Genomic DNA, 57,543 nt, shown 5'->3' on the forward strand with positions numbered 1-57,543 from the left:
GGTGCAATTTTATCAGGTCGTGGCTACAAGCCTCTCCTACGGCAAAGGTTACATAAAAAGAGGTCTCTGTAGGAGCGCTTCTCTAAGCGCGACCCGATGAAATAGCCCCTCTTCCCATGACTTCCGCAGAAGTCTTGAACGCTGCATCACTCTGATTAGATTCAAGTCTGTTCCATTTACCAGAGAAAAGCAACCTGTGGTAAAAGTTGATTTTCTCTTACTCTTACCTCTTGACCATTGACTATGCTTACGTTAGCATCATGTTCACCTTGCCGTTATCGTCCCAATTATCCAGTAAGAGGCTTGCTATGATTCTTTCTATTGTTTGCCCCTTTTGCGACAGAGAGCATCCTGTTCCTACTGACTTTGACTGCGTTTATGTGTGCGATTGCGGGGCCTGCTACAAGATCTGCGGCGGTAATATACTCAACAAGCGACTGGCAAGCTCTGCCATCGCCATGGATACGGCTGATCCTATCACCACCTTCGAAGACGATGAACTCGAATTCTGCGAAATGGTGATCAACCATGATTTTGACCAGCTCATTTCCTTAAAGCAGGAAATAGATGACGGTCCCCAGATGCGGTTCTGTAAATACGACCCTTCTGAAAGGCTTGCTCTAGTCTGGATGAAAAGGCCATTCTGATGGCGCCATTCCGGCTTGCCCTTATTTCCATGCCCTGGCCTCTGGCCAACCGCCCGTCCATCCAACTAGCCGCTCTCAAGAGTTTTCTGCTCCGAGAACGCCCAGATATTGAGGTTCACTGCTATCACCTCTATGTCGAAGTTGCAAACCTGCTGCAGGTACAAAATTACAATATCATTGCCGAGCGAACCTGGGCTGCTGAATCAGTCTACGGCTACCTTCTCAATCCAGACAAACAGAATGACAACGTCAAGCTTTTTCGCAAAGAACTCAAGAGAGCGAAGGGGGCGGTGTCATTAGAACTGCCTGAGATTGCCAGCAAGATCGAGCTACTGCACCGAGACAAACATCTGCCTTTGCCGTGGCACTCATATGATCTCATTGGCTTTTCTATCTGCCTGTGTCAACTGACCTCTTCTCTCTACATGATTCGTGCTCTCAGATTATTGCTGCCGGAATGCCGTATTGTCGCAGGCGGTTCAGCTTGTGCCGGAGAACTTGGCCGTTCTCTGCTGGCTCAGCTGCCAGAAATCGACTTTGTTATCAGTGGAGAAGGAGAACTACCGCTGCTGCAGCTTGTCAGCCATTTGCAAAATGGCGACATGGAAAACCTGGACTCCTGTCCTGGCTTGTGGTGGCGAGACAGCAACGGCAGCATTCGAGGTGGAGGAATACAACAACTAGATGACCTTGCCCAGCTTCCCCCGGGTGACTTCGAGGACTACTTCAAGCAATTACATGCTCTAGCCGACCTTGCCAATTTGATACCCTCACTGCCGGTTGAGACTTCAAGGGGATGCTGGTGGCACAGGTTCACGCCAGCTGCTGGTGGTAGAGGTTGTCGCTTTTGCAATCTCAATCTTCAGTGGCAAGGCTATAGAAGCAAGAAACCTTATCAGGTAGTGCATGAAATTGAGCAGCTCTCCCGCGGCCATGCCATTCTCAAGTTCTTTTTCGTGGATAACATCCTGGATCCAGATTTACTGGATGAGATATTCGAACAACTGTACTCTCTCGGCAGTTCACTGGAGCTCTTCGTGGAACTCAGGGCAAGCGTCTCACTGCCGCAACTGATTCGAATGCGCCGCGCTGGCGTTACAGAGGCCCAGATAGGCATTGAATCTCTCAGTACCAGGTTGCTGAGAAAGTTCAACAAGGGTACCACTGCCATCCAGAATATTGAGATTATGAAGCACTGTGAGACTCTTGGAATAAGGCACCATTCAAACCTCCTCTGCGGCTTTCCTGGCAGCGATGAGGAGGATGTGGCAGAAACCCTGGAAAATCTACAGTATGTGCAGTATTATCAGCCTCTTCGCCTGGTTCGCTTCTGGCTTGGTCAGAACAGTCCAGTGGCCCTGTCACCAGCACGATATGGAATTCGGCGCCTGAGCAATCATCCCAACTATCGCTTGCTGCTGCCTGGATCACTGGGCGACACTCTGTGTCTCATGCTCAAGACTTATCATGGCGATCGGACCAGACAAAAAGGATTGTGGCGGCCGGTCAACAGGCAACTGAAAAAGTGGCAGCAGCATTATTCTTCGTGTCGAAATGCCCATAACCACATGCCTATTTTGAGTTATCGCGACGGCAGCGACTTTTTGCTCATTCGCCGCCGGCATGCCGACAAAGAAACAGAGACATTCCGTATGCGTCAGACATCCGCCGCCATATACCGCTACTGTGAAACAGTCCAACCAATGGCAGCAATCAGGGAGTCCTTTCCACACTTTTCCCTGGACCATATCCAGACTTTCATCAAAGACATGGTACGCCGGCGACTCATGTTCCAGGAAAAGGACCGGGTCCTCAGTCTGGCAGTAAATGAAGAGCCTCACCGGCTGCTGTGTGGCCACAGAGCGCCCCTATCCCAATAATTGCAGTCTTCGCAAACAAGCTTTTTCTTGACATTTCCCGGTGTTGTCTGGTAACGAGTATCTCTACTGCTTCATTGTTGGACGCTGAAAAGTAGGCATCACCACGCTGGTTAGTTGAAACCAGCATGGCCGCCGGTGCCGCTCATAGCGGGAAACCGGTCCTACGACCGAGACATCGGCAATAGAGCTCAGGACAATGCGGGGCTGCAGTCAGCAATATGGACCGCAGGAGCGCAGCTCACCTGCATAGCCTACTGTACACCATTGGATTCTCTAATGGTGGGAGGTATTTCGCTGTAAGGAACGGGACCGTGGACAGCGACTCCGCGGCCTTTCTGTTTAGGAGGAAAATGAATTGACAGATTTGACTCGTCGCATCCTCATGGGCAACGAGGCTATTGCCTGGGCTCTGGCGCAGAGCGGTTGTACCGTTGTCACTTCCTACCCGGGCACTCCTGCTTCCGAGATTGTCGACACCTTGCTGCGGCTGCAGCGTGAACACAAGCTGCCCATGCACGTCGAATGGTCCGTCAATGAAAAGGTCGCCTTCGAAGTGGCCCTGGCCAATAGCTACCTGGGGGCGCGTTCAGCAGTGGCCATGAAACAGGTGGGCTTGAATGTCGCATCCGATCCACTCATGAGCTCAGCCTACACAGGAGTGAAGGGAGGCTTCCTGGTTATCGCGGCTGATGATCCCGGCCCCCACAGCTCGCAAACCGAGCAGGACAGCAGATTTATGGCCATGTTCGCCAAGATACCCGTATTCGATCCAAGCTCCCCCAGGCAGGCGATGCAGATGGTAGAGCCCGCTTTGAAGCTTTCCGAAGAGTATGAGATTCCTGTAATGCTGCGGCCCACCACGAGAATATGCCATTCCCGTCAGGATATCGAGGTGGGAAAAATCAGCTTTCCACCCCGGGAGCTCTGCTTTCTCAAGGAACCCGGGCGGTGGGCGGCAACACCCAGGTTCCGCTTTCTGCTCCATCAGAAGCTCAACGACAAGCTGGACAAACTTGCAGTCGAACCGTCTCTAGCTCCGGTGCTGCTGAATCCGGAGGCTGAGGGCAGCGATGCCTGCGTGCTTTCATCGGGGGTAGCGCTGGCCAATGTCCAGGAGATAATGGAGGACCTGGGGCTCTACGACCAAGTGCCCATCTACCAGGTAATCGTACCCTATCCCCTTCATTTTCTCTTTGCTGAAACTATCTTGCACGAGTTCAAAAGGATTCTCGTTGTCGAGGAAACTTATCCGGTAATCGAACTGCAACTGCGCCATCGAGACAAAGTGTATGGCCGTCTGAGCAAGACAATCCCCAATGCTGGTGAATTGGAGCCTCAGCTTGTCGAGACCTTGCTCAGAGGTTTTTTCCACCTGCCCCCTCTGCCGCCCTCCACAACAATTACTGCAGCTGAAAAACGCCCAACCCTCTGTCCAGGCTGTCCTCACCGAGCTGCCTTCTTTGCTCTCAAACGCGCCATGCCCAAGGCCATTTTCCCGAGCGACATCGGCTGCTATACCCTGGGACTCAATCTGGGTGCTGTAGACACGGTCCTCTGCATGGGGGCGAGCATCAGTCAGGCCGCCGGCTTCTACCACAGCCACCAACTCGGCTGTGAAGATTCACCGCCGCTGGCAGTAACCATTGGGGACTCCACCTTTTTCCACGCTGGTATACCTGCTCTGCTGAACAGCGTCACTCACGGTGCCCGCTTCGTACTCTTGATCCTGGACAACGGCACCACAGCCATGACAGGCTGTCAGCCCACACCTGAAAGTGGGCCCGAGCCGGGTAGCGCCAACGCCGTCACCGTATCCCTGGAAGAAATTGTCAGGGGCTGCGGCGTACGCTTTGTGCGCACTGCCGATCCTTACAATCTCGGGGACTTTATTGAGCTCATTCGCGAAGCTCACGCCTACAGTCAGGCAGAGCAGGGCGGCATCAGTGTAGTAATATCCCGGCACCCCTGCCTCATGGATCGAAGTGTGCCCCACCTGTTGCCCAGGAAGAAGCTGGCGGTCACTGGCGACTGCCAGGGATGTCGCTACTGCCTGGATCACTTCGAGTGCCCTGCCCTGCTGTATGACGACCAGGAGGAACGGGTCCATATAGACCATGTCTTGTGTGTCGGCTGCGGAGTTTGCCTGGATGTCTGTCCACGGGGGGCAATAGAAGAGGTGGGCAGTGATGGTTGATGGCAACATGAAAGTGCACCATGATAACCAATATTGATTAACAGAGTATGATAGGGGATTGGCCGCACACGCAACCTGAACGTTGCGGCTACCGAATATGCGGCGAGAAGGGATGAACTTTCATTTTGCGATCAACCAGTAAGGTCTAAAAGAAATTGATATTGCTAAGTATCAGCATTAACTGGACTTCTTATGGAACAACAGCAAATAGTGATCAGTGGCGTAGGCGGCCAGGGTGTTCTCTTTCTCACCAGGTTGCTGGCGGAAGCAGCCCTTGAACTGGAGATGCCAGTACTTTCGTCCGAAACTCACGGCATGGCGCAAAGGGGCGGCACTGTGGTCTCGCATCTCAAGGTTGGACCGTCATTTCACAGCCCTCTCATCAGAAGCGGCCAGGCTGACATTATTCTCCTGCTGCATCACAACAATCTAGGCCTGCATGGCCATTTCCTCCATGAGAATGGGCAAATATTTATCAACAGTCATCGCCCAGAATATCCAGGTGCCATCGATGCTGCCCAGCTGGCAACCAGCCTCGGTTATCCTTTGGCCGCGAACCTCGTGCTGCTTGGCTTTGCTCTGGCATCTGGATCGGTTTTCTGTGACTTCACCACAGTGTGCAGCACCCTCCAGCGCTCTTACCCTGGCGACCGCCTGCAGTTGAGCATCCGGGCCTTGCAAGCAGGCTTTAACTACGACCCCCGTGACATGAAGTAGGCTAAGGTGGAAGAGACGCCTTGACAAAATGAGCAGTATTGCTCCTCTCTCCCTCGCCAGCCTCCCATATTGGGAGGGTCGTTTATACAATGATTCAAAAGACTACCTCCCTGTTTGAGGGAACAGGCCTGGGGAGGGCTGACACGAGACGTGACAGCATGATCTGGTACCAGCTGCCTCAATTTCTCGTATCCGGCATCACCACCGGCAGTATCTATGCCCTGGTAGCCCTCGGATTTGCTATTGTTCACAACGCCACAGGCATTGTCAACTTTGCCCAAGGGGAGTTCGTCATGATCGGCGCTCTGAGCGCCATCACCTTTACCCAGAGCATGGCCCTGCCCCTCTTTGTGGCTTTCCCCCTGGCAGTGTTCACAGCCATGGCTGTGGGTTTTCTTCTAGAGACCGCTGTACTGCGCCGCTCCAGATCTCAAAGCATTCTTATACTGGTAATGATTACCGTGGGGGCCTCCATCACCATCAGGGAATGCGCCATGATGGTCTGGGGCAAGATGCCCAAGACTCTTCCTCCCTTTTCAGGAGATGAACCATTCGAACTGGCTCATGCGGCCATTCTGCCCCAGACCTTGTGGATTCTGGCTATCACCTTTCTTGTGGTGGCGGGGCTGTCGGTCTTTTTCAATCATACCATGGCGGGGAAAGCCATGCGCGCTGTGGCTGAAAATCGTCGGGGTGCCGCTCTCATCGGCATTCCTGCCCATCGGATGACCATGCTCTCGTTTGTCCTCGCCGGCGGCATCGGGGCAGTAGCCGGCATCATTGTCACCCCGGTTACTACCATGTCATACAGTGCCGGTGTGATGCTGGCTCTCAAGGGCTTCGCTGCCGCCATATTGGGCGGCTACGGCAACATGGCCGGGGCCGTGCTGGGGGGGCTGTTGCTGGGAACCATGGAGTCGCTGGCAGCAGGTTTCATCTCCTCTGCCTACAAGGACGCTGTGGCCTTTCTACTCCTGTTGCTGGTTCTTTTTGTTCGGCCTTCAGGATTGCTGGGGGAAAAACAGATTCATAAAGTATGACAAGACTGCGCTATCCTCATATGACAGCCATGGATCGAAATGTGAAAAAGTGGCTCTCTATCTTTGCCCTGTGCCTGGCGGTAATGTGCCTGCCGTATGTCATCAGCAAGAGCTATTATTTCCTCATTCTCAATATTATCGCCATAAATGCCCTGGTGGTCCTCGGCCTCAACCTCCTCATAGGTTTTGCTGGCCAGATCTCTCTCGGTCATGCTGCCTTTTTCGGCATGGGTGCTTATTGTTCTGCCATATTAACCACTACTTACCACATGCCGGTCTGGCCCACGCTGCTGGCGGTGATGCTTGCCACCGCTGCAATTGCCTATCTCATCGGCATTCCCACCCTTCGTCTCGCAGGACATTATCTGGTAATGGCCACCCTGGGCTTCAACATTATCATCTACATCCTCATGGTTCAGATGGAGCCATGGACCGGCGGCCCCTCTGGCTTCTCAGGAATTCCCGGCCTCCATTTGGGCAGTCTTGCCATTCAGACGGACGTCGAATTCTACTGGCTCATCTGGCCGCTGCTTGTTCTCTTCCTGCTGCTCTCTATCAATCTCACTGACTCGCGGGTTGGCAGAGCGCTGCGGGCAATTCACGAGGATGAAATGACCGCCAATTCCCTTGGCATCAATACAGACAGGTACAAGGCCATTGTCTTCGCCCTCAGTGCGGCATATGCCTCTGTGGCAGGGAGTATGTACGCCCACTATCTGTCATTCATCAGCCCGAAGACCTTCGACATATTCTACTCAATAGAAGTGGTCACCATGGCAGTGGTCGGGGGAATCGGCAATATCTGGGGCGGCATCATCGGGGCGGCAGTCTTGACAGCCCTTCCCGAGCTGCTGCATGCCCTGCGTGATTACGCCCTGTTAATGTATGGCGTCATCCTCATGTCAGTACTGTTGTTTTTCCCTGAAGGATTATTGCCAGGTCTGCTGAGATTGTGCTTGCCGCACCTCAAAAAACAAAACGACTAACTTGGATGACAATGAATGGTCAGCATCAGACACTGCTCGAAGTAGACAAGGTAGACAAACATTTTGACGGACTCCAGGCTCTGAGTGAGGTCTCTTTCTCTTTGCATTCCGGGGAGATCATTGCTCTCATCGGCCCAAATGGCGCGGGCAAGACTACCCTGCTCAACCTGATTTCAGGAGTTTACACCCCATCACAGGGCGAGATATTCTTTGCTGGCCGTACCATCTCAGGACTGAAACCATACCAGGTAGCCGCTCTGGGCATCAGTCGCACCTTCCAATCGGTGCAGGTGTTCCAGGAGATGACGGCTCTGGAAAATGTCCTGGTGGGTCTGCACAGCCGTCTCCACAGTGGTTTCCTCAAGGGAATGCTCCACTGGATTACAGAAAGGCGAGAAGAACGGCGTGCCAGAGCAGCAGCCTTGAAAACTCTTACTCGACTGGACATAGAGCACCTTGCTGACAGGCCAGCCAACACCCTGTCCCTGCTGGAACAGAGGTGCCTCGAGATAGCTAGATCCATAGTATCTGCGCCGAGGCTCCTGCTGCTGGACGAACCGGTAGCTGGGCTCAACATCAGAGAAACAGAAGAGATGGCCGAACGTATCAAGGCTCTCAGCCACCAGGGACTTTCAGTGCTGCTGGTAGAACATGACATGAATCTGGTGATGAGCATAGCTCAACGGGTGATCGTGCTTCATCATGGCGTCAAAATAGGCGATGGCACTCCGGAGGCAGTTCAGGCCGACCCCACAATACAGAAAGCGTACCTGGGCGGACAGACGCACTCTGTGTAGAGCAGCCTCCAGAAAGCGCTCGACTTGACACGGAGGCTCGTAGTCAACCGCCAGATAGGAGGCTGTTCACTACCATCTTTTGAGATACATCGAACATGCCAGGCAACTCTCAGGTGTTGACATGCTGCTGGTAAAGAATATTTCTGCTTTCTATGGCAACATACAGATTCTTCATCATGTGAGCTATCATGTGGATGAGGGTGAAGTAGTAGCTCTCGTTGGCGGCAATGGTGCTGGCAAGAGCACCTTGCTCAATGTGATCAGTGGACTGCATCCTGCAGCTCGAGGCAGCATCTCCTTGCGCCAGCGCCAGGTGCTGGGTCTGCCTCCTGACAGGCTGGTAAAGCTTGGCCTGGTGCAGGTTCCTGAAGAGCGCCAGATCTTCAATTCCATGACTGTGGCAGACAACCTTGCCCTCGGGGCATACTCCCTGCCGAAAAGAGAACGCCGGGACATGGTGCGCAGCCAGCTCACCGAAGTGTATCGGCTCTTTCCAATTCTGCGTGAAAGAGCACAACAGAGAGCAGGCACTCTCAGTGGAGGTGAACAGCAAATGCTCTCTATTGGCCGGGCACTCATGGCCCGACCGCAAATGCTCCTCCTGGATGAACCTTCACTTGGTCTGGCGCCCCTGGTGGTGAGAGAGATCTTTCAGGTAATCAAAGAGCTGCAGCAAAAAGGAACCACCATACTCCTGGTGGAGCAAAACGCTCAGGCAGCCCTGGAGGTGTGCGATCGTGCCTATGTACTCGAGGCCGGCCGCATTGTGCTAGAAGGAAGCCCCCATGAGCTAATGGAGAATGACGAGCTGCGGCGAGCATTCCTTGGCAAGGACTACCAGGCAAAATGGGAGAGGTGAAAGCAGCGCCATTACTGTCAATGGACGAGGGAGCACAAAATGAATACCTTTTGGGACGAGAAGATAGAAACTCTTCCTCGAGAGCAGCTGGCAGAACTCCAACTCGAGCGGCTGCAGATGACCATAAATCGCGCCTACACCAAGGTAGATTTCTACCGGCAGCGGTTTGAAGAGCTGGGAATCATGCCAGAAGACATCCTTTCTCTCGAAGACTTGCAACAATTTCCCTTGACTACTGCTGCTGATCTCGCTACTCACTATCCTTACGGACTCTTTTCGGTGCCTCTGAAGAGTGTGGTGCGTCTCAAGTTCCCGGCTGCTTCGCGGGGAAGGCCCTTCGTGGTCGGCTACACCAAACGAGACGTTGCCATCTGGCAGCAGCTGGTGGCCCGGGCCTTGACTGCGGTAAATATTGGCCGCCGGGACATTGTCCAGGTCGCCTTTAACTACAGCTTGTTTACCGGGGCCTTCACTTTCAACCAGGCCGCGGAACTGTTGGGAGCAACCGTGGCACCCACATCCATTGTTTCCGCCACCCTGCAATTACAGATCATGCAGGACTTTCGTTCCACAGTGCTGGCCACCTCACCTTCTTTTGCCTTTCATATTGCTGATACTATGGAGCGCAAGCAAACCAAGTCAGCAGATAACTTTCTCCATACAGGAGTATTCGGGCCAGAATGCATGCCGGCCGAGGTCCGCAGCAGCCTGGAACAACGACTGGGACTGCAGGCCTATGCCATTTATGGCGTCAATGAGATGGTAGAGCCCGGGGTGGCCTTCGAGTGTGTAGAAAAGGACGGCCTTCACCTGGCAGAGGACCACTTCTATCCTGAGCTCATAGATCCTCTTTCCGGCGACAGGGTTCCGCCCGGGCAACAGGGCGAATTGGTGGTCACCACGCTGACCATTGAGGGGTTCCCCTTGATTCGCTTTCGTACGGGTGACATTACCATCCTGAACTACCAGCCCTGCCAGTGCGGCCGTTCCAGTGTCAAGATGGCCCCGCCTCTACAGCGCAGCGATAGCCTGCTCACTGTCCGTGGAATTGGCGTTTACCCAGAACATCTGGGGTCTCTACTGCAGGAGGTTGCCCCGGAAGTCTCACGCTACCGCTTTGTCGTTCGCCGGCGGCATGGCTTGAACGACCAGCTGGAGGTCCAGGTTGGCGTACCAGTCGACTATGCCACAGATTGGTACGGCACCCATGCACTTGCCGATAGAGTCCGCTCTCATCTTCGCAGGTCCATCGGCCTCGGCATTAAAGTGAGGCTGGTTGAAGCAGGCAGCCTTACAGGCATGCCCGCAGAAGTCCTGATAGAAGAGCAGGGCTGTGATGATGGTATGTGACTAGCACAGGGAGACTGTAATAGACGGGACATGCGAGGTTGCCAATGAGTCGGAGCTTTCTGCCAGCTGTTTCAGGAAAAGAAGAATTGCAGGCCATCCAGGTGCAGGGGCTGCAATGGACTGTGCATCATGCTTACCACAATTCGCCTTTTTACCGGCAGCGTCTCCAGGAAGCCGGCGTGCACCCTGATCACATCCGAACTCTGGATGACCTCAAAAGACTGCCCTTCACCACAGCAGAAGACCTGAGGTTGAATTACCCCTTCCCACTGAGGGCGGTTCCCTTTGACAAGATCGTCAGAATTCACGCCTCTTCCGGCACCACGGGCAAACGAAAAGTGCTCTGCTACACGCAAAAGGACGTTGATGACTGGGCAGAGATGTTTGCCCGCTGCTACGAAATGGCCGGACTCAACAGCTCGGACAGAGTGCAGATAGCCGTGGGCTATGGGCTCTGGACTGCAGGTGTAGGGTTCCAGCTCGGATGCGAGCGGTTCGGGGCGATGGCAGTTCCTGTGGGACCGGGCAACACTCAGATGCATTGTGAAATGCTCATCGACATGCAAAGCACAGTGTTCTGTTCCACTGCTTCCATGGCTCTGCTCATGGCAGAAGAAATACAGCGCCGCAACCTCAAATCGCAAATCGCCCTCAGAAAAATTATCATGGGAGCCGAGCGTCACAGCGAGAGTATGGACCGCCGCATCAAAGACCTTCTGGATGTTGAACATGTCTTCGACATCCCCGGCCTCACCGAACTATATGGCCCTGGAACCGGTCTGGACTGTGAACTGCATCAGGGCATCCACTACTGGGCAGACTTCTATATCCTGGAAATCATCGATCCTGACACTCTAGAACCAGTCAGGCCTGGCGATACAGGAGAAATGGTGGTCACCACCCTCAGGAAAGAAGCTGCTCCCCTCATCCGCTATCGCACCAGAGATCTGTCGAGATTGCTTCCCCAGCCGTGTGCCTGCGGCAGTCCTTTTCCAATGCATGACCGCATCCTCGGCCGCTCCGACGATATGTTCATCATCAGGGCGGTAAATGTCTATCCGGGCCAGATAGATCACCTTCTTTCAGGAGTAGCTGAAATTGGCAGTGAATATCAGGTACATCTGGAAAGAAGAGAAGACGGCCGGGACTACATGATCCTCAAAGTAGAGCGGCGACCAGAGATTGCCGCGGAGCGCGACCATGAAATAGCCCAGCAGATCAGGCGCGCTGTGCGCCAGCAGTTGCTGGTGAGTGCAGAGGTCGACATACAGGAATACGGCACTCTTCCGAGGAGCGAGCGCAAGAGCAAGCGGGTATTTGACCATCGGTAATAGTGCGGAGGGCGAGTTGCGGGTTAGGGGTTAGCGGTTATCAGTTGTCGGTTGTCAGGAAGCGTTTATTAGGTGCCTACTATCATTACGCGCTAGTATCTAGTGTTTTTCTGTGGAAGCGGCATCTTGGCGCGATCGGGCTCAGGAAAATAGCGAGCTGCGCGTCTTTGAGGGAAGACGAGCTTGGCATAAACCCTAGAAGTAACTACAACTTGTAATACTAGAAGGCAAAAAAGGAGGTGTATAAGACGACCTGGATGTGGGGTGATAGGAGTTGTTTACCATATGAGGAGCAAAGGGGGGTTTTGCTATGAACAGGCGAACAAAGATCTACATCATCTGCTTGCTTTCTCTGGCTGCTTTTGTCTTTGGCTCTCCAGCCACAACCAGCAAAGCTGCTGAACCGATCAAGATCGGTGCTTTCTTCGATCTTTCCGGAACAGCGGCCTTTATCGGCACACCCACCAAACTGGTGGCCCAGATGGTGGTTGACAAGATCAACAAGGAGGGCGGCGTCAATGGCCGTCCTCTGCAGCTGCTAATCGGCGACACCGAGGGTGATCCCACCAAGGCGCTCATGGTAGCCAAACGGCTGGTGGAAATGGAAAACGTGGTAGCTTTGATTGGTCCCACGCGCACGGGTACTGGCATGGCTGTGAAGAAATATCTGGAGGGCAAGCACATTCCCACTGTGATGACGGTGGGCGGCGACCCGGTGATCATGGAGGGCATTCACGGCGGCAAAGATTTTGGCACTGCTAAGTGGATCTTCAAATCCCCACAGCGGAGCTCCATCGCCGTAAAAAAAGTCTACCAGTACCTGCGGGCCAAGAAAGTCAAAAATATTGCCTTGATAACTGCATCCGATGGCTTCGGCCGCGATGGCCATCGCTGGCTCACCAAGCTGGCCCCAGAGTATGGGCTCACTGTCGTAGCTGACGAATCCTTTGGAGTCAGAGATGCAGACATGACCACCCAGCTCACCAAGATAAGAAACACCAACGCCCAGGTCATTGTCTGCTGGACCATAGGCCCGGCAGGCGCCATTGTGGCAAAAAATGTCAAACAGTTGGCTATCAAGATACCTCTGATTCAGTGCCACGGCCTGCCAGGACCTAAATACATAGAGCTGGCTGGCAGGGCAGCAGAGGGTAATATCATGCCGGCCACTAAACTGATGGCCTACGACCAGTTGCCAGCTACGGATCCGCAGAAGGCTGTCATCGAAGAATTCGTCCATCTCTACAACGATGTCTACCACTACGACCAGAAATTCCCCATCAATACTCATTCCGGCTATGCCTGGGACGCCATCTATATCATTGCCAATGCCATGAAAAGGGCAGGAACCGAACCGGCGGCCCTGCGAGACGCCATTGAGCAAACCAAAAACTACGTGGGAGTAAGCGGCATCTACAACATCACTCCCAAGGATCACAATGGCCTGGGCACCGATTCAATGATCATAGTGATGGTAAGAGATGGCAAGTGGAAATTGATCTATTGATAGCTAGATAATTCAACGGGCGGGAACCAATCCCCGCCCGTTGCCCGGAGCAGGGCAAGAATCCGTTCTTAGAGGTGAGTGGCTGGGCCGTAGCCTTGTCTCAAAGATCTTCAAGCTTGCGCAGGCAATCTTGAGGGAAACGATGTGTTCCGCCGGTCCCATCGAGCGTAACCCTGACAAGCGCCTCTGGATCATTGATGACCGTGTCGGGATCGCTTATCACCCCATGGAGACCGATGTACTCCTCCATATAGTCTTCCCAGCTTTCATCATTAGATTTTCGATAGACCTCGACCCGATCGCCTTGGCGAAATGGTAACATTGATTCTCCCCTTTCCTAATATTATTATGATATTGTACAATCTTCATTGAAGCGCTCGGTCTACTACGACTGGCCAATCATAAATGTCTACCCAGGCGAGGTATTTCAAGTGTCACACAGTAGCCTAGCTGGAACCGCCCATATTTCCCTCCTCTTCAGCGAGCTACAGGCTTTACGGCAATGCAAGTGCGTCCTTGGTTGTCCGGGACTATAAGGTACTAATCGAGTACATCTAGGACCTTTGCAGTACTGTGGTATCCCTACAGGGCGCGAGCACCTGCGCTACGCAGGCAACAGTCATCGTCACAGCCTCGCAAGGCTAACCCATGAAATATTCGGGCTAAACGTTTGGAGAAGCAGGGAATAGGCCTGTCTCTACCGGCAGTTCGGCGGTGGCTTTCCTGGCGCATTCGGGACACAACTTGCGGTCAGCAAAAGGACCAGGCATTATCTGGATCCGTCTACCGACAAAGTTTAAATACCGCCGCGTACCCAACTCTACACCGCAGCTCTCACAATATTCCAGTTTTTCTCGACGAAGTATAGTACCGCAGAAATTAAGTCGACGCTCACCATTCACGTCTTCTAAGACAATAGCACCAGTAGGACAATTGGTAGCACATGCACCACACAGAATGCAACGGTCAGCCGCGATCCGAAAATCAGTTACTCCTTGCTGGTCGAAATCAAGATAGCCAAACTGCAAGGCATCAACACCCATTTTGTCACGACAGATACTGACGCACAGTCCACAACGTTTGCAGATATCACACCTGAGACACCGCCGTCCCTCTTCCCTGGCCATAGCTTCGGATAGTCCCAGCTCCACCTGCTGAAAAGTGATCCTCCTTCTATCCGGATTAAGCATTGGCATTTCTGGCCGATGCAGGATCATCTTAGTAGCGGCTGGAACCTCGAGCCACTCAACACGCTGGTGACGGACGGGTACCTGCGGCATTTTAGGCTGTGGCAGTCCTCGCAAGTAGCGGTCTATCCCTGCTGCGGCAAATTTACCTGCACCGATAGCTTCCACTACGGTTGCCGGTCCCAAAACAGCGTCGCCTCCAGCAAATACTCCATCCTCGTTGGTCATGCCGCTCACTGTATCAGCCAGAAGAGTATTGCGTTTTGTCCACTTAAGGTTTTCCAAAGATTCGAGCCCTTCCGGATCGATCTTCTGACCAATGGCGGTGATTACCGCATCAACCTCATACAGATGATCACTGTCTTCCACAGGAACAGGTCGCCGTCTGCCGCTGGAATCTGCTGCCTCCAGTCTTGCTTTCAGACATCGGATACCAGTAACGCACCCTTCAGTTCCCACGATCTCCACTGGAACAGTGAGAAACGAGAAGCGCACCCCTTCTTCTTCGGCCTGCTCGACCTCTTCAATACTGGCAGGCATTTCAGAGCGAGTCCGCCGGTAGAGGATGCTGACATCTTGACAGCCAAGCCGAATACAGGTCCTGGCAGCGTCAATAGCCACGTTGCCGCCACCAATGATCGCCACTCGCCTGCCGGGTTTGTGTCTTTCACCCAAAGCCACTCGGAGGAGAAAAGCTATGGCATCCAACACTTGAGGGAATGAATCCTCGCCGGCAACTCCCAGCCTGTAAGAACCATGTGCGCCAATACTGATGAAAAATGCCTCGTATCCTTCCTGCCTTAGCTTTTCGATTGTGGTGTCTTTACCCAGTCTGGTATTATAGCGGAACTCGACCCCCAGGTCCTCAATCATTGCCACCTCCCGATCAATGACCTCCCGTGGCAGTCGATATCTAGGGATCCCCACCATCATCATCCCACCCGCCATGGGCAGAGCCTCAACCACAGTGACCCGGTAACCTCTCAATACCAGGTAATAGGCCGCGGTAAGTCCTGCCGGACCTGCACCGATCACGCAGACCTTGTGGCCATTGTCTGGGGCTTTTTGTGGGTTGACATAGGTACGCTCGGACATGGCTCTTTCGGCAGCAAAGGCCTTAAGATCTCGTATGGCTATGGGTGTGTCGATCCTACCACGAACGCAGACGTATTCACATGGGTGCGTGCACACCAAACCACATACCCAGGGGAAGGGGTTGTCCTTACGGATGAGTTCAACCGCCTCGGCATCGCGACCCTGGCCGATCAGGCTCACGTAACTCGAGACATCAATCCCGGCCGGACAGGCCATCTGACAAGGCGCCGGCGTGAGAACGTCACAATCCCCGGTCGGACAAACATGGGTGGTAATATGACTTTCATAGACCTCCTGGTATTCTGCAATGGCCACTGATACCATCTGTCCCACAAGGCGAGCCCCTTCCTCACCGGCTTCCGCCATAAGCTTATTGGCCAGCGAATCTATGGCCGGCAAGTGGTCTGTCCCACCCCTGCCACGGCTGACATCCTCAAGAAGCTCAATCAATGATTCCACTCTCTGCCGAGAGCGAGGTTCAGTGACCCGCCCTCTGGTCTCCAACGCTCTAGAAAGGTCATTTAAAGTTTTCGTTACGGGGCAGACACTTATTCCCGGAGGGTTCGCCACCTCGATTGACATTACGTCTGCAAGATGCTCTTCTCTCTGCTCTTCGGTCAACTCTGCAGTTCTTTCAAAATGAAGGCATTTGGTCACACATTTAGCCACGCAAGCTGGTTCCAGACCTTGATCCACCCGGTCCATACAGTAGTCACATTTTACCACCTTGCCGGTCTCAGGATTCCACTGGGGCGCACCATAGGGGCAGGCCTCGATACAGGACTTGCATCCCACACAGAGTTCTTCATCCACAAAAACAATACCGTCCTTTGCCCGCGTCTGCATAGCGCCAGTCGGGCATGCTGGTACACACCATGGCTCGTCACAATGAAAACAAGGCATGAAGACGAAGTCCGTCTTGGGAATGTTGTTTACCACTTGGGGGGTAGTCGTAATGATACGGCACAAGCGGGGCCCTGGAGGGAGCCCTTTGTTGTCTTTACAGTGGACCTCACAAGAGTGGCAGCCGATGCATTCTTCCCTGTCCTGATAGAGGTGGTATTGGCTCATCAATTTTCTCCTTCAAGTATTTCTCTCACCGGGGCCAGCATGGCACCCCGTCATTGCTGTAATGCAATTCACATATGGCTTTGCTGGAATCAGGTCCTTTTCCCCAAAAGTTGTTGAACCAGCACGCCCTGTTCGCTACCGCGTTCGTCCGAAAATCCAAGGGCATGGCACTAGGAAAGTGGTCTGACTCGAACGATGGTCTCATGTAGCGCCGGACTGCCCCCGATCATATCTGTCAGATTCTCCTGCAACAAGGTATCGCTGGCCCCTTTATCGAAGGTCCTGGTAGCGGCCGGCACCTGGCGGCCGAAGCCATGGAGCATGAAAACCGCTTCAGGGTGAATATATTCGGTCAGATGCACCTTTATACGACCAGTCCCACAGGTGGAAGTAATCTCCACCTCTTGGCCTTCTCCTATCCCGAGCTTCTCGGCCTCTTTACTGTTTATCCACAAGGCGTTCTCCGGCACTAGTTCATTGAGGTAAGGATTGTTCTGGGTGGAGATATGAGTATGAACGGCACACCTCCCCACCGTCAGCCAAAAGGAGCCCTCCTCTGGTGGCTTCACAGTTTCATATTCCGGGAACGAGGGGAAACCATTGTCCTCCAGCAGGCTGGAAACGAGCTCGATCTTTTTGGACGGTGTTTTGAACTTGATCCCATCCCTGCGATCCCACAGAATCGCTTTGTCTGATAGACTGACGAAACCTTTGGCATCAAAATCATCGACTCGGATTCCCATGTCCTTTAGTTGAAAGTCCCAGATATCCTCAATGCTCTCATAGGGGAAATAGTGAGCCAACCCTAACCGCTCGGCCAGTCCCTTGATGATTTCCCACTGCGGTTTGGTATCATACCTCGGGGGGACGCATTGACGCCGCATAAAAATGGTAGGTTTAAGGCTGTTTGCCATTTGCAGGGAATCTGCCCTCTCGAGGTATATGCACTCGGGAAGAACCACATCCGAATACCAAGCCGTTTCACTGAAATTGATGTCTATGGTGAGTGCGAAATCCAGCTTGTTGAAAGCTCTCTTGTTGAGATTATAGTCCGGTATAGAAAGCAGCGGGTCGAACCTGTTGGTGATTACTGCTTTGATAGGGTAAGGGTCCTCACTAAGTATTGCCAGCGGCAGCATTTGAGCCACCCCGTGGGCAGGGTCGCAGATAGGGAACCTGGATCCACCTACCCCATCAAATCTCTCTATATTCGGTTTGGGGAGTCCCTGTTGGTCCACAAGTTTACCAAACGAACCGTAGCCCGCATCTTTCGGGCCTTTCTTGAAATAGAGCCCCCCCTTCGCTTCAATACTTCCCATCAAGGCATTGAGGATGATGATGGATCGTCTGAAGTAGATCTCATTGGTATGGTTGGCGCCACGGTAGCCATAATTGAAAATCACCTGTGGTTTGTCCCTGCTCACCTCCCTGGCAAGGCTGACTATTTCGTTTGCAGGGATGCCAGTCTCCCGCTCGGCCCACTCGGGAGTCAGCAGCTCCACAAAAGCCCTGAGTTCATCTAACCCTGTAACCCACCTGCTCACGTACTCCTCATCGTAAAGGTTTTCCTTGAGGATAACGTGCATAAGCGCATAGTTGAGGGCGAGATCAGTGCCCGGCCTGATGAGCCAGAATCGATCCGCCTTGGAGGCAGTAACTGTAGCGCGGATATCAATATATGTTGTCTTAGCGCCTTTCTTTCTGGCTTTCATAAAAGCCTGGATAGGCTTGAGCTGAAGGGACTCGAAAAAGTTACGCCCATAAAAAATCACATGTTTCGTATTGGCAAAGTCCATGTTCACCTGGGCGTCAGTGTAACCGGTTAGAGAGCGAAAAGCCGTGTTTACTGAACCCTTGCACAGAGAATCATGGCTATAATGGTTGGGTGAACCGATGGCGCGCATAAAGGTCTTGCTGATGTGGGTGTTGAGGTTTTGTCTTTCACCAAAGACGATGCTTTGGGGTCCGTATTTCTCCATGATCCCTTTGAGCTTCTCTGCCGAGTAGTCAAGGGCCTCGTCCCAAGTCACTCGTCTCCATTTGCCCTCGCCGCGGGCACCTGCTCTAATCATAGGGTAGCGCAACCTCTCTTTATCGTAGAGCAGTTGGATACCGGCGCTCCCTTTGGCGCAAAGACCTCCCTTGAGTTGGTACGGGTTGCCTTCTATCCATTTCACTGCACCGTCAACCACTGTGACCTTGATTGGACACCTAACGGTGCACATGAAGCATATGCTGTACACATCTTTCTGCATGCCTTTGCCTCCTTGATAATTTCCCTTTTAACCGTCTACATTTTCTGTAGATCAAGGGCTTAGCGGATAAAGTCCATCTCTCTTGTTCTATTCCCAGGGATGGCTGAGATAATTCTAGGGCGAGCTTTTACTGCTAAAAGCTGGGGAGCTGTCTAGCTTAGAGCTACGCTTGATTTGCAACCACCATCAGAATACCGATTAGCAAATTGTTTGATATCATTTTTTTCAGGCACAGAAAAGTATTGTGAAAAAATACACAGGTCTCCTGCCCGTATATGCCCACTTCTTTGTGCCCTTAGCCGAAACTGCCTTAAACATAGTATGGCTGACATCATCCGAAAAGCTCTCAGTTTAGCCCTTTAGCCCATCATGGCCTCGTTCAGCTGTTTCACCTCTCAACTGGTAACAATATGGTGAAGGTGGTACCCTTACCCACCGTACTCTCCATTTTGATCTCTCCACCATGCTTTGCAACAATGCTTTGAGATACGGCCAGACCCAGTCCTGTGCCTCTGCCTGGCCCCTTCGTTGTGTAAAAAGGCTCAAAGATCTTTTCTCTTATCTCTGGGGGAATACCGCAGCCAGTGTCCTGTATAGTAATACAGATGAGGCCCCTGTCTGGCTCAAATTCGGTGCGAACGGTAATGGTGCCGTCTGTACCAATAGCCTGCTGGGCGTTCACAAGAAAATTGAGAAATACTTGTTTGAGCCGATCCACATCACCGACAATCAAGGGAATATTCGGTTCAAAGTCCTGAATCAGCTCAATTCTTTCAGTCTTAAATCTGTTTTCCATCAGGTGGATTACTTCCGAGATGCTATTGTTCACGTCAACAGGACCCCATTCAGTATCGCTTTTCCTCGTAAAGGCAAGGAGATCACCCACCACCTTACGACACATCTGGGCACATTCTTCAATTTCCTTCAGGCTATTCCATGCATCAGATTCAGGTTCGGCTTCCCTGAGAAGAAGCTGTGTATAGCCAAGAATGATGTTCAGAGGGTTATTTATCTCATGGGCAACACTGGCCGCCAACTGACCCAAAGCAGCCATTTTTTCCATGTTACCCAGATGATTACCCAGAGGCTCCAACTCGCACCGCTTTTGGATCAAGACTTGGAATTCTGTACCATTACGGCTGTCACCGGAAAACAGCTTGGCCGAGACCGCTGATGCCACCCAATTGCCATCCTGCCGGCGCAAACTGACGTTGCGGCTTCTCACTTCCCCCTTTGTCAGGAGATCGTCAAGAAAGTCCTGCCACTGGTCAGCAGAAGGGAAGAAACTGAATAGAGGCACTCCCATCAAGCTCTGCTCGGGAGGAATCCCCAACAATTTATTGGCAGCATCATTCGCCTTCTCAATAATCCCTGAAGGATCGCAGACGCAATAGGCACAATCCACAACCTTTAGCAGCCAGGCGTAAACTTCCGCTTGCGTCTTGCTGCCTTTCATATATCTTCCTCTTCTTCGGATGCCTTTTCAATATCCACCAATCGCACGTCTCCCACATAGTCTTTAGCAGTATACTGACGAATTGTCGTCATCTTCCTTGTCAACTTGCTCATCCGCTTCACCTCATGGATGATATCCTCCAATTCTTCATAGAATGGATCACTCTTCTCCATTTGCCTCTGGATGAGTTGGACATTTCCGAGCACAGTAAACATGGGGGTGTTCAATTCATGTGCCACTGCTGTAGCCATTTCCACTACGCCTTGCAGCTTCTCCTGCTGTCGCAGTTGTTCTTCTAGCCTAACCTTTTCAGTGATATCCCGCAATGTTTCAATGATATACTCCAATTCTCCTTCTTCGTTGACCACCGGGGAAGCCATAATCTCCATAATGGCAAATTCACCGTCTGGCTTTTGATGGCGGTGGGTGAGAATCACCGCCTCTTTCTTCTGTTCCATGAGCTTCCACGGACAAATATGATCCTCGTTTTCCACATTCCGGCAGTCGCTGCCAGCTTCACAGCCTTGATGAAAGACTTCATGACATTTTTTCCCGACAAGCTGCTCACGGCTAGAGTTGAGATCGTCGACAAGTTTTTGGTTCACTAGTCTCACGTTATAGCCCGGGTCGATCACCACGAGTTGGGCGTTCAAACTGTCAATGACGTGCTGAAGAAAATCCCGGGCGCTTTCCATTTCCGCCAGATAATGAGCATGCCGTTCATCACGCTCCTTTTGGATGCGCTGAAAAACTACATATAGAAAGGAACTAGCCGCAATAATTACAAAAGTGACCGTGTTAATGGCACCAGAAATTGGGGAAAGCGCCCGCCATTGGTCAGCATAGCCCGCAGTTACAACAAGCCGACGCACCAGGTGCCCCAAAGCCCTGCTCACAGCAAAAGCCGCCAATGTACACGCCAACAGATAAAGATAAAGGTGAATTAGGCTTCGTTGTCGCATCTGATACGATTCGTAGACTATTGCGACCGCTAACAACAGCATAGCTATCGAGCCCACGACATCCACCAGATATGTGAAAGACATAGGGAGTGAAAGGCTCATTACGATTTACCTTCTCGCACCTTTTCATGTCTCAGAAGTCTCAAACCATAGTAGAGGCAAACAGCTGCCGGAACAGAAAGAAGATGGTCTTGTTTACCAGCATAAGAGACCAAATCAAACAATCCATTTGCCTGGAACCGCAAAGACCAGTCCTTCGCCAAGCCCACATACTGACTTCTAGGGATCAAGGCATCCAGTACGTGGACCAAAAACGTGTCCAGGTTCCAAAGGGCAAAAAGAAGAAATGACATGCGAATGAAGTGCCAGCTCTTTCTTGGACGATGGCGGGTAACCCACCAAATATAGAGCATGGCGCCTAGGAAAAGGAGGTGACCGAGTTGATGTGTGTAAAGCCCTTCCGGCGCGCCGTGGACGATGGTAGCTAGACTCTCACCCGGCCAGATGACCACCAGACAGCCAGCTAATAGTCCAGTCAGAAGTAACTTCCCTCTCACCCTATTACTCGTGGATGTCCCACCACAACTAGCAATGATGGGATGAAAAAGAAACCCGAAAGAGGCCCAGCGAGTTGCTCTTCTTAGACGAAATCCAAATTAGATTGTGCAGTTCAGAAATCAGACGAACACTGGGCAATGGATGTGAGATCAGAGATGGGGAATCGTCACCTCTCCCACTTACTTCACATACCCGATATCCCATATCTCACATCTACCGTTTGAAGCGTGAGGCAAAACAACGTTTGTCATTCTCAAAAACAACACTCCATCTAAGGTGGAGCGTTATTATTCCATGACGACTAAAAGTAGGTCAGCTCACCTTCTCCACTGTTGTTTTAATATACTTGAGTGGCGGCGTCCCCCCAACCCAGTCGGCGCTGTTGGGCTTCATAATCCCCGGGGGGTTGGTGCCCCCGAACTGTGGATACTTGGGATCCGCTTCCGGCCCTCGCCAGTGCCCAAAACCTCCAGCAGAACCAAGCACACCCTGCATGATAAACCAGGTGGGCTTTACCTCCATAATCACCTCACCCCAAGGCGAGCGAAGCTTCACCTTGTCCCCCTCTTCTAACCCGCGCTGTTTAGCGTCAAGCTTGTTCATCCACAGCGGGTTAGTGCCCTCAGACTTCACGAGTCTGAAGTTGTGGAAGGTAGAGGAGTGCTCATGGGCATAAAGCCTGAAGTTACCAAATACAAAGGGGTACTTTTCATCCGGCTGCATGTCGGCATCTGGCTCTTTGTAATCTGGCAAGGGATCCACTCCCTTTGCTTCGGCCACCGGATTTTTGAAGTTGTACTTGCCAGTCTTGCTCTTCCCAGAGCTGCCGTAACCTTCGGGCGGATTCAGGCTCCCCCACTTCTTGTATTTGTAATATTCGGCCTCGTCGGTAATGAGGAATCCTTTCTCCTTGAGTTCTTCATAAGACCATGGTGTACCGGCAAGCTGATTGCGCTCGGCTTCCTCAATATCCTTCCAAGGAAAGTACTCGCCGTATCCCAATCTCTTGGCCAACTCCACCGTTATCCACCACATGGGCTTTGCATTGAAGAGGGGGTCAATGATCTTAGCATAATAGGCGATAAATGCATCGTAGAGCCAATCAGCCTTTATCTGGCTATGCTCAAGAAAGGTGACGTCGGGGAGCACTACGTCGCTGAGTACTGCAGTATTGCACATGAAGGCATCAATAACAGCACAGAATTCCAACTGCTTGATGGCCTCCACCATCTTTTCCTGGTTACCCCATGAGAGAACCGGATCGCCGAAATAGCAAATCAGAGCCTTGAGCCTCCCTTCTGCCACATCCTTGGGGAAGAAGGCCGGCGCCCAGCCTTGCCAGATGCCCAGCTTGTTCAACTTGGGAGGCGAGTTTGCCGGCGGCTTCTGCTGTCCCTCACCCCAGGCGCTCTTCAACTTTCTTTTGAAGGGAAGAGACGGGCCTCCCGGGGCATCGAAGGTACCCAGCAGTCCATTGAGCGCCTGAACAGCAGCCGTACCGTACATTGAATTGGGACTCTGGGCGACACCCGTCCAACTCAAAGCCCCTTTGTATTTGGTATGAGCAAACTCCACGGCAATGCGCTCAATGGTCTCCGCAGGCACCCCGCTGATCTTCGCCGCCCATTCAGGACTGCGAGCCACCCCATCTTCCTCTCCCAGTAAACGCTTCTTGAACTCTTCAAAGCCGTACGTCCAGTTCTCGACGAAATCTTTATCGTAAAGCTCTTTTGTGACAATTACATAGCACATGGCCATGGCAACGGCTGCATCTGTGGCCGGTTTGATCTGAATCCACTCGGTGGCTTCGGCTGCAGTCTCTGATCTTCGCGGATCCAAAACCACAAGCTTCGCACCCCGTCTGACTGCCGCACGAAGCCCGGCTGTTTTGCGTTGACCATAAGAAGTTGCCAGCTCATTCATGCCAAAATGCAGAATATATTCTGAATTTTCATAATTAATCCAAGGTCTCTTGTCGTTCAGATTGTGTTCATTGGCCATGCGGTTGGAATTATCACACATGGGCCGATGGGTTGTCTTATGAGCACCGTAATGGTCAAAAAGGGCCTCGTGAATCCAATTGTACCAATCGTTGCCACGTAAATAGCCCACAGTACTAGGCTCCAATTGTTTAAGAGCGGTTGCCACTCGATCCAGAGCCTCATCCCACGTGGCCTTTCGAAAACGGCCGTTCTCCCTGATCAGGGGTTCCTTGAGTCTGTACGCACTATAAGTATGACTGATAGCGGCAGCACCTTTAGGACAAAGCCTGCCCCCTCCTTTTGGATCACCGGGAAGTCCAGAGATCCTAGTGGCAATGCCATCCTTTACCGTCACGCGAGTACCACACAGAGCGCCGCAAATGTAACAATGGCTGGGAATTGTCTTCGTGCGCTCAGGCTCTTTGGCGCCGTCAGCAAGAGTTTGATAACCTCCCGGAAAGGAGAGAGACTTTACTGCCACACCCAACAGATTCAAAGCCTTCACCAGTTCGTCCTCTGGCTTTGTGCCCGATTGTATGTTGAAGGCTAATCTTCGCTCATGGAAGAGGAAACTCAATGTCAAATCGGCCAGACCCCGATAGAAATCCGATTGGGCGCTACTCGAGAGTACTGCACAGAATTCCACAGCCCACCGCATCAGATGATTCTTGAGGAACTCAATCTGACTGTCTTGCAAGGCCGTGCCGCGCTGTTCGTCTTCCTGTGAAATCTGCTCCAGCAAATAACGGCAAAATTCGAGTTCTACAGCGATGTGATCGTCTAGGTCGTGATAATTGTCCGACTTATGTACACCGGCTGCACGGTATGCTTTGCGCACCTCGAAAATAGGCTCTTGCATGACAACCGGCTCTCGACTCACGTAAACTGATTCATAGGGAAACACGGGATTAACACCAGCGTTGAGAAACAAATCGGCGTATTCATAGCGAAGCATGTTGTAAACATCCGCTTCCTCTGCCCTTCCGAGAAACCTGACGATTCTTTCTACCCCGTTCCTCAAATCATCAATCGTGCATGTGTCCAAAAAAGCGGAAATCTTTTCAGAGAATTCAGGCTTTTTGAGCTGCTTGATTAAGTCGAGGGAGATCTCATCGCCATATAATACGGAGAGAAACTGGTAAATCCTGGCCCGGTTTTCTGTAAGTTGGCTGAACTCCATAGTGACATCCTCCCGTCAGGTAATGCTGATGGTTTCTTTGCTCGGCTTTCTCGCCGCTAGAGTTCTCTTCGCTGTATTTTCCAATTCATCAATATCGATCGGCTTCACAAGGTACTCCGTAGCTCCCAAAGTGATTGCCTCTTTGGCTGTCTCGGTGGTGGGATATCCAGTCAGCATGATGGCGCGTATCTCCGGATTGTACTTTTTAAGTTCCGCCAACACCTCAACACCACTCATTTTTTTTAACTTAATGTCTAGAATCGCTAGATCCACTTTCGAACTCATGGCATGGTTAATGGCATCGTCCTCCTCGGTAAAAGTGTACACTTCATTCCCCTTTTCAAGAACCTTCTTGATCAGATTGCAGGCCTTGGGCTCATCGTCAAGAACCAGGATGTGGGCCATATTCTCCTCCTCTCCTGCAAGTAATGAATGCTTGCGACCAATGCTTCGTCCGGCGGACGCCGCACCGCTTCTAACTATTTAAACAGTCACAGCATAAAAATTGGATGGTATAAACTTCCGTGTGGAAAGATATGAAGCTAGTCCTTTCACAAACTCCCTTGATCAGCAGGTAGGATCCGGCAAGAGTTGGCGTGGCGAGAGCAGAACAAATTCCAGCGCAACAATTCCCTCATCCCCCTTGTCCATTGGGATCTTTCCTCCCTACATACTGACTCTTTAACAGGGGAGGATAAACGAATACACAGAGATAGTCAATCTAGCAAATGCAATGCCATTTCGAAGGAAGCAGGATCATCTCCAAAACACTATTATTTACCCCTACGCCACAGTATTTGCTTCCATCATGATTGTCCTTGGTAACGCAGCTAAAATATTGTATGAAAGAGTCCTACCTTGGAATACGATTTCACGAACGTGCCGGGAATCTGTCGCAAGCCGAGCAACGCAACCACCTGTCGTGTTTCCTACTAAATCTCTGGTGCTGCAAGATTTTTCTTGCATCATATCTGGGCAATCATACATAATAACCCGACTAAAGAAAAATCGTTGGAATGGAGGAAAAAGATTGCAGTGCAAAAACAAATATGCACTGGTAGGGGTGAATAGTTATTGAGAACCGTCAACGTGGTCCAAATGGAGGCTCGTCGATGGACCAGGACGAGAGGAGAGTGCCAGTGGCTAGCTCAGTCTTTGCAATGGATCTTCGTGCCAGTATCAAGGAAAATCTCTTTGCCAAGCTCGACCGTCTGCTAGACGCAGTTGCTCTCGAGAAGATGATCCATCCCAGGCATCTTGTGGCTATCAAGCTTCACTTTGGCGAAAAGGGTAACACCGCCTACATAGAACCGGTATTTCTTCGCCACATAGTGGATCGCGTCAAGCGGTTGGGAGGCAAACCTTTTCTCACCGATGCTAATACGCTATATGTGGGTTCAAGGACCAACAGCGTGGACCATCTCAGTACGGCCATTGAAAACGGCTTCGCCTATGCTGTGGTGGGGGCGCCTCTCACCATTGCCGACGGCCTGCGGGGCAACTCCGAAGTAGCAGTGCAGGTCGATCTACCAATTTACCATGAGGTCTACCTAGGGGCCGATGTGGTGCATGCAGATGCGCTAATCAGCGTGGCGCATTTCAAGGGTCACGAACTTGCCGGCTTTGGCGGCACCATAAAGAATATCGGCATGGGATGCGCCTCTCGCAGAGGCAAGTTGGCTCAGCACTGCGAAGTCTCTCCCAAATTCAACGGCAAAAAGTGTGTCGGCTGCGGCGAATGTGTGGCCCACTGTCCGGTGGAGGCCATCACACTCGTGAAAAAAAAGGCCAAGAAAGACGTAAAGAAATGCATTGGCTGTGGCGAGTGCATTGCTGTCTGTCCGGAAGAGGCGGTCACCATTCCCTGGGACAAGGATATGGCCCGCTTTCAAAAAAAGATGGTCGAATACACTTTCGGGGTGCTCCAAGGGAAAAAGGATAGAGCCCTGTTTTTGAACTTTGTCTGTCGGGTCACGCCGCAATGCGATTGCTATAGCTACAGTGACGCCCCTTTAGTCAATGATCTCGGCATCCTGGCCAGCCTAGACCCGATAGCTGTTGATCAGGCTGCAGTGGATCTCGTCAATGACCAGGCAGCACTGCCCGGGTGCTGCCTGACAAGCAATACCGCAGCGGGTGAGGACAAGTTCCGGGGAGTCTATCCCCACATTGATTGGTCGGTACAGCTGGACTACGGAGAGAAGTTGGGCCTTGGAAGCAGGAAGTACAAGATCAACCATATATAATCCGGGCAGTTGACCAGGGCAGCCGTCCCACCAATAATTACCAGAAATTTACTCGATGAATCAAAATGTTGTACCTTAAATGCAGCACAGCCCCACGACGTTGCCGACACACTTGCAAAAGGCTTGCGAGTCGAGTAACACCCCTCCGGTTGACCAGCCTGGCACTGTTCTTCTGGATAGTGACCCAGCCAAGCACTCTCTGGGCCCTGCAGGTGCATCCTGCCCCCGAGGGACTCTTTGCCCATCAGATAGCCCACCTGTTTTTCATTCTTTCCATGGGCATTCTCGTCTACTGGCTGCAATCCAACAATCTGGTGAGAGAGCGCGGCTGGCGATTTGTGCAGCTCTCCTGCATCCTGTTTATAGTGTGGAACTGCTGTGCCTTCACCGGCCACTGGCTGAGCAGCAAAATGGTCCCCGAAATGTTTATCGGTGCCACCTCAGATGTTGATCGCCGCCTTATTGTAAGCCGCTCACCTACGCTTGCACTTGCCTATTACTTTCTCAACATGGATCACCTTCTGTGTGTACCGGCCATCTCCTTTCTCTTTCTTGGTCTGCGTGCCTTTTACCGCCAGGCACGCCTAGAGGAGGCAGGCGAAGATGGTTACTAGTCTACCACTCTATCCTGTGTGGCTGGTTGACGTCATGGGGGCAACCTCGATGATTGTTTTGTCTTTCCTCTGCGTCAGGTACGCCCATCTGCTCAGACTCTCTGATAGCAAAAACGTCATATGGACCTATCTGTTGTGGCTCTCACTAGCACTCGCCCTTTTTTCACTGTCGCGTTCAATAGCACACATAGCCAAGCGAGTGCTTCTTCTTACAGACAACGGCGATATCTGGCTCATGCTGAGGCCTGTCACCGGCTCTATCAATACACTCACCTTTGTAATCGTCAGCAGCATTACTCTGTTCTTCCAGAGAGTATACCGGGTAAATGTCCAAATTCTCAATGATAAGGAGGCAATCGAGCGGGCCAGTGAAGAACTCCTCTGGCTCAACCGCAACCTTGAAGAAATCGTTAGGCAGCGGACTGCAGAACTGTCTGCTTCGGAAAAGAACTACCGGCGCATATTCGAGGCTTCCATGGACATCATTCTCATCCTGGACAGAACAGGAAAATTTCTAGACATAAATCAGGCCGGTCTCAATAATCTGGGCTATGGTACCAAAACCGAACTCGTGGGCACCAGCAGTCTGGCTGATCTGGTGGAACATCCAGTAGACTGCCAGAAGGTGCTCAGAGAAATTGCCGAGGCTGGCTTCAAGAAAAACCTCGAGTGCCGGCTGCGCCGCAGAGATGGAGAAATTCTCACCTGGCTGTTCACTTTTACGGTGAACCGCGGCCTGGGGGGTGAAGTTGAGACTTTCGAGGGCATTGCCAAAGATATTACCGAAAGAAAAAAGATGGAGCAGCAACTGCTGCAGGCGGATCGTCTGGCCTCACTCGGCCAGCTTTCTGCTGGTGTTGCTCACGAAATTAACAATCCCCTCGGACTGATACTGGGTTATACTCAACTGCTGCTGAGGAGTGAACCAGGAGACACCCAGACTTTTGCCGATTTGAAAATCATTGAAAAACATGCCCAGAATTGCAAGGTTATTGTGGAAGATCTTCTCAATTTCGCCCGCTCCAGTGAATCTCAAAAGGGTCCGGTTAACATCAACGATCTTCTCAGGGAGACAGTGGCCGTGGTGCAGCATCAGTTTGCTCTCGACAACGTTGTTATCGAAACGCACTACAGCGCAGGCCTGCCAACCATCAATGCCGACGGCGAAAAACTGAAACAGGTGTTCATGAACCTTTTTATGAATGCCAGGCAGGCCATCGAACACCATGGAACCATCAGGATACACACTGGAAGTTCAGCCTCTCGCCATTGGATCACCATATCTGTGGCTGACACCGGGGTCGGCATCCCCGCGCCTATTGTGGACAAGATCTTTGATCCCTTCTTCACCACCAAGCCTACTGGGCAGGGCACTGGGCTGGGCTTGTCGGTAAGCTATGGTATCATCAAGGATCATCAGGGGGAAATCACTGTAGAGAGCACTCCTGGCGAAGGCAGCATCTTCACCATTCGGCTTCCTGTCAGACCAGAAAGGGAATATCTCTAGAACTGGCTGCCGTTTTCTGGCGAAGGTAAGACAACCATGACAGCAAAAATACTCCTAGTCGACGACGAATTGGATATGTTGAGCCTGCTGAAGCGGCTCATTGCCAGTGAATTCGCCTGTGACATCGACACCGCGGCAAGTGGGGTCCAGGCCTTGGAACTCCTGGCTCGCAGCACCTATGATCTTGCCCTTGTAGATGTTCGCATGCCCGGTATGGACGGCATTGAACTGCTCGAACGCATAAGAGAGACCAATCCGTGGACCACGGTTTTGATGTTGACCGCCTATGGGGTAGTTGAACTGGCAGTGGAATCAATCAAAAAGGGCGCCTATGATTTCATCACCAAGCCTTTTGACCAGGACAAACTCATTCACGTGCTCCGCAATGCTATGGAGCGAAGCAGACTCCTCAGGGAAAACCTCAACCTCCAGCGCCGCATTAAAGAAAGCGAGCCTTTCCAGGATCTGGTCGGGGCCAGTCCTGCCATGCAGCGCATATACCAGACCATTCAGATGATCGCCAAAACAGACGTCACCGTGCTGCTCACCGGCGAATCTGGGACTGGCAAGGACCTGGCCGCCCGGGCCATCCACCGGTTGAGTCACCGCAGCAGCAAACCATACGTAGCAGTCAATTGTCCCACCCTGCCGGAAAACATCCTGGAGAGTGAACTCTTTGGCTATCGTAAAGGCGCCTTCACCGACGCCTCAGCAGACAAAACAGGGCTCTTCGAAGACGCCCAAGGGGGTACCATTTACCTGGATGAAATCGGTGACATAGCACCCACAATTCAGACCAAACTACTGCGCGTCCTTCAGGAAAAGGAAATCAAACCCCTCGGGCAAAATAAATCGATTACCGTGGACGTCCGCGTCATAGCTTCCACCAACAGAAACCTTCGCGAAAAAATCCAGCAGAAGCAATTTCGCGAAGACCTCTTTTTTCGCTTGAATGTACTCACACTGGAAATGCCTCCCTTGCGAGAACGAAAAGAAGATATACCACTGCTGGCTGAACACTTCCTACAGCGCTACTGTGCCGAGTTCAACAAACCGGGAAAGTCCTTGTCACCTGAGTTCATCGAGCTTCTTCTTCGCCGACCATGGGAAGGCAATGTACGGGAACTGGAAAACATTATCAAACGCGCCATCCTCCTCTCAGCCGACGAGCTTATTCAACCAGAGGACATCAACTGGACTAGTCTGCGGCCTCAGGAGTGCCTGGTGGGCATGGAAATTCATGATCTCCCTTACAAAGAGGCCAAGAAAGAGTTGCTGCAGCGCTTTCACATTGAGTATCTGTCGAGGCTTCTCAGCCGCCACAAGGGAAATGTCACCCGCTCGGCCAAAGAAATCGGCATGGAGCGCCAGGCGCTCCAGCAGATTATGCGCCGCTATGGGGTGAAATCTCAGGACTTCCGCAATTAGAAGGGCAATACGTGCAATACGACCTGGTGATCCTGGGGGCCGGCCCTGGAGGTTACGTGGCAGCAATCCGTGCTGCCCAGCTCGGGGCGAGAGTAAGCATCATCGAAAAGGAATTGGTGGGCGGCACCTGTCTCAACTGGGGTTGCATACCCACCAAAGCCATGTACAAATCCGCCAGACTTTTTGAGCAAATCCGCCAGGCAGATCACTTCGGCCTGAGCTGCACTGGCGCTGTGGCTCATCTCGACAAGATTATCTCCCGAAATCAGAAGATCGTCCGAGAACTCCGGCAGGGGGTGGAGCGGTTGTTTAGGAGACACCGAGTGAATCTGCTGTTCGGTGAGGGCAGGCTCCGTCGGCATAACGAAATAGAAGTAACCAGCTCCGAGCACCCGCCGCAACAGGTGTGCGGCCGCCGCATCATCATTGCCACCGGCTCAGAGCCGAAGGTTCTGCAAATCTTGCCCTGGGACAATCAAAGAGTGTTCAACACCAGAAGCATCCTGGAGCTCAGGCAATTACCCAGGAGCCTGTTCATTATTGGCGGCGGCGTCTCGGGATGCGAGTTTGCCCAGATCTTCAGAGCCCTGGGCTGTGAAGTTCACCTGAGTAAACGGAGCAGAGAACCAATAAAATCCCTTGATGGCGACCTCAATAGAGCCTTGGTCCGCAGCTTGAAGAAGCGACGGATCATCTTGCACCTGGGAGATCCGCCAGTTGCCGGCCGTTACACAGAGAGTGGAGTGGAGGTGACACTGCAGTCAGGCAAAGCTGTCTGCACAGAGGCTGTTCTAGTCACAGTAGGCAGGATGCCGGTCTCAACAGGACTTGGTTTTCGTAAAGTTGGGCTCACTTTGAAAAACGGCTTCCTGCCGGTGGACGAGCACTGCCAAACCAACATCCCCGGGATCTATGCCATTGGCGATGTGGTTGGAGAACATCTTCTGGCCCATTACGCCTCTCATCAGGGAATTGTGGCGGTGGAGCATGCACTCGGCAACGGCAAGGCTGTCGTCGACAAGCACGCGGTACCGGCTGCCATTTATACTGATCCAGAGATCGCCACCGTGGGATTGACCAGCAGACAATGCCAAGAGCTGGGAATCAGTTATCGCCAGGGCAACTTTCCTTTTCGAGCCCTGGGAAAGGCACATGCCCTAGGGGAAATCGACGGCTTCGTCAAAGTAATTGCTGCTGAAGAAGATGGCCGCATCCTCGGGGTGCACATTATCGGCCCAGAGGCGGGCAGCTTGATTGGTGAGTGTACTCTGGCCCTCAAGCAGGGGGCTACCGTGGAGGATGTAGCCCGCACTATCCATGCTCATCCCACCTTGAACGAAGCCGTCTGGGAGGCAGCAGAGGATGTGCGGGGCTTGGCCATCCACAAGCTGGATTTGAAGCTCTAGAGCGGCTGGCAGCCGGCTCAAAGGGCTGGGCTGGTGGTCTGGCTGCAACGGCAATGGCTAGTACCGCGGACTAGTTGAGACTTCGGCATATGGCAGGAAACATACCTGGAGACCCAGATCGGCAGCAGCCTGGGTGGATTATCAACCTCGGCAGGAAGGACTATGGCCTTGTCTGGGAGCTGCAGCGCCAGCTGCTCGGTTTGCGCCAGAGAAATCAGGTACCAGACCTCCTGCTCTTGGTAGAGCACGAACCTGTGATCACTCTGGGCAGACGTGCACAGGAAGCCAATGTGCTTGCTGATCGCCAAGTTTTGAGGGCTTTGGGGATCCGCATATACCGTGTGGAACGTGGAGGTGACGTCACCTACCACGGCCCTGGTCAGCTCGTGGGCTATCCTATCATCCATCTGGGTCAACAGCGTCTTTCTGTGCGGGGCTACGTGGATCTCCTGGAGGAGTTGCTTATTCAGACCCTGGCCGAATTTTCCATTGAAGCCGGTAGAAAACCGCACCAGCGTGGTATCTGGGCAGGAAATGGGAAAATAGCCGCCATCGGTGTCGCTATAAAGCGCTGGGTCACAATGCATGGCTTTTCCCTCAACATTTCACCGGAATTGTCTCATTTTCGGACCATCAATCCTTGCGGTCTTTCCCACGAAAAGGTAACCTCCATGGCTTCCATTCTAGCGGCCCCCCCGAACCTGTTGCTGGTCTGTGGCACAGTGGCAAAACAGTTTGCGCAACTCTTTGCGGGAGCCTGGCAGCAGATGTCTTACCTTGAACTCAAGAGAGAGCTCAAACCTGGCGGCGAGAAAATCGAGGTCGCCGTCAGGGGAAAATGAGGGCCTGGTGCAGCGCATTCGCCAGTAAAACGGAGGAGGGCTTGTTGTGAATGAAGAGGCCTTGAAAATCACCGAAGACCATGTCTGGGTTCTACTGCAAACCGACTTTGTTGTGCTCGGTGTCACGGATTTTGCTGCAGAGGCCCTGGGCACAATTATCTATGTGGAACTTCCGGAGGTCGGTGAAACAATAAACAAGGGTGAATCGTTTGCCACCATCGAGTCTGGCAAAGCCACCATAGAACTGATTTCTCCAGTCTCCGGCACAGTACTGCAGGCAAATGAGGCACTGGAGGAGACCCCGTCGCTGGTAAATCAGGATAGTCTCTCCAGCGGATGGGTCGCTCGCCTCAAAATTGGAGATGCTTCTGAACTTGACGATTTGATGAGCAAGCCTGAATATGATCTTTTTGTGGCGGCAGATATGGAAGAGTGACCGGTGCAATCTATTTTATGCACTGCAATCAATCCTATTCCATCGACCGAGACTTCGATCTGAGGCAACTGGTTGGTCATTCATAGCCCAAGTGCAAAGTTTTTTTTGCAGAATCTACTCTGTTCACAGCCGCATACACTGCCAACCTATTATTTCTTGTCCACAATAATCTAGTAGTATCAACAGGTTATATTCACAACAGCAGATTGTCATGAATGGCACAACCTTTGCTGCATTTACTAAATTTTGTTTTTGCTTTCATCGTTCAAGGCAGTGCTAATTCTTCGCTTTCATTCCCCGGGGGTTCATGGCAACAGCGCTGATTGTGGACAGGGAGAGCGACACTCGCCAACTGCTGAGAAGGATCCTTCGTGGCCACGGCCACCAAGTCTTTGCCTTTGCAAACCAGCAGGACGCCCTCGCCTGGGCCAACTCTCATAGGGTTGACTTGGCCATCGTGGAACTCGAGCCTGAAGTTGGCCTGGACTACAGGGCCTGGCTCACTTTGAAGCAAAGCAAGGGCGAACCGAAAGTATTGACGCTCAGCCGGTACTTCAGCAAGCACCTGGCCCTTGAAGCGCTGGCTGCTGGCACTGAAGGCTACTTCCTCAAGCCGGTGGACATAGAGGAGCTGGAATTCAAGGTCAACACTCTGGCAATGGACCTCTGAGCGGTGGAGAGAATATTGCACAACAATGAATCTGGAGGGCTCCAGAAAACAAGCCTTCAAGTTGCCAAGTTTATAGGATATTTCCAGCTTGTGAGTATCGGCGGGACTGTACTTCTGAGCCTTTTTCTCACCACCTTTCTGCCCATCTATTCGGTGGTGAACACTGTGCCCTGGGTCCTGGCATTCAGTACGCTGGTGGCGGGGTATTCGGCTGTGGATAGATTTGGCCGGGGGTTAGAACGCCTACGCTTGCTCGTCATTCTTTCCGCCGTCATAAGCACCATTTTTTGTTTGCTGTTACTGTCCGGGCTATTTTTCTATTTCATTCAGGAGCTGGCCTTCGACTGGTGGGACGCCATTCTATTTCTTCTCGTTGGGGTTGGTTGTAGCGAGATGGGAGCGCAACTCGCACTGAAATATCAGCAGTTGAAGAACGCAAAGTAATTATTTGATTCCCAAATTCGAAAGGAGGTGAGCTTTTAGCAAAACAGTCTTTTTTCTGTCTTTTATTCAAATGAGGTTATTTCATAGAGGAGGATGAGATGAGGAGATTTGGTATTCTTTTTCTTTTCTTTGGCGTCTGCCTGTTTTCGTTCCTGGCAGTCTTGCCTCAGGTGGAAGCGGCCGCCACCATATCTGCGACCGAATACAAGGCTGGCGACATGGTGACCATTTCTGGTCAGATCGCCCCCGGCAGTGATCTTTACGTTGCGGTGGCCTCCCAGCTTACCTTTGCCCCCAAAGACACCACGGGCGTCCATGAGGTGGCAAGACTAAAAAAGGAAGCAAAAAAGCGCGGCTTCACTAGTGAAACTCGTATTCCGGTACTTTATTACATCCTGACGAACAAACCGGAAGCCTTCGGCAAGGTTACTGCCAAAAGATTCGGCGGGCCATCGTTCATGCCCGGCATTTACAAGACCACCATGTTCAAACTAAACAAGTTTGATCAGCTCGACGACTACATAAAGAGCGTTCTCGGGCCCATAAAAACCAAAGAAGAGTGGAACTTCTACAAGTTTGCTCACGAGTCCACCTACGGCATCAACACCATCACCAAAGAAGGCACCACCAAGGGCAAGATCGTCATCTTTGCCCGCAGTGTCCTTGGTGATTACGCCAAGACCGGTCATTACTGGGACAAGGGAACCTCTATCCAGCTCGATCCCACCACTGGCAAATTCACCGTCACCTTCAAGAGCTTCCGCCATACCCCTCCTGACACCAAGTTCAACGTCTTTGTCAACGGCGAAAAAATTGGCTCCTACACCATGAAAGGCAATGGTTTCTGGCTGGCCAAAGGATTTCGCTATATGAATCCCCTGTGGATCACCATCGGCGCCATCCTGGTGGGAGCCTTCTTTTCAATGATAGGTGCTGCCGGCGGCATGCTCATGGCTGCCTATCAGGTGATGATCGTACACACTGCCGGCCCCATCGGCATCAATGCGGCCAATGTTCTCCGTCCTTCCAACGTTGCCCTCACCCTGTTCTCACCGCTCGGGGCCTTTTATCGGTATGCGGTCAAGGAACGCCGGGTGGCCTGGCCTGTGGGCATCTCTTTTGGTGTGGGTATTCTCATAGGCTCTATCTGGCTGGGCAAGTACGCCACCAAGTACCTGCCAATGAAGACCTACAAGGAATGGTTGGCAGTGCTGGTGGTAATCATGGGCTTTCGCACCCTCTACGAGTTGACGCCCAAGGTCATGGAGAAACGCAAGGCCATCAAGGCCATGGTGAAGAAGTTCAATGAAGAAGTGGCCAGGGCCAAAGCAGAAGGCCGGGCTGCCCAGATGGGCAGAATCGAGCCTGTCAAGACCGGCCTGACCAGCTACCAGTTCAAGTTCTGGGGTGAGGATTTCAACATCAATCCCCTGCTCTTCGGCATCATCGGCTTGCTGATCGGCATCGTTGCCAGGTCCTTCGGCATCGGCGGCGGCTTCCTGCTGGTGCCGGCCATGACAACCCTGGGCGCCCTGCCCATGTACGTGGCCGTGCCCGTGGGCCTCATCGGCACCTCTTTCAGCAGCGTCGGCGCCTTCATCGGCTATGCCCTGAACAATTACTGGCCGGATCTCTGGCTTGCCATCGCCATCATCATTGGCGGTTTTGTCGGAGGTATGCTCGGCAGTCGACTGCAGAAAATGTTCAGTGAAAAAGCTCTCAAGTGGATACTGGCGGTCACCCTGTTCTTCCTGTTCTTCCGCTTCTTCAAGATCGAAATCTGGATCTAACAGAGCACCGGCCGATCCGGCGAGGGGGAGGCCAGATGCCTCCCCCTCCCAACACAACTGGAGAGAACATGACGGAAGTATTAGACATGATTTGGCTGAAGGTGGCTGCCGCCATCTATGTTGTCAGAGACCTGCTTGCCTCTGTGCTTTCACCCCTCGATGTCCTGGGGCCGCCAGTGGCAATTTTTCTTATTGCCTGCCTCACCGTGGCCATTACCAAAGTTTTGGCAAAAATATACAAGACGCGCAGGCATCAGCAGTTGGAGAAAGAGTTCACCCACTGGTTCAATATCAGGCAGGAGGCGCTCACCAGCGCAGACCCGGAAAAGGCCAAAGCACTGGCCAAAAATATCGACGAAGCCAAGCTCAATAAGGTCTATTATGACTACTTTTTCGAAGGCCTCATGAAGAGTTTGGCTACCACCTATCTGCCAATCCTTTCTTTATTGGCCTATGTGAATGACGTCTACCGGCCCGCCAGGCTGATCATTCTCTCCGGCCACCCGTATATATTCAAGTTGGCGCTGCCGGCTTCCCAGCCGGTTGAAATTGGTGCACCCTTCTGGTTCATCATCTCGCTGCTGCTGGTCTATGTGGCTTTGTTCAGCATTCGCAGGATAATCAGAAAGGGTGATGGCAACAGAGCACCTTCCAACGGCAAGCAGACTGAGCCTTTACCGCAGGCCGGCGACACTAGTTGAGGTAAGATATTCAAACTTCAGAAGATTTTTCCTTGAGGCCCTTCTGGCATTTTTTGCGGTATTTGCGCAGCAGCTTCCACTGGCAATAGCTGCAGGATACCCCCCTAACCTGTTCAATTTTTCTTCTTGCGGTACGCAGACCGAACCCTTTTCTCAGCAAATAAGCTGTCACAAAGGTCGCTGTCCTGCCTAATCCAAGACGGCAGTGGACCAGGACCTTATTGCCTCCACTTATAACCTCCTCCACCCAGTCTAGGGCCTTGTCCAATTCCTCGAGGGAAGGGACGCCCTCATCAATCACCGGCAGATAATACACGGCAAAGCCCTGGCTACTCTCAATATCGTGCAAGTCACAGTATTCTGCACACAGGTTGACAATAGCCGAGATGCCCTGCCGTTGAATGGACTCGAGATCCTCATAGGAGCAAGGAGCATTGCCCAGAGCCAGTTGCTCTGTTAACCAACAGAGTTCATAGGTTTCAGCTCTCATCTTCAGGGCTCTACTGCTTGCCGAGCGGCGATAGGTTGTAGTCACCTCGCAAGAATCTTTCCACCATCTCTTCCACCTGGGCACCATCCTGCAGGACCATATCCAGAACCCTGGTGGCTCCAAGAAGAGTTCCCACCAGCTCCAGTTTTTCTGCCGTAGTTGCAAAGTCCTGTCTGGCAAGCTGTGCCTCAATGAGATCCCCCGTAACATCAACGGCAAAGCCATGGCGGCTGAGAATCTTTTCTAGAAACTTGACCCGGAGAAACCTCGAATAAGGCTGACCGCCTCCCCCTGCATACCGCAGTAAAATGTAGTTTGACTCTGGAATTTCCGTGCAGAGTGCATCCACCACCACGAAATGGTAGCCGAAATGAACGTTGAAGTTCAGGTAATCGCCAGATACCACAGCATAGCTCGCAGTTGATCTGCCAGCAGTGTCAGCTGCGCCGGCAGCCCGCCAGTCCCCGTGGACAATTTTGCTGTCCCAATAGATGCGCGGGCTGGTGAGCCCCCGCCACACTGCCTGGAAAGGCATGCTGCTCACCTCAGCCGGAGCAATTTCCTTTCTGCCCCTTGTGGTCTCCTGAAAACCTCCTCCAAGATCAACAAGATAGACCGCAATGGGAATTGACGACAGCAGTTTTCTTGCGCCTCTAGCTCGCCTGCCACCGCGGCCGCCGCTTCTGAACATCTCCTGGACAGTTTTTTCATGGGCAAACCTGAGAATATCATGAAGACTCTTGCATTCATTTGCGGCAAAAGCATCCGAGGCAGGATCAAGGAGGTGAAGGGGTGAAATATATTGCAACATGTCTCCAAGCTTTTCCGACAGTGGACTTCCCCCCAGCATGGTGCGGGCCACACAGGTGCCGTCCACTAGCTGCGCTACTATGCCCCGATAGACCACAGCCTGATCAGCGTACACTGTTACTTCACTGCCGTGGGTGAGCCTTTCAGTCGCTTCCACTGTGTTGACCAGGGTGGGAACGCCAAATTCTCTGGCCACTGAAGCAAAATGGCCGGCTGTGCTGCCCACGTCTGTAACCACAGCGCTCAACCTGCTGATCATGCCGACATAGTCAGGAGACGGACTTGGGGCCACCAACACTGTGCCTTGCGGCAACACCCCTGGATCCTGGCTTTTCACATTGAACACCCGGCCAGCGCCGATGCCGGAGCAGGCCCGGATGCCTGTGGACAGCAAGACCTCATGCTCCACTTCTATCTGAGTGCACTCCAGTACCCTGGCAGGCACCTCTGCCAGATGAAGGGGCCTCGTTTGCAAGAGATAGAGTTCGTCCGATTGATCCATACACCACTCCATGTCCCGGGCACCTCCCTGATGCTTCTCCAGGCGCAGCCCCCACTCCAGCAACCGTTGAATCGCCTCCGAACCGAGTGGCACCTTGCTGCCATATTCTTCATGGAGCGGCACCATTACGGTACCTTCTCCTTTTGCGGCAACCGCTTGCATTGGCTGCACCGCTGTCTCCCTGTTGATCACAGCATAAGGACGCTGCCGACTCACAGTAATAACCGTTGGGGTCACCCTGCCATCTACCAGCAATTCTCCGAGTCCCCACACCACATAGAGCACCATGGTATTGCTCCCGGGGTCCTGGGGATCGAGGGTGTAAAGCACACCGCTTGCTTTGCTGTCGATCATCCGCAGCACCAGCACCGCCATAGCGGTTTCCTGGTCAGACAGTCCATAGCGGATCCGATACGACAGTGCTCTGGGAGAATATTTGCTGAGTAGCACCCTCCGGTAGGCCTCCAGCAGATGGTCGGCAGTCACATTCAATACACTGCCGTACTGGCCGGCAAAGGAGGCTCGGCTATCCTCGCCCACGGCACTGCTGCGGACGGCGAACCTGGTCTCAGCATGGCCGCTCATCGCAGCAGCAGCATGAATAGCCTCCTGCACCGCCTCTGGCACGCTGGCCTCGGCCATCAGTTGCTGCAATCGCTCCGAGGCAGCATAGAGAGAACTGGGAGATTCAATATCGAGCCGAGCCAGGATCTCGTCAATCTGCGGGCGCAGTTCATTGCATTCCACCAAATGGCTATAACTGCTCGTGGTTATGACAAAGCCCTCAGGCACCGGCAAACCCAGGGTAAATCCCGCCTGGGCCAGTTGTCGGGCTTTACCCCCTGCCAGGGCCTCACTGTCGGGGGGAATTTCTTTCAATGGCAAGGTAAATGTGCCTTTTATGGAAGTCGACCTCTCCTGCAGAGCGAGGTGCAGGGAAGAGTCGATTTCCCGAAATCTCTTTTTCAAAGGGCCATAGATGTTCGGGCATGTTCTGGCTGTAGTCTCTATGAGCTGGCCCACACGCAGCCGCAGCTCGGTGCATTTCGCTGCCACCGCGGCAAAATCCACCTGCAGCTGATCGTGATAGATGTGCTCCAGTTCAGCTATCAACTCATGGCTCTTCCTGTCGATCTCCAGAAGTTCCCTGAAGGCAACATATCGCTCCTGCAGGACTGCACCAGGAGCGAAAAACTGCTTCAGCTCATGCTTGAATCGCCTCTTCAAGTTCACAGTTGGCCATATCCCTGGTCATGGCAGAATGAGCATTTCTGTGGGCCTATGTTGACAGGCAACCTGCAGTCGCCAATGCTGGCACCTGTGCTCTGCCAGACATGTGCGCAGCGACTTTACCGCTGTTTGCGGACAGTTGTTAGTTTCACTCAAATGCGCCAGTATCACCTCACGCAGATCTTCATTGAGCACCGCAGCGAGAATCTCGCCCGTTTCCTCATTGGAAAGGTGACCAGCGCGGCTTCTGATCCTCTGTTTGAGGGCCCATGGGTAGGGCCCATTTTTCAGCATCTCCAGATCGTGATTGGCTTCCAGAACAAGAGCCTGGCAGCGCTGCAAATGATGATAGACCAGTCTGGTTGCCACACCCAGGTCTGTACATATCCCCACCTTGGTAATGCCGTTTACCAGGGTAAGTCCCACAGGATCAACAGCATCATGAGATATGGCGAAGGGGTGAACGTCGAGATCAGCTATGGCAAAGGACTGCCCGGTGACGAATTCCACTCTATCTGCCAGCTCTCCAACCACATCCGGCAGATGGCGGTAAGTCTGTTCATTTACATAGACAGGCAAGCCATACCTCCTGGAGAGCGTGCCTATTCCACGCACATGATCCAGATGCTCGTGCGTGACTACCAGCCCGTCCAGTTCCGCAGCACTCGCTCCGATTGCCTGCAAACGCTCTTCAATTGCTCGAGCGCTGAGTCCAGCATCAATCAGGAGTGCTACCTTTTCTGTAGCCACATAAATGCTGTTGCCACGGGATCCGCTGGCCAACACCGACAACTTTACCGCCACAACCCCTTCCCCTCCAGCTGTCTGACTTTCCAAGCTTAACCAATCAAAACTCGGCCGCCAACTCTTGTTTCTGCCTGCTTCTGGTCCAATATACCCGGACTGGGAGTATCAGATGTCTTGCCTGGTGGGTGCTCTGAGTGACGTGGCGGAAGGTCTGCTGTCACACGCCGCTGTGGCCAAAGCCTCCGGAATTTCGCTCGGTGTCATCCAGTTTGTCACGCACTTGCCAGGCAACCCGGTAAACCCGGCTGACAACCAACTGAGCAATCCTGTCGCCCCCCTGAATGGTGAAAGACTTTTTGCCGAGGTTGATGAGGGCCACCTTTACCTCACCCCGGTAGTCACTATCAATAGTTCCGGGGCCATTGATAACGGCCAGGCCATGGGAGACGGCAAGACCGCTGCGAGCCCGGATTTGCCCTTCATAGCCCGCAGGGATCGCCACAGCAATGCCAGTGGGCACAAGGACAATGTTCAGCCACTGCAGCAAACAGATCCATGCCTGCTGCTCCGGCCGTCATGTAACAGGGCAAAGGTACATCAGTCTCGCCACGAACACGTCTGATAGGTATCTGCAGATCGGCGCCCCGGGGGACAGCAGTGGTGTCCTCATGCCTGTTACCCATGACAGCCTATCCTTGTTACTCGGTCAGTTGAGCCACGCCTGGAATTGATATTACTTCGAGAGAATGGGCAATCTGCTGCTGGCAATATCCCCCTGTGCAAACCGTTCAAGTCTTCTGGCCGGCAGTTTTCTTGGAATAGATCAACAAGTAGATCCTCCAGATCACTTGTCCAGCCTGCTGATAAAGAGCCAGTCAATTCAGGCTATTCATATTTCCAGAAAGCCTCCATCAATACCCAAGTTGTCCACCGGTCCAAGAAAGGCCAGGGCCAGGTAGCCAGGCTGAAAAATATCTCGAGACAACTGCTGCACCTGCTCTGAGGTAACCTGATCGAGGCCGGCTTCGATTTCCTCGTAAGTCAAGAATCGGCCAAAGTGTATCTCGCTCTTGGCCAGTCTGCTCATCCGGTTATCGGTATTTTCAGCGCTGAGATAGATGCTGCCTTTCATGTGCTCTTTGGCCTTCTGCAGTTCTGCCTCCTGAATGGGCTCTTCTTTGAGACGACGCAGTTCTGTCTTGATGATCGTCAGGGTTTCTTTGGCGTTCTCAGGACTCACCGCCCCGTAGATGCCCAGCATACCAGTATCGGTATGCGAGGTCAGGAAAGAGTATATGGCATAGGCCAGGCCGCGCTGCTCCCGCACTTTTTGAAAGAGCCGCGAGCTCATGCTGCCGCCAAGAATTACATTGAGGATGTTACATACGTAGCGATCCTCATCAGTTATCGAAGTTCCTCTGGTTCCCAGGCAAAAATGCACCTGCTCCAGATCTCTCGGGTAAAGTTCCAGGCCAGGGTGAACCTCTGGAGGTTGGCGATTGATATTATGAGAATGACTCTGCAGAGAGCCGAAGACTGGCTCCACCAATTTTAGAAATTCCTGATGATCAACGTTGCCAGCTGCGCTCAAAATAATTCTCTCTGGATGATAAGATCGTTGCATGTAACGCAGGGTTGCTTCCCTATCGAAATTGCCCACTGTATCGACTGTACCGAGAATGGAGCGGCCCAATGAGTTCCCCTGCCAGTAAGTCTGACTGAAAAGCAGGTGGATGTACTCATCCGGGGTGTCCTCCACCATGTTGATTTCCTGGAGAATAACCCGCCGTTCCCGTTCTATTTCCTCCTCGGCAAAAACGGAATTGAGCAGGATATCGGCCAGAATATCAACCACCAGAGGCAAATGAGTATCTAGAACCTTGGCATGAAAACAGGTGTTCTCTTTCGTGGTGAAGGCGTTCGACATGCCGCCTACCGCATCGAGTTCTTTGGCAATGTCGAGTGAACTCCTGTTCCTGGTGCCCTTGAAGAGCATGTGTTCAATAAAGTGTGTCAACCCGGCCTCATCCGATGACTCATCTCTGGAGCCCACATCAACCCAGACACCAACAGAGACAGAATGAAGGTGAGGGATCCGTTCAGTCAGGACTCTGATACCGTTGTCGAGTACTGTTCTCTGATACACACACGATCCTTTCACTTGTCACTCGTCTTGGAAAGCGACTCCCCCAGCGCAGCCTTGCGGCTCAAACGAATGCGACCGTCCTTGTCAATATCCAGCACCTTCACCAGCACCTCGTCACCCTCGTTCAGTATATCTCGCACACGCTGTACCCTCTTATGGTCCAGCTGAGAAATGTGGATAAGGCCGTCAGTTCCCGGCAGAATCTCTACAAAGGCACCAAAGTCGGTTATTTTGCGAACCTTGCCCAGATAGAGATTGCCAACCTGCGCCTCGGCCGTAAGGCCCTTGATCATTTCCACTGCCTTGTCGCAGGCAGCCAGATCCGGGCTCATAATTACCACTTTACCGGAATCCTCGATGTCTATCTTGGTGTTGGTTTCAGCGATAATACTGCGAATTACCTTGCCTCCCGGGCCAATTACGTCTCGAATCTTGTCCGGATGGATTTCCATAGTTATTATGCGCGGAGCATAGGGTGACAGCTCTTTTCGAGGTTCAGCTATGGCCCTATTCATCTGTTCAAGGATGTGCAGTCGTCCTTCTCTTGCCTGCATCAATGCCTGGCGCATTACTTCCCTGGGAACGCCTGTCACCTTGATGTCCATCTGCAGCGACACCACCCCAGTGGCACTGCCGGCTATTTTGAAATCCATGTCTCCGAGATGGTCCTCGTCTCCAAGTATGTCGCTCAGCACGGCCACCTCGCCTTTCTCCATGATGAGCCCCATGGCAATACCAGCCACATGCGACTTCAGGGGCACCCCGGCATCCATGAGACCAAGAGAACTGGCACACACGGAGGCCATTGAGGAGGAGCCGTTCGACTCCAGCACCTCTGCCACCACCCGCACAGTATAGGGAAAATCTTCATGGGAAGGCATCACAGCCTTGAGAGTCCTTTCAGCCAGGGCGCCATGGCCAATCTCTCGCCGACTGGGGCCCCGGAGAAAACGAGCTTCACCCACACAGTACGGGGGGAAATTATAATGAAGCATAAAGCTCTTGTAAGTCTCTCCAGCAAGCGCTTCGATTTTTTGCTCATCTGCCGAGGATCCCAGGGTAACCACTGAGAGCACCTGAGTTTCGCCTCTGGTAAACAGTCCGGACCCATGGGTGCGCGGCAGCAGCCCCACCCGGCAGTCCACCGGTCTGATATCTCGGAGTCCTCTGCCATCTATCCTCTTTCGCTCCCGAACAATCAGATCCCTGACATACTGGCGCTCCAGGTCGTGAAGAATCTCATTGACCTCTGCCTGGCGCTCGGCAAAGTCTGCTCCCAGTCTTTCCATAACCTCATCAAACACTGCTTTGCGCCTTGCATATCTTTCCTGCTTGCTGGGTATGGCATTGGCCTCTCTGATACCATCTGCACCAATTTCTACTACCCGGGCTGCCAATTCCTCATCTGTCTCAGGAGAGGCCACAGCTTGCCCCTCTTTGCCGCAGCGTGACTTGAGTATCTCCTGTATGTCCAGGATGGGTTGAATCTGCTCGTGGCCGAAAAAGAGTGCTTCGATCAATTCGTCCTCCTTCACAAAGGATGCACTCCCTTCCACCATGACAATGCCCTGGCGATTGCCGGCAATGATCATGTTGATATCGCTCTCCTCTGCCTCGGCAATGCCGGGATTGACCACGAACTTGCCGTTGATTCTGCCCACTCGCACCGCGCCGATGGGGCCGGCAAAAGGCAACCCGGAAATCTCCAGAGCTGCCGAGGCCCCGACCATTGCCACCACGTCAGGATCATTTTCAGCATCTGCTGACAGCACAGTGGCTATGACCTGGGTTTCATTGCGATAGTGCTTGGGAAACAGCGGCCGAATAGGTCGGTCGATGAGACGAGACACCAGGGTCTCTCGCTCGCTAGGTCTGCCTATTTCCCGCCGGAAAAAACCGCCGGGTATCCGGCCTGCAGCAAACCCCTTCTCCTGATACTCGACGTTGAGAGGCACAAAATCGATGCCTTCCCTGGTCCTGTCTTCACCCACTGCTGTAACCAGCACTACAGTGTCGCCATAACTGACCAGCACAGCGCCGCTCGCCTGTTTGGCCATCTCCCCTGTTTCCAGCCGCAGTCGCCGACCTCCCAACTCTACTTCAACAGTTTCTTTCATCGTTCCTTCCCTTCTTCAAAGCAAATATCACCTGTCAGCGAAATGAATCGTTGTGGTGTTAGAAGTTTTTGCCGCATGGCACCGATTGGCTCATTTCCCTGAGACCACCTGACCTGAAAAGTCGTGACGGCGGTCTGTTGTGAACGTCTCCTCGTGCTCCTGGTATAATAATCCTCCGAGGCAAGAACTCATGGGGATACAAAGCGGTGGGGTCCCGCAAGAACTAGGCTAGCGGCGAAGGCCCAAACGTTCCACCACAGTTCGATACCTTGCCACATCAGTTCTCTTGAGATAATTGAGCAACCGCCGTCGCTGCCCGACCAGTTTTAGCAGGCCGCGCCTGGAGTGGTGATCTTTTGCGTGCACCTTGAAATGCTCCGTGAGATAGGCAATACGCTCACTGAGCAGTGCAATCTGTACTTCAGGGGAACCGGTGTCAGTCTCATGTGTCTTGAAATTCTCGATGACCTCTCTTTTCTTTTCTGCGGTTAAAGCCACTGCCAACCCTCCTTCGCGTTCCAGTCCTTGAACCTCAATGTCCTATTCAGTGAGAGGTGAGCCCTGTGAAGCGGCTGACCTCTGGGAAGTACCAAAAACTCGTAAAGTCTTGAAAGCAGCCTCACTGCTTCTTTGGCTGTGCCCGTTGCAACGGGCAACAATAGCCACCAGTTGCCCTCGAGGGTCCACCACCTTGAATGGAGTCCGGCCCTCATGTCCACACTCTTGTCTGTGCTCGATCATGGCCGCTGTCAGCAACATCCCTTGACGAATGCGTCTGGCGGTCAACTCGGAGACGGCTAGAGCTGGATAGTCCTCCACAGCCTGACTGAGGGGAATTAAAGCTTCTGTCACTCTCTGCTCTGCTGCCAAACTTGCCAGCTCAGCTAGAGTTATGCTGCGCTCCAGGCGAAAACCGCCGCTGCGCAAGCGGCAAAGCCGACTAACATGGCCGCCACAATGAAGATAGCGCGCCAGGTCACTCGCCAGAGCGCGTACATACGTTCCTTTGGAACAGACCACTCTGAAGGTTGCTTCCGGCCATTTCACCTCCACAAGCGACAGACTGTCAATCCTCACCGTGCGCACAGGGAGCTCTGGCTTCTGGCCCTGGTAAGCCAACTGGTACAGGCGGCGCCCACCCAGGCGCACAGCGGAATAACGGGGCACCACCTGGTCAATCAGGCCAGTGAAGACCGTACATGCCCTTCTGATCTCCTCTGCGGCAATGGCTGCGCACTGCTCCTCTTTGATCACCTTGCCCGTGCAGTCTTGAGTGTCAGTCTCGATTCCGAAAAAAACAGTAAAAAGGTACTCCTTCTCCTGACTCGTCAGGAACGGCGACAGCTTGGTAGCCTCGTTCACCAGGAGCACCAGCAAACCGCTGGCAAAAGGATCCAGGGTGCCAGCATGCCCCACCTTGGCTCCACCCAGCAATCTCCTTGCCTGCACCACAAGATCGTGGGAGGTGCATCCTGGGTGTTTGTTCAGCAGCAAAACACCATCGTGTACGAAGCGATTCCTCATGGCCGTTCTTACCTGGTGGCTGATTTGCAGCGAGGTGCTCACGGCAGCTTCCCTTGCAAATATTCCTCTGCTGCCTGCAGCACCTCGTCAACCACTTGCTCGAGAGTTCCCTTCAGCCGAAATGCCGCAGCATTCTCGTGCCCACCGCCTGCATACATCTGGGCAAAATCAGCAACATTGCACTTTCCCCGCGAGCGGAGACTCACATTTATCTCGCCAGTGGTAAGCTCCTTGAAAAGAACAGCTATCTCAACAGTGCGGAGAGACCTTGGATAATTCACCAGACCCTCCGTATCTTGAGCAGTAGTTCCTGTGTCGGCCAGCATCTCTCTGCTCACCCAGATGGCTGCCACCCGGCCGTCAGCGCGCAGTGTCAGTGTCTGCAGGCTTGTGGCCAGCAGCCGCAACCGCCCGGGAGTCATGCTGTCATAGACAGCACTGGCCACTTCCTCTGGCTCCACCCCCAGGGAAACCATCTCGGCAGCTATGGACAGCGCCCTGGCCGTGGTATTGGCGAAGCGAAACGAACCGGTGTCAGTGAGAATCGCCGTGTAAATATTCACAGCAACTGGCTTGCTCAGTTCTACGGCCAGTGCCCCAAAAATCTCGTAAAGCAATTCGGCTGTACTGCTGCATTCTGGCCTTATGAGGTTCAGATCCCCAAAACCATTGCCTGAACTGTGATGATCGATGTGGATGATTTTCCCTGCCTGCAGCACTGCCTCAGCACCTTTGCCGAGTCGGTTCACTTCGCCGCAGTCCAACACCACTGCCGCATCGAAATTCTCTCCCGTAGGAATCTCGTGCACGATGCGGTCGGCAAAAGGCATGAATTCTAGAAATCCAGGCACCTGATCCTGACAGTAAGCAAGCACTGTCTTGCCCATTCCTTCGAGCACCAGGGCAAGTGCTCCCAGAGAACCAATGGCATCCCCGTCTGGATTCACATGGGTGGCAAGGAGGAAACGTGAGTGCTCTCTCAGTTCCTGGGCAATAGCGCTAATCATTCATACTCCGGTCGGTTCAAGTCGGTAAGCAGCCGTTGAATTAGAGCACCCTGATCAAAAGAGGTGTCCAGAAAAAAGGCAATGTCAGGCATTCGCCTCAATCGTAGCCGTTTGCCCAATTCTCGCTTCACGAAGCCACGAGCACTCTGCAGACCTGCAACCACCTGCTGTCTCTCTTCATCACCCGCCAACACACTGTAGTACACCTTGGCATACCGAAGGTCTTTGGACACCAATACCTGAGTAATAGTAATATTTCCCAACCGAGGATCTTTGACTCTCCTGATCAAAATCTCCGCCAGTTCGCGAAGAATGAGATCCGCAACTCGGTCTGCTCGTCTGTGTACCATGTCGTTGGTTGCTCCTCGAGAGTCGATCACAAATGGATCAATTCCAACTCAACGTTCACTATTTCAGCCAGGCACATATCATCTACAAAGTTTATAATCTTATTGAGCTTGGAGTTCACATAGCCGCCCTCGTTGCCCAGGGCAGCAATCCCCACCTCGCTCGCCTGCCAGAGGTCCTGTGACTCCACTTCAGCCACAGACACATTGAAACGATGCCGCACCTTCTCGCAGATGCTTTTCACTACTTTCCGTTTGCCTTTGAGAGACCTGTTTTCAGGCAGATACAATCTCAACCTGACAATGCCCACAACCATTATTGCCAACCATGCCGCAGCACGAACCCTCATGTAAGTGGCCATACTGCTCTAGAGCCAACCCCCAGCATTCATCCTGGGCAAATAACAATATTACAGCCTGGTTCCACTATATATGAGCCGGCGGCTCTGTATTATGCTGTCCCACCGCCCGAGGGCTCCAACACGGGCTTTATCTCCTCAACAGAGTAGGTTTCCAGAACATCCCCAACTTTGATATCGTTGAAATTCTCGATGCCAATGCCGCAATCCTGGCCAGCTCTGACCTCCTTGACATCGTCCTTATAGCGTCTGAGAGAGATAACCTTGCTGTCGTTCACCACCACATTGTCCCGAAGCACCCGAACCCGGGCTTCTTTCTCAACCTTGCCCTCGTGTACCATGCAGCCGGCAATAGTTCCCACCCTTGGAATGTGGAAGGTTTTCAACACCTCTGCCCGACCCATAAAATGCTCTTTGTAGATGGGCTCGAGCATCCCTTCCATGGCAGATTTTACGTCAGCAATGATCTGGTAGATCACGTCATAGTAACGCACATCCACCTTTTCGTTTTCCATGATTTCCTGAACCTTGAGATCTGCCCGCACATTGAAACCTATTATGATTGCATCCGAGGCAGAAGCGAGCATGACGTCACTTTCTGTTATGGCTCCAACTGCGCTGTGAATGACATTCACTTTAACTTCTTCAGTGCTCAACTTTGCTAAAGAATCAGTAATTGCCTCCAGCGAACCCTGGACGTCCGTCTTGAGCACCACTCTCAATTCTTTAGTTTCTCCTTCTTTGATGCGGGAAAAGAGATTATCGAGAGTGACTTTCGTCGTCTTGGACAATTCGATTTCGCGCTGTTTTGCTTGTCGGTGAAAGGCAACTTGTTTGGCTTCTTTGTCATCCTGCACAACAACGAACTCGTCTCCTGCCTGCGGTACGCCGGAAATGCCGTGCACTTCAACAGGCATGGACGGTCCCGCTTCCTGGACCAGGCGACCCCGGTCATCCACCATGGCTCGCACCTTGCCAAAGAAATTACCGCACACAAAGGGATCCCCCTTGTGCAACGTGCCCTCTTGTACCAGTACCGTGGCTACCGGTCCTTTCCCTCTGTCTAATTTAGCTTCAATTACGCGGCCGCGCGCCCGCTTGTTCGGATTGGCCTTCAGTTCCAACAACTCAGCCTGCAACTGGATGAGTTCCAGCAAGTCGTCCAGACCCTGACCAGTCTTGGCGGACACTTCCACCATGGTGGTAGTGCCGCCCCACTCTTCTGGACTCAGGCCGCGCTCTGCCAGTTCTCTTCGAACCCGGTCAGGATCGGCATTGGGCTTGTCCATCTTGTTGATGGCAACCAGGATGGGAATATCAGCAGCCTGGGCGTGATTGATTGCTTCCACTGTCTGTTGCATAACACCGTCATCGGCGGCCACCACGATCACCACCAGATCAGTTATGCGGGCACCTCGAGCTCGCATTGCTGTAAAAGCCTCGTGTCCTGGGGTGTCCAGGAATACCAGATCGCCTCCATCCAGGCTGAGATAGTAGGCCCCTATGTGCTGGGTAATGCCGCCAGCCTCTCCTTCGATCACGTTGGTATGGCGGATGGCATCCAGCAGAGAAGTTTTGCCGTGGTCCACGTGCCCCATGATGGTTACCACTGGCGGCCGCGGCTGCAGGTCTTCCTCCCGATCTTCCTGGGCCTGAATGATATCCTCCTCGGCAAAGGCCGTCTTTTCCACTTCATAGTCGAATTCTGAGGCCACCAGTGCCGCGGTTTCATAATCAAGAGCCTGGTTCAGGGTCGTCATCATACCAAGCTCCATCAACTTCTTGATCACTTCTGGAGCTTTGATGCCCATGCGTCTGGCAAGATTGGCTACGGTAATTGCCTCTTCGAGCTTTATGCGCCGTTTGATTGCCTTGGGCACGGTTATTTCGGGTTTTTTCACTTCTTTAGCCACTACCCGTGCTGCTTTGCGGCCTCGTGCCCCCCGCGCCGGCACCCGCTTGCCATATAGATCTGCCCCGGTAAATACTTCTTTCCGTCGGCTCGGGGTCTTCCTCTTGGCCGGGACCACCTGTTCGGCAACTTCCCGCCTGGCGCGCTTGCCCTTTTTCTTCTTGGCCTTTGCCCGCTTCTCTTCCTCTACGCCAACCGGTGGGGCTGGCGCTGGTGGAGCCGGCGGCCGCAGAGGCTCTACTGGCGTGGAGGGTGTAGCAGCTGTCTTGCTGGGCTGTACTCCAGCAGGCTCCGCGACGCGTTCAGGCAGCTTGATAATCTTGGCTGGCGTTTCTTTTTTCACTCGTTTGCGAGGCTTCTTGGCAACTTTCTCCTTGGCTGGCTTCGGCTTTTCTGCCTTGTCTTCCTTGACAATCTTTTCAGCTGGTGCGGAAATTTCAGCCTCAACAGGCTCCACCGTCTCCTTCTCTGCTTCCACTGCAACACCTTTCTCTTCTTCTCTCACAGGAGCTTCAGACACCACCTCTTCAACCGCTTCCTTTTCCGCCACCGCTTCCTCGCTGGCTACGGCCTCAGCTTCCGGCACTGCTGGTTCTTCCATCTCCACTGGTTCTGGTTCCGGCTCGGTTCTCACCACTTTTCGTCTACGACGGATCACCCCCCGGCGTACGCGCTTCTCCACAATCAACTGCTGAGAACGGCCGCTCACCGTGTCCCGCACCAACTGGGCCTGTTCCTCATCAAGAGAACTCATATGCCCCTTCACCTGGATGCCCAGATCACGAATGTGGGACACCAGATCTTTGTTGTTCATCTCAAGTTCTCGCGCCAGCTCATATATCCTCAGTCTTGCCATGCGACCCCCCAGAGTCTTGTCAGTCTTTTAGCGGAGCACGCCGGGCTCCTTTGCTCGTCTTTTCATGTCCATAGCCCACATCCCTGGACAGGAGTAATGGGAATACACCACGCCGGGAAAACCGAGTCCGCTGCTCTTGCTATTTTTTCCCACAGTCGCTGCTCTCAAGGTACTCCTTCACTGCAGTCGGCTTCCAGCATGAATCAGCTATATATCGGCGCAGCGCTTTGCGCAGCCTGCCTATCGTCACCCTGTCGAGGCATTTTCCAGACTTGCATATATACGCTCCCCGACCATGCTGCCGTTGTTTAAAGTCAAAGACAATACCGCCTTGTGCGTCAGCGGTAAACCGAATAAGTTCCCTTTTTGCTCTCTTGGCACCACATGCTATACAGGTCCTCTGCGGTATATGGCCACGACTTTTATGTTCATGTCCTTCTCTAGCCGCTCGTTTCAGTTGCCGCATTCTCCTCTTCGCTTTTCGCTGTCGCCTCCTCCTGTTCCTTCGCATAAGCTTTGGCCGCTTCAATGAAGCGCTCAGCTTTTTGCTGGCTGATCCCCTGTATAGCCACCAGCTCTTCTATGTCTGCACTTGACAGTTCCTCAGCGGACACAAAGCCGGCTTCGTACAAATGGTCCGCAGTGGCCTCGCCTATGCCAGGCAGCTCCAGAAGGGATTCGTAGCCTTCTCGTAGTGATTTTTGATACTTGCTCTCGCTCTTCACATCAATGCGCCATTCAGTAAGGCGTGAGGCCAGCCGCACATTCTGGCCTCGTTTGCCGATGGCGAGCGAAAGCTGATCGTCCGGCACTATCACCTCCATTGACCTGTTTGCCTGGTCAATGATCACCTTGGAAATAACTGCAGGCGCCAGCGCGTTACAGACATATTTCGCCGGATCGATGCTGTACTCTATGATGTCAATCTTTTCCCCCCGGAGCTCCTGCACCACGCTCTGCACTCTCGAGCCTTTCATGCCTACACAGGCGCCCACCGGATCAATATCGGGATCCTTGGAGACAACCGCAATTTTTGCTCTGCTTCCAGGCTCGCGGGCAGCAGCCATGATGGTCACAATTCCCTCAGCAATCTCCGGGACCTCCATGGCAAACAGGTCGATGAGGAAGTTCGGGTGTGTGCGGCTCAAGACAATCTGCGGTCCACGGGCTTCCCTGTTCACCTCGAGCACGTATGCTCGAATGCGATCCCCCTGCCGGTAGGTCTCCCGCGGCACCTGTTCGCGATACGGTAACACGGCGTCGGCACGGCCCAGATTAACTATGATGCCGCCTTTGTCCAGCCGCTGGACGATACCATTGACAATGTCGCCCCGTCGGTCTTTATAGTCTTCGTAAATGATCTCCCGCTCGGCGTCTTTCATCTTCTGGATGATCACCTGTTTGGCTGATTGAGCTGCAATCCGACCGAAGGTATTCGTGTCTATTTTTATTCCCAGGCTGTCTCCCACTTCACATTCTGGATCCAACTTCTTTGCTTCTTCCAGAGAGATCTGAGTCTCCGGATCGGTAACCTTTTTCACCACATCCTTGAATTGAAAGGCTTCGATCTCACCGTACTCATCATTGTAGGCGACTTCGAGATCCAGCTCCTGGCCGAATTTCTTCTTCGCTGCCGAGCGGATTGCCTCCTCGAGCGTGGCAATCAACACCTGTCGATCAATGCCTTTGTCTCGACTGACCTGGTCGATCAACCTTTTCAAATCCGGGATCATCTGCGGTACTCTCCTTTGTCCAATCAATGCGAATGCGGTTCCCACACCAGGCACGGGCCTGTTGTAAGTGCATCCGCTAACGTTCTCTCTACTGAAAACAGCCTCCAGTCTCTCTCATTATGCACCCATGGGCCTCTTGTCGTTTTTTCAATTATACGCAGCCGGATCAATGGAGCCGGTCTGTTACATTTGACTGCTATCAATTGTCCAGTCAGGATTCTCTCCTGTCGTACTCGTAAACCAGCCGGGCCTTGGCAATGAGGCCCACGGGGATCGAGTACTGTCGGTCCGCAGCAGCCACCAGGATTGTATCTTCCTCTACTCCCAGGAGATCCCCCGTGATATTCTTGCGTCCTTCAAGAGAAGCTGTTAGACGCACCTTGACTTTGCGGCCGGCAAAGCGGGCAAAATCTTTCATTTTCCTCAACGGCCGGTTCAGCCCGGGAGAGGAGACCTCAAGCAGATAAGACTGCGGCACTATGTCCTTTACGTCCAGAATGTCACCCACCTGGCGGCTTATCAGGGCGCAATCGTCTACGGTGACGCCGCCTTCCTTGTCGATGAAAAGACGAACAACCCAGCCTCGTCCCTCGCGCTGGTACTCCAGACTGACCAGCTCCATGCCTTCCGAGTCGACAATGGCCTCGGCAAGCTGCTCGAGCTCTCGCTCGATTTCCTGGCGAACGTCCTCGTTCATAGGGTCAAAAAAAAGTGGGCTCGCAGCCCACCTCTCATAGCAGACGTGATTATAATGTACTTTAACTACAAAAGATAGCTTTTGAAGTAAATGAAATTATAACCCAAACGTCCACTAATCGAAGTAAGCCTTCTATCGATGGTCTTCTCTCCACCGAACCGCTACCTCAAAAAGGGACCCCAACCCGAAGGGACCGCCTCCGCAGGCACTCCCCTTCTCTTCGTTGGTCACACCTTTGGAGCGGGCAACGGGATTCGAACCCGCGACACCGAGCTTGGGAAGCTCGTACTCTACCAACTGAGCTATGCCCGCCCGACACATCTCAAATCTAAACAACTGCTCCATTTTTGTCAACATTTTTCCAATTTAAAAATAGCCTTTTGATTTTTAATTATATCAAAATGTTATTCATATCACGGATCAAATACCGTAAGGAATCTCTCCTTTCCCTTCCATATGAAAACCTTGCGTGCACACAGCAAAAACAAAAAGGCAGCGCCTTCGCTGCTACCCCTGAACCTCTTTGATGAAACAGTTTAGCCCGAGTCCTCGCGAAATATTTCGGCCGCATTTCAGGCAGGCAAGGCTGGATAAGATTTCTGGCTTACAGTGAAAGACGCCACGGATTGAACTAACTGGCCTCACATTCTTTGCCCTCACTCCTGCCGCAACTTCAGCTCCGCAGCCTGATAAGATTGCAGGCTGTCTGGCGTCAATTAAAATTCCCGTTACTTTGAACAAGCTTAACTCCAGTCGCCTGTATTTATGAGCCGTCTTCTCGTCCATCCCCGCCTTCGCTGCAGCCGTCCCCATTGTCTTCTCACTCTGTAACAATTTCATATGCCTCCTTATCTGTCTGTCCATCACCATCCAAGCCTTTTATCAGATAAGCTTGGACAGCTCAATACATCCAGCCAAATTCCGGGAATTCTAACTGTCGTTGATCAGCCAACTCCTGTCAATAGCAAGCAGCTTTGATTTTCCTGTGGGGCGATTATTCCTGCCAATTCTGTGATCTGATTCTGCCATACAGTACCAGCTCGAAGCGCCAGCCGATGCGGTTGTATTCAGGCTATCCTTGAAGAGTCGTTGAATTCGGTGTTTTCAAACCTCCGCTGTCGTGGGAGGCCGGATCTCTAGCGGCGGGGGATGATTAAAGAAAGGTGGCATGTTAATCATGGATTTGGGAAGATACCTTTCAAAGAAGGATGCCATCGGGCTGCTGGAAATAGTGTCCAATGGCTTGGACTGCCGCCGTGAAGAGGACTTCCGGAAGTTGCTTCTGGACTTGCAAGATTTGATTGCTTTCGAATGTGCGGTTTGCGGTCACCAGAACTTGAGGGAAGAAGTTGTTGTCGACCAGATATGTGAACAAAAGATGGTGAATGTCAATTATCCTGTGGAGTTTCTCGAGTGATATTACAAAAATGATTATCACCTGGTTGATGCGGTATTGATAGAGTTTCTGAGGAGTTTTGAAATTCAGAACTGGGACGAGGTGACAAAACGGTGTTTATCAGGAAAGAAAGACATGATCACCCTGCAGGCAGAAGCATTTGGCCTGCAGGATGGCTTTGCCTACGGAGTGCGTGACTTTAATTTCAACGGTGCAACCTGCTTTTTCTTTGCCGGGAAGCAGGTGGAAAACAACAGGCGAACAAGGGCTATAATCAAATATGCAGTCCCTCATCTTTCAGAGGCACTGAAAAGGTTGTTCAAAGAAAAGACTAGAGTCAAGTATGCTCTGACCAGCAGAGAAACTGAAGTTCTCAGATGGCTGAAAGAGGGAAAATCATCCTGGGATATCTCCAGGATCCTGGGGAGAAGCGAGAGCGCTATCAATTTTCACGTCAAGAACATAGTGCGGAAGCTTGATGCCATGAACCGCACCCACGCCGTGGCTATAGCCATAGAAAATGGCTTGATTGAGTTGTGAGCTGCAGGTTCAACGTTTTTGCCCCCATAAAGCGTAGCGTAATTTAGCTTGACCGCAAACGCGAAGTGTCAGATTTGATCGTAGCTAGTACACATAAGAAAAGCGTGCGCCTCAACTTATCTCATTTTCAACCATGCTGGTAATATACCTGATGAGTTGTTCTGGCTTTGGGATCCATGGCAGAACTTGCGATTCTTGAAACCTGACGAAGTCGATGTAGTCACCCTCTTGCCGTCTCTCAAAAAGATCATTGTAGATGTGGGCCAAATCTTTCGGGATCTTACCCGTCTTCACATATTGCCTATTGAAAAGACTGCGCACGCCCGCATGTTTGGATGACGACAGCCCATGACGTACAAGAAGAGCCGAAACCCCATAGAAGCAAGCATAGTATAGACGGTTCACACAGGCATTCCACCGCCCTGCATTGGCAAGGATACCAGCGTCTTCCAGTGCCTCTTTTGCTCGGCTCATACGGTACGAAACCAACTCTTTGTTCCATTCTGTCACAGTCTGATTCCTTCTCGCTGGACTCGCTGATGAAAAGGCATAGCTTTATAGAGATCACTATTCCACTCTTCGCGGTTCCGCACAATCGAGGAGATAATTTCGCCAGATTCCCATTCTATTTCATAGAGCTTGTGTCTAATTCTATCTGTACGTTCATCACTAACAGGCCCATCAACCAGGATAAGGAAGTCCCAGTCTGATTCTGGCAGAGCATCCTCTCGGGAGTGGGAACCGTAGAGAATGATCTCTGCCGCAGGTTCCACTTCATGTACAGCTTGCCTTATTTGCTTAATCAATTCATCACGATTCATATAATCACCTCAAAAATGGTCTCTGCACTCAGCCCTGTGCGAAGCTGCCGCACGGTTTTGCCTGGCTAAAATGTCCGAAAATCCTGCTCGGGCAGGTGGGTTCGTGACGTCGAGCACAGGCTCGCGCTCCGTGGGCATCTATTCGATGAGCCAACCGGCAGCAGACCATCATAGTGTTGTTCGCTGCCCATGTGCAACCTGAAGGTTGCGGCTACCATCGGTAATTGCGGATGGGGGCAATTTGTTGAACAATCTCAGACCATCGAAAGAAATATCTCACTCCGCTCTATTCAGTTCCGCTAGCTTTTCTCTCACCCAGGAGCGAACCAGTTGGGCCCGGTCAATTCCTGTTCGCTTTGCTTCTCTATCAATTTCCCTGACATCCCTGGGGTCGAGACGCAACTGGATCAATTTCTTGGCCGGACGAACAAATTGCAAATCACCTTCCTGCCAACCGTCAAATTCCTCCGGCTCATGTTCATCCCAGAACTTCTCCAGGTCCTCATCGCTCATGGGTGGTATGTGGGACACCTTTTTTTTCTTTTTCATAGTCCTTTTCTTCTTCCTTTTCTCTGGCTGTATGCCCTTCTTTGTCTGGCGTTCATATCCCTAGCAGTAATGACCTTGAGCACTTTGATTTTCGGTTCAAGCCCAAGTTGAAAGACTTCTTTTGCTGACAGGATCCTCACCAATACCAAAAGGCATCTGCCCGAAAATGTTTGACCATAAACAAAATAGCAGTCACCATAGGAAATCGACAATGCATGCTTGTCATCATAAATGACCTCCTCAACCTCCCACATTTCAATGTTGTGCTTCCTCAGGAGCTTTTCCTCCACTCCTGGTGAGACGGTGATCTCGCATTCAAACGGTTTCCCTCGTGCCATCGATGCCTCATGCAATGTCTCGTTGCCATCTCAAAGTATCTCATAGTACCTATCAAAATGCAAATGTTTCGCTCAATGGTGTTGGGTGGGTATCGATTCGCAAGCCAACCGTCAGCATGGCCTGACAGTGTTTTTGGCCGTTCAGGCGCAACCCGCAGGTTGCGCCTGAACGGCGACAGCGGAGGGGGAAACTGGCTCGACAAATCCAATTCAACACGGTTTACAGATCGCAGCAATATATATGAAAATGGGCGGCGCCGCTGTCGTCTGCTTCAGCTGTCAGC

The 57,543-nt window shown here is 52.5% G+C and carries 50 protein-coding genes, 1 tRNA gene and 1 pseudogene; 24 read left to right on the forward strand and 28 right to left on the reverse strand.

Annotated elements, in window-relative coordinates; genetic code table 11:
• Positions 1 to 308: 308 nt before the first annotated feature.
• From JRI89_05755 to JRI89_05805, 11 genes are all read left to right on the forward strand, one after another.
• The gene (locus tag JRI89_05755) at positions 309 to 647 is read left to right on the forward strand and encodes a hypothetical protein (protein ID MBW2070745.1); all 339 of its coding nucleotides are present in this window, start codon (positions 309 to 311) and stop codon (positions 645 to 647) included.
• Entirely contained in the window at positions 647 to 2,527 is a 1,881-nt protein-coding gene (locus tag JRI89_05760) for a RiPP maturation radical SAM C-methyltransferase (protein MBW2070746.1), read from the forward strand. Before JRI89_05755 ends, JRI89_05760 begins: the two co-directional genes overlap by 1 nt.
• Before the next feature lie 382 nt (positions 2,528 to 2,909).
• Positions 2,910 to 4,721: a 4Fe-4S binding protein gene (locus tag JRI89_05765; GenBank protein MBW2070747.1), complete on the forward strand. Its 1,812-nt coding sequence runs from the start codon at positions 2,910 to 2,912 to the stop codon at positions 4,719 to 4,721.
• Between the two features lie 192 nt (positions 4,722 to 4,913).
• A complete protein-coding gene (locus JRI89_05770) occupies positions 4,914 to 5,438 on the forward strand; it encodes a 2-oxoacid:acceptor oxidoreductase family protein (GenBank protein MBW2070748.1) in 525 nt (174 codons plus the stop codon).
• 158 nt (positions 5,439 to 5,596) lie between these two features.
• The gene (locus tag JRI89_05775; GenBank protein MBW2070749.1) at positions 5,597 to 6,478 is read left to right on the forward strand and encodes a branched-chain amino acid ABC transporter permease; all 882 of its coding nucleotides are present in this window, start codon (positions 5,597 to 5,599) and stop codon (positions 6,476 to 6,478) included.
• Positions 6,475 to 7,464, forward strand: coding sequence for a branched-chain amino acid ABC transporter permease (locus JRI89_05780; protein ID MBW2070750.1), 990 nt, complete (start codon positions 6,475 to 6,477; stop codon positions 7,462 to 7,464). Before JRI89_05775 ends, JRI89_05780 begins: the two co-directional genes overlap by 4 nt.
• Positions 7,465 to 7,475: 11 nt before the next feature.
• A complete protein-coding gene (locus JRI89_05785; GenBank protein MBW2070751.1) occupies positions 7,476 to 8,261 on the forward strand; it encodes an ABC transporter ATP-binding protein in 786 nt (261 codons plus the stop codon).
• 121 nt (positions 8,262 to 8,382) lie between these two features.
• Positions 8,383 to 9,120 carry an ABC transporter ATP-binding protein gene (locus tag JRI89_05790; protein MBW2070752.1) on the forward strand — a complete coding sequence of 246 codons (738 nt, stop codon included), beginning with the start codon at positions 8,383 to 8,385 and terminating at the stop codon, positions 9,118 to 9,120.
• A gap of 39 nt (positions 9,121 to 9,159) precedes the next feature.
• Complete coding sequence (locus tag JRI89_05795; protein ID MBW2070753.1) at positions 9,160 to 10,470, forward strand: phenylacetate--CoA ligase; 1,311 nt, start codon at positions 9,160 to 9,162, stop codon at positions 10,468 to 10,470.
• Between the two features lie 44 nt (positions 10,471 to 10,514).
• Positions 10,515 to 11,801: a phenylacetate--CoA ligase gene (locus JRI89_05800; protein MBW2070754.1), complete on the forward strand. Its 1,287-nt coding sequence runs from the start codon at positions 10,515 to 10,517 to the stop codon at positions 11,799 to 11,801.
• Positions 11,802 to 12,111: 310 nt separating this feature from the next.
• Positions 12,112 to 13,308, forward strand: a complete 1,197-nt coding sequence (locus tag JRI89_05805; protein ID MBW2070755.1) for an ABC transporter substrate-binding protein — start codon at positions 12,112 to 12,114, stop codon at positions 13,306 to 13,308.
• A gap of 100 nt (positions 13,309 to 13,408) precedes the next feature.
• Here the strand turns inward: JRI89_05805 and JRI89_05810 are convergent, their stop codons facing one another.
• From JRI89_05810 to JRI89_05840, 7 genes are all read right to left on the reverse strand, one after another.
• On the reverse strand, positions 13,409 to 13,630 hold the full coding sequence (locus JRI89_05810; protein MBW2070756.1) for a hypothetical protein: 222 nt from the start codon (positions 13,628 to 13,630) through the stop codon (positions 13,409 to 13,411).
• A gap of 340 nt (positions 13,631 to 13,970) precedes the next feature.
• Positions 13,971 to 16,661: an FAD-dependent oxidoreductase gene (locus JRI89_05815; protein MBW2070757.1), complete on the reverse strand. Its 2,691-nt coding sequence runs from the start codon at positions 16,659 to 16,661 to the stop codon at positions 13,971 to 13,973.
• A gap of 170 nt (positions 16,662 to 16,831) precedes the next feature.
• Positions 16,832 to 18,916, reverse strand: a complete 2,085-nt coding sequence (locus JRI89_05820) for a molybdopterin-dependent oxidoreductase (GenBank protein MBW2070758.1) — start codon at positions 18,914 to 18,916, stop codon at positions 16,832 to 16,834.
• Between the two features lie 388 nt (positions 18,917 to 19,304).
• The gene (locus JRI89_05825; GenBank protein ID MBW2070759.1) at positions 19,305 to 20,372 is read right to left on the reverse strand and encodes a PAS domain-containing protein; all 1,068 of its coding nucleotides are present in this window, start codon (positions 20,370 to 20,372) and stop codon (positions 19,305 to 19,307) included.
• Positions 20,369 to 21,418, reverse strand: a complete 1,050-nt coding sequence (locus tag JRI89_05830) for a PAS domain-containing protein (GenBank protein ID MBW2070760.1) — start codon at positions 21,416 to 21,418, stop codon at positions 20,369 to 20,371. Before JRI89_05830 ends, JRI89_05825 begins: the two co-directional genes overlap by 4 nt.
• Positions 21,419 to 22,204: 786 nt before the next feature.
• A complete protein-coding gene (locus JRI89_05835) occupies positions 22,205 to 25,054 on the reverse strand; it encodes a molybdopterin-dependent oxidoreductase (GenBank protein ID MBW2070761.1) in 2,850 nt (949 codons plus the stop codon).
• 15 nt (positions 25,055 to 25,069) lie between these two features.
• Positions 25,070 to 25,459, reverse strand: a complete 390-nt coding sequence (locus tag JRI89_05840) for a response regulator (protein MBW2070762.1) — start codon at positions 25,457 to 25,459, stop codon at positions 25,070 to 25,072.
• Positions 25,460 to 26,193: 734 nt separating this feature from the next.
• Between JRI89_05840 and JRI89_05845 the strand changes: the two genes are divergently transcribed.
• The 11 genes from JRI89_05845 to JRI89_05895 all read left to right on the forward strand — a co-directional run bounded on the left by JRI89_05845 (position 26,194) and on the right by JRI89_05895 (position 37,138).
• Positions 26,194 to 27,300, forward strand: coding sequence for a DUF362 domain-containing protein (locus JRI89_05845; GenBank protein MBW2070763.1), 1,107 nt, complete (start codon positions 26,194 to 26,196; stop codon positions 27,298 to 27,300).
• A 179-nt stretch (positions 27,301 to 27,479) separates the two neighbouring features.
• Positions 27,480 to 27,914 (forward strand): hypothetical protein, encoded by a 435-nt coding sequence (locus tag JRI89_05850; protein ID MBW2070764.1) that lies wholly within the window; start codon positions 27,480 to 27,482, stop codon positions 27,912 to 27,914.
• The gene (locus tag JRI89_05855) at positions 27,904 to 29,421 is read left to right on the forward strand and encodes a PAS domain S-box protein (GenBank protein MBW2070765.1); all 1,518 of its coding nucleotides are present in this window, start codon (positions 27,904 to 27,906) and stop codon (positions 29,419 to 29,421) included. Before JRI89_05850 ends, JRI89_05855 begins: the two co-directional genes overlap by 11 nt.
• A 36-nt stretch (positions 29,422 to 29,457) precedes the next feature.
• Complete coding sequence (locus JRI89_05860; protein MBW2070766.1) at positions 29,458 to 30,849, forward strand: sigma-54-dependent Fis family transcriptional regulator; 1,392 nt, start codon at positions 29,458 to 29,460, stop codon at positions 30,847 to 30,849.
• A gap of 11 nt (positions 30,850 to 30,860) precedes the next feature.
• Positions 30,861 to 32,255 carry a dihydrolipoyl dehydrogenase gene (lpdA, locus tag JRI89_05865; protein MBW2070767.1) on the forward strand — a complete coding sequence of 465 codons (1,395 nt, stop codon included), beginning with the start codon at positions 30,861 to 30,863 and terminating at the stop codon, positions 32,253 to 32,255.
• An 89-nt stretch (positions 32,256 to 32,344) separates the two neighbouring features.
• On the forward strand, positions 32,345 to 33,097 hold the full coding sequence (gene lipB / locus JRI89_05870; protein ID MBW2070768.1) for a lipoyl(octanoyl) transferase LipB: 753 nt from the start codon (positions 32,345 to 32,347) through the stop codon (positions 33,095 to 33,097).
• 61 nt (positions 33,098 to 33,158) lie between these two features.
• On the forward strand, positions 33,159 to 33,533 hold the full coding sequence (gene gcvH, locus JRI89_05875) for a glycine cleavage system protein GcvH (GenBank protein MBW2070769.1): 375 nt from the start codon (positions 33,159 to 33,161) through the stop codon (positions 33,531 to 33,533).
• 307 nt (positions 33,534 to 33,840) lie between these two features.
• Positions 33,841 to 34,203, forward strand: a complete 363-nt coding sequence (locus tag JRI89_05880) for a response regulator (GenBank protein ID MBW2070770.1) — start codon at positions 33,841 to 33,843, stop codon at positions 34,201 to 34,203.
• A gap of 90 nt (positions 34,204 to 34,293) precedes the next feature.
• Complete coding sequence (locus tag JRI89_05885; GenBank protein ID MBW2070771.1) at positions 34,294 to 34,647, forward strand: hypothetical protein; 354 nt, start codon at positions 34,294 to 34,296, stop codon at positions 34,645 to 34,647.
• Positions 34,648 to 34,745: 98 nt separating this feature from the next.
• Complete coding sequence (locus tag JRI89_05890; GenBank protein MBW2070772.1) at positions 34,746 to 36,437, forward strand: sulfite exporter TauE/SafE family protein; 1,692 nt, start codon at positions 34,746 to 34,748, stop codon at positions 36,435 to 36,437.
• 68 nt (positions 36,438 to 36,505) lie between these two features.
• A complete protein-coding gene (locus tag JRI89_05895) occupies positions 36,506 to 37,138 on the forward strand; it encodes a DUF106 domain-containing protein (GenBank protein ID MBW2070773.1) in 633 nt (210 codons plus the stop codon).
• Between the two features lie 10 nt (positions 37,139 to 37,148).
• Here the strand turns inward: JRI89_05895 and JRI89_05900 are convergent, their stop codons facing one another.
• From JRI89_05900 to JRI89_05980, 17 genes and pseudogenes are all read right to left on the reverse strand, one after another.
• On the reverse strand, positions 37,149 to 37,628 hold the full coding sequence (locus JRI89_05900; protein MBW2070774.1) for a dual specificity protein phosphatase family protein: 480 nt from the start codon (positions 37,626 to 37,628) through the stop codon (positions 37,149 to 37,151).
• 10 nt (positions 37,629 to 37,638) lie between these two features.
• Entirely contained in the window at positions 37,639 to 40,173 is a 2,535-nt protein-coding gene (locus JRI89_05905) for a hypothetical protein (GenBank protein ID MBW2070775.1), read from the reverse strand.
• Between the two features lie 18 nt (positions 40,174 to 40,191).
• Positions 40,192 to 40,974 (reverse strand): MBL fold metallo-hydrolase, encoded by a 783-nt coding sequence (locus tag JRI89_05910; protein ID MBW2070776.1) that lies wholly within the window; start codon positions 40,972 to 40,974, stop codon positions 40,192 to 40,194.
• 160 nt (positions 40,975 to 41,134) lie between these two features.
• Positions 41,135 to 41,600: pseudogene (gene dut / locus JRI89_05915) on the reverse strand (dUTP diphosphatase).
• Positions 41,601 to 41,806: 206 nt separating this feature from the next.
• Entirely contained in the window at positions 41,807 to 43,078 is a 1,272-nt protein-coding gene (locus JRI89_05920) for an insulinase family protein (protein MBW2070777.1), read from the reverse strand.
• Positions 43,075 to 45,180: a polyribonucleotide nucleotidyltransferase gene (gene pnp / locus JRI89_05925; GenBank protein ID MBW2070778.1), complete on the reverse strand. Its 2,106-nt coding sequence runs from the start codon at positions 45,178 to 45,180 to the stop codon at positions 43,075 to 43,077. Before pnp ends, JRI89_05920 begins: the two co-directional genes overlap by 4 nt.
• A 228-nt stretch (positions 45,181 to 45,408) precedes the next feature.
• Complete coding sequence (rpsO, locus tag JRI89_05930; GenBank protein ID MBW2070779.1) at positions 45,409 to 45,678, reverse strand: 30S ribosomal protein S15; 270 nt, start codon at positions 45,676 to 45,678, stop codon at positions 45,409 to 45,411.
• 42 nt (positions 45,679 to 45,720) lie between these two features.
• Complete coding sequence (gene truB / locus JRI89_05935; GenBank protein ID MBW2070780.1) at positions 45,721 to 46,746, reverse strand: tRNA pseudouridine(55) synthase TruB; 1,026 nt, start codon at positions 46,744 to 46,746, stop codon at positions 45,721 to 45,723.
• Complete coding sequence (locus JRI89_05940) at positions 46,743 to 47,711, reverse strand: bifunctional oligoribonuclease/PAP phosphatase NrnA (protein ID MBW2070781.1); 969 nt, start codon at positions 47,709 to 47,711, stop codon at positions 46,743 to 46,745. The genes truB and JRI89_05940 overlap by 4 nt, the downstream gene beginning before the upstream one ends.
• On the reverse strand, positions 47,708 to 48,061 hold the full coding sequence (rbfA, locus tag JRI89_05945; protein ID MBW2070782.1) for a 30S ribosome-binding factor RbfA: 354 nt from the start codon (positions 48,059 to 48,061) through the stop codon (positions 47,708 to 47,710). Before rbfA ends, JRI89_05940 begins: the two co-directional genes overlap by 4 nt.
• Before the next feature lie 26 nt (positions 48,062 to 48,087).
• Positions 48,088 to 48,420 (reverse strand): DUF503 domain-containing protein, encoded by a 333-nt coding sequence (locus JRI89_05950; protein ID MBW2070783.1) that lies wholly within the window; start codon positions 48,418 to 48,420, stop codon positions 48,088 to 48,090.
• Positions 48,421 to 48,509: 89 nt separating this feature from the next.
• Positions 48,510 to 51,185 (reverse strand): translation initiation factor IF-2, encoded by a 2,676-nt coding sequence (gene infB, locus JRI89_05955; GenBank protein MBW2070784.1) that lies wholly within the window; start codon positions 51,183 to 51,185, stop codon positions 48,510 to 48,512.
• Positions 51,186 to 51,212: 27 nt separating this feature from the next.
• Positions 51,213 to 51,353: a hypothetical protein gene (locus JRI89_05960; protein MBW2070785.1), complete on the reverse strand. Its 141-nt coding sequence runs from the start codon at positions 51,351 to 51,353 to the stop codon at positions 51,213 to 51,215.
• On the reverse strand, positions 51,325 to 51,651 hold the full coding sequence (locus JRI89_05965; GenBank protein ID MBW2070786.1) for a YlxR family protein: 327 nt from the start codon (positions 51,649 to 51,651) through the stop codon (positions 51,325 to 51,327). Before JRI89_05965 ends, JRI89_05960 begins: the two co-directional genes overlap by 29 nt.
• Positions 51,626 to 52,918, reverse strand: a complete 1,293-nt coding sequence (gene nusA / locus JRI89_05970) for a transcription termination/antitermination protein NusA (protein ID MBW2070787.1) — start codon at positions 52,916 to 52,918, stop codon at positions 51,626 to 51,628. The genes JRI89_05965 and nusA overlap by 26 nt, the downstream gene beginning before the upstream one ends.
• Before the next feature lie 211 nt (positions 52,919 to 53,129).
• Entirely contained in the window at positions 53,130 to 53,615 is a 486-nt protein-coding gene (locus JRI89_05975) for a ribosome maturation factor RimP (GenBank protein MBW2070788.1), read from the reverse strand.
• Positions 53,616 to 53,851: 236 nt separating this feature from the next.
• Positions 53,852 to 53,927, reverse strand: a tRNA-Gly gene (locus JRI89_05980).
• 865 nt (positions 53,928 to 54,792) lie between these two features.
• Here JRI89_05980 and JRI89_05985 point away from each other — a divergent pair.
• Positions 54,793 to 55,032, forward strand: coding sequence for a hypothetical protein (locus JRI89_05985; GenBank protein ID MBW2070789.1), 240 nt, complete (start codon positions 54,793 to 54,795; stop codon positions 55,030 to 55,032).
• A gap of 36 nt (positions 55,033 to 55,068) precedes the next feature.
• On the forward strand, positions 55,069 to 55,551 hold the full coding sequence (locus tag JRI89_05990; protein MBW2070790.1) for a hypothetical protein: 483 nt from the start codon (positions 55,069 to 55,071) through the stop codon (positions 55,549 to 55,551).
• A gap of 111 nt (positions 55,552 to 55,662) precedes the next feature.
• On the opposite strand, the gene JRI89_05995 is transcribed toward JRI89_05990, so the two are convergent.
• The 4 genes from JRI89_05995 to JRI89_06010 form a co-directional block, all read right to left on the reverse strand.
• Complete coding sequence (locus JRI89_05995; protein ID MBW2070791.1) at positions 55,663 to 56,025, reverse strand: HEPN domain-containing protein; 363 nt, start codon at positions 56,023 to 56,025, stop codon at positions 55,663 to 55,665.
• Between the two features lie 32 nt (positions 56,026 to 56,057).
• Positions 56,058 to 56,372 (reverse strand): nucleotidyltransferase domain-containing protein, encoded by a 315-nt coding sequence (locus JRI89_06000; protein MBW2070792.1) that lies wholly within the window; start codon positions 56,370 to 56,372, stop codon positions 56,058 to 56,060.
• A 276-nt stretch (positions 56,373 to 56,648) separates the two neighbouring features.
• Positions 56,649 to 56,921 (reverse strand): ribbon-helix-helix protein, CopG family, encoded by a 273-nt coding sequence (locus tag JRI89_06005; protein ID MBW2070793.1) that lies wholly within the window; start codon positions 56,919 to 56,921, stop codon positions 56,649 to 56,651.
• A complete protein-coding gene (locus JRI89_06010) occupies positions 56,918 to 57,259 on the reverse strand; it encodes a hypothetical protein (GenBank protein MBW2070794.1) in 342 nt (113 codons plus the stop codon). Before JRI89_06010 ends, JRI89_06005 begins: the two co-directional genes overlap by 4 nt.
• Between the last annotated feature and the right edge of the window lie 284 nt (positions 57,260 to 57,543).

The sequence above is a fragment of the Deltaproteobacteria bacterium genome (assembly GCA_019309045.1).
GTDB lineage: Bacteria > Desulfobacterota > Syntrophobacteria > BM002 > BM002 > JAFDGZ01.

Coding starts and splice junctions, on each gene's coding strand:
- JRI89_05755 (MBW2070745.1), top strand. CDS start 309: ATGATTCTTTCTATTGTTTGCCCCTTTTGCGACAGAGAGCATCCTGTT.
- JRI89_05760 (MBW2070746.1), top strand. CDS start 647: ATGGCGCCATTCCGGCTTGCCCTTATTTCCATGCCCTGGCCTCTGGCC.
- JRI89_05765 (MBW2070747.1), top strand. CDS start 2,910: ATGGGCAACGAGGCTATTGCCTGGGCTCTGGCGCAGAGCGGTTGTACC.
- JRI89_05770 (MBW2070748.1), top strand. CDS start 4,914: ATGGAACAACAGCAAATAGTGATCAGTGGCGTAGGCGGCCAGGGTGTT.
- JRI89_05775 (MBW2070749.1), top strand. CDS start 5,597: ATGATCTGGTACCAGCTGCCTCAATTTCTCGTATCCGGCATCACCACC.
- JRI89_05780 (MBW2070750.1), top strand. CDS start 6,475: ATGACAAGACTGCGCTATCCTCATATGACAGCCATGGATCGAAATGTG.
- JRI89_05785 (MBW2070751.1), top strand. CDS start 7,476: ATGAATGGTCAGCATCAGACACTGCTCGAAGTAGACAAGGTAGACAAA.
- JRI89_05790 (MBW2070752.1), top strand. CDS start 8,383: ATGCTGCTGGTAAAGAATATTTCTGCTTTCTATGGCAACATACAGATT.
- JRI89_05795 (MBW2070753.1), top strand. CDS start 9,160: ATGAATACCTTTTGGGACGAGAAGATAGAAACTCTTCCTCGAGAGCAG.
- JRI89_05800 (MBW2070754.1), top strand. CDS start 10,515: ATGAGTCGGAGCTTTCTGCCAGCTGTTTCAGGAAAAGAAGAATTGCAG.
- JRI89_05805 (MBW2070755.1), top strand. CDS start 12,112: ATGAACAGGCGAACAAAGATCTACATCATCTGCTTGCTTTCTCTGGCT.
- JRI89_05810 (MBW2070756.1), bottom strand. CDS start 13,630: ATGTTACCATTTCGCCAAGGCGATCGGGTCGAGGTCTATCGAAAATCT.
- JRI89_05815 (MBW2070757.1), bottom strand. CDS start 16,661: ATGAGCCAATACCACCTCTATCAGGACAGGGAAGAATGCATCGGCTGC.
- JRI89_05820 (MBW2070758.1), bottom strand. CDS start 18,916: ATGCAGAAAGATGTGTACAGCATATGCTTCATGTGCACCGTTAGGTGT.
- JRI89_05825 (MBW2070759.1), bottom strand. CDS start 20,372: ATGAAAGGCAGCAAGACGCAAGCGGAAGTTTACGCCTGGCTGCTAAAG.
- JRI89_05830 (MBW2070760.1), bottom strand. CDS start 21,418: ATGTCTTTCACATATCTGGTGGATGTCGTGGGCTCGATAGCTATGCTG.
- JRI89_05835 (MBW2070761.1), bottom strand. CDS start 25,054: ATGGAGTTCAGCCAACTTACAGAAAACCGGGCCAGGATTTACCAGTTT.
- JRI89_05840 (MBW2070762.1), bottom strand. CDS start 25,459: ATGGCCCACATCCTGGTTCTTGACGATGAGCCCAAGGCCTGCAATCTG.
- JRI89_05855 (MBW2070765.1), top strand. CDS start 27,904: ATGGTTACTAGTCTACCACTCTATCCTGTGTGGCTGGTTGACGTCATG.
- JRI89_05860 (MBW2070766.1), top strand. CDS start 29,458: ATGACAGCAAAAATACTCCTAGTCGACGACGAATTGGATATGTTGAGC.
- lipB (MBW2070768.1), top strand. CDS start 32,345: ATGGCAGGAAACATACCTGGAGACCCAGATCGGCAGCAGCCTGGGTGG.
- JRI89_05880 (MBW2070770.1), top strand. CDS start 33,841: ATGGCAACAGCGCTGATTGTGGACAGGGAGAGCGACACTCGCCAACTG.
- JRI89_05890 (MBW2070772.1), top strand. CDS start 34,746: ATGAGGAGATTTGGTATTCTTTTTCTTTTCTTTGGCGTCTGCCTGTTT.
- JRI89_05895 (MBW2070773.1), top strand. CDS start 36,506: ATGACGGAAGTATTAGACATGATTTGGCTGAAGGTGGCTGCCGCCATC.
- JRI89_05900 (MBW2070774.1), bottom strand. CDS start 37,628: ATGAGAGCTGAAACCTATGAACTCTGTTGGTTAACAGAGCAACTGGCT.
- pnp (MBW2070778.1), bottom strand. CDS start 45,180: ATGAAAGAAACTGTTGAAGTAGAGTTGGGAGGTCGGCGACTGCGGCTG.
- JRI89_05940 (MBW2070781.1), bottom strand. CDS start 47,711: ATGATTAGCGCTATTGCCCAGGAACTGAGAGAGCACTCACGTTTCCTC.
- rbfA (MBW2070782.1), bottom strand. CDS start 48,061: ATGGTACACAGACGAGCAGACCGAGTTGCGGATCTCATTCTTCGCGAA.
- JRI89_05950 (MBW2070783.1), bottom strand. CDS start 48,420: ATGGCCACTTACATGAGGGTTCGTGCTGCGGCATGGTTGGCAATAATG.
- infB (MBW2070784.1), bottom strand. CDS start 51,185: ATGGCAAGACTGAGGATATATGAGCTGGCGCGAGAACTTGAGATGAAC.
- JRI89_05965 (MBW2070786.1), bottom strand. CDS start 51,651: ATGCGGCAACTGAAACGAGCGGCTAGAGAAGGACATGAACATAAAAGT.
- nusA (MBW2070787.1), bottom strand. CDS start 52,918: ATGATCCCGGATTTGAAAAGGTTGATCGACCAGGTCAGTCGAGACAAA.
- JRI89_05975 (MBW2070788.1), bottom strand. CDS start 53,615: ATGAACGAGGACGTTCGCCAGGAAATCGAGCGAGAGCTCGAGCAGCTT.
- JRI89_05985 (MBW2070789.1), top strand. CDS start 54,793: ATGGATTTGGGAAGATACCTTTCAAAGAAGGATGCCATCGGGCTGCTG.
- JRI89_05995 (MBW2070791.1), bottom strand. CDS start 56,025: ATGAGCCGAGCAAAAGAGGCACTGGAAGACGCTGGTATCCTTGCCAAT.
- JRI89_06000 (MBW2070792.1), bottom strand. CDS start 56,372: ATGAATCGTGATGAATTGATTAAGCAAATAAGGCAAGCTGTACATGAA.
- JRI89_06005 (MBW2070793.1), bottom strand. CDS start 56,921: ATGAAAAAGAAAAAAAAGGTGTCCCACATACCACCCATGAGCGATGAG.
- JRI89_06010 (MBW2070794.1), bottom strand. CDS start 57,259: ATGGCACGAGGGAAACCGTTTGAATGCGAGATCACCGTCTCACCAGGA.